Genomic DNA, 55,290 nt, shown 5'->3' on the forward strand with positions numbered 1-55,290 from the left:
TCATGACGGCGCTGCCGTTCGCCTTGTAGCGCAACAACACCATCGTTTCTTCGCGAACGCCGGGCGCGGTCATGGGCCTGGGATGCTCTCAAGAACGAACCGCACCGAGCTCGATGCCTTCCTGCACGACAGACGCCCAACGCGCCGCCAACCTCTCCAGCAAGGGAACTTCGAGACACTGATCGCCTGATCAGCCGGCTTGGAACGACTCGAAGCAACTACCTATCACGATGATCCCGCACCGACATGCGCTGGCGCCGATTCAACGGCTGCTATCCGGAAATCGTTCCGCCCCGCGCGTTTCGCTGCGTAGAGCAGGCTGTCTGCCAGCTTGATCAGCTGCGCGCTATCGACATCAGGCTGGCCGGCATAGACCGCCACGCCGATGCTTGTCGTGATGCTGACTGTGCCGCTCTCGAGAATGAACGGGGCTCGCATCGCCTCGACGAGATTCCGTGGAATCGCCGAAGCGTCGGTCTCCGCCGCCAATCCTTCGACGATGACGGCAAATTCGTCGCCACCAGGGCGTGCAATGATGTCGTTGGCACGCAAGCTCTTGATGAGCCGCCCTGCGAAGCCCCGCAACAGCATGTCCCCGACCTGATGGCCCAGCGTGTCATTGACCTGCTTGAAGCCATCAACGTCCAGCATCATCAGCGCCATCATGCCCTTGGTTTCCCGGCTGCGCTCGAAGACCATCTTCCCGCGTTGCAAGAGACCGGACCGATTGAGCAGGCCTGTCAGGCTGTCCAGTTGACTCAGCTCGATAAGCCGGCGCTCTTCCAGCTTCTGGCGGGTCGTGTCCAGGACGATGGCGACGAAGCCGGATACCGTGCCGTCATCGGAAGTTTGGGGTACATATGTCGCCCGGTAGCAGCGATAGCCTTCCTGCGTCGTGATCTCGCTGTCGAAGCTCAGCGTCTCGCCGGCCAATGCGCGAGTGATGTAGTGGGCGACCTGACCATACGCGCCATCGCCGAGAACTTCCCGCACCGTTTTGCCGAGAAGTTCGGCGCGCGGCATGCCAAACGTGGCCTCGTAGGCAGGATTGACAAATCGATAGCGCTCCTCGTTGTCGATGAATGACACCCGCATGGGGATGCGGTCAGTGACACTCTGCAGCCTGTGCTCGCTCTGACGAAGCGCCTGCTCCGTGAGTTTGCGCTTCGTGATATTGCGCGACGAGGCGAACAGGTAACGCTCCCCGTCCCAGTCGATGGGGCCGACGCTGACCTCCACGTCAAAGCTGGTGCCGTCCTTTCTCCGGTGCCGGGTCTCGAAGGTGGTCGGCAGCCTGTTCTCGAGCCTGGCTTGGACGACGAACTCCACCCGCTCGGGCTGCAGGTCCGCGTCCCAATCACTGATTCGCTTTCCGATCAACTCGTCCCGTGAGTAGCCGAGCATTTGGCAGAACGAATCGCTCACCTCGACGAGTCTTCCATGGACGTCGATGATGTGCGTGCCGTCGCTCGAATTGCGCAGGAACATGGCGGTCTTGCGGCTCTCCCGCTCAAGCTGCTCCGTGCGGTCCCGAATGACCGTCTCGGTCCGTTCCGTGTAGCCGGTGGACAAGAGCAGAAGCGCGCCCAGCAAGCCGGTGCCGAAGAGGCATCCCGCCAGCAACATCAGGCTCTGCCAGCTCTTGTGTTCGGCGAGGTATCGGCCGGTCGGCGTCGCGGCGAGCTGATAGGTTCGCCCTCCGAAATGCAACTCCCGAGAGCGCGAATTGGCGCTGATCGGCGCGTCAGCCTGCCCGAAGACGGTCATGTGTTCGGCCAGATCGTCGACATGGAGGTCGAGGGCCGCCGCCTCCGAGGGCAGGCTCTTGCTTACGAAGTCTCCCAGGCGAAGTACGGACAACACCAGGTCCGGGCACTCGCTGTCGGCTTGGACAGCCCGGACCAGGATGAGCCCCTTCTGCTTGTGCTGTTCCTGGACCAGTTCGATGGGAGAACTGGCGACCGCCTGCCCGCTCTTCAAGGCCAGGACGACCGCTTCGCGCCTCACAGCGTTGGATGCCAGATCGAATCCGACGGCGGCTTGATTGCCGGCCAAGGGTTCAACATAGGCGACAGGGAAGTACCGATCCCGCCGGGCCGACCGCACCAGCGTCCCGGCGGCCGTGCGATCCTTGATCTGGAAGCCGGGCATATCCCGCGCCTCGCGGGCCTCGAAAGCGGCGCGCGCCGCGTCGTTCACGCAGGGCACCCATTCCACGGCGGCGACTTCAGGGGTTTTGGCGAGCGTGGTACTCGCAAAGCGGCGAAATTCGTCTCGAGTCACCTCGCCACGGGCGGCGTGAGACATGAACGCCGCCAATTCCTCGACAACGAACTCCTGGCCTGCAAGATGGGTTTGCAATTCGTCGGCGGTTCGCTCCGTCGCCAGCTGGAATTCCTTTAGCGATTGTTCTTGCTCCCACCCGACAGTCTTCAGATAGACCGCCACGCACAAGCCGATGCTGATCAGGACGGGCAGGCCAACTGCCAAGCGACGCCGCCGCCAGAGTGGTCGTGGATGGCCGATGAAGAGCAGCGTCAGCGGCAGGCAAAGCACGACCCCCAGGGTGTCGCCGATCCACCAAGTCAACCAATCCGGCCCCAGAGCTTGAACGCTTTCCGCGCCGACGAAGAGCAACGCCGCGAGCGACAACGAGGCACTGGTCAAACAGACGATGGGGGCGCCGAGCAAGAACAGCAGCACGGAGGACGCGGTGTCGAAACGCGAGTCGCTATCCAAAAACCTGCGCAGGCCAAGCCTTCCCACCACGACCTGCGCCGTCGATCCCATGGCGATCGACAAGGGCGCGGCGATGTCCAGCCCAATCGGTTGGCCACGTGACAAGTCGAGCCAGGCATTGAGCAACAAGGACCCGAAAAACACGCCCGGCAAGACTCGCAGGCCGTAAGCCAGGACGAATGCGAGAGCGATTCCGGCAGGAGGAAAGATCGCAGACGCATAGCTGGGCGGAAGCGCAAGCAACAGAGCCACCCGGCCACTGATGGCGTAAACGAGGGCAAGGAGTACGGCATGGCCCACCGACCAGGAGCGGGGCAGTGGCTCATTCATTTGGCTAAGGTGCAGATTGACGGTTGATTTTTTTAAAAAATGCCGGCGCAGTGTCGCCCGTGATGTGACCAACCCGTGCCTGAAACCAGACAGGGTCATCCAACAACATCTCATGACCTTGGCTGATGCTCATATTTTTGACGATGCTCTTGATGGTGTCAGCGGGTCGTGGGGCGGGCAAGCTGCTCGAGCAGCTGGGGCGGCGCCACGCCGCAATCGAGCGCCCTCCAAAAAGGCAAACCCGAAGCCAAACGGCAACCGTTGATCGATGGAGTTTGAGGTTGACCCGAAATGCCTACACAGTGCCTACATGGCTCGCACAAAGCAAAAAGCCAACCCCGAAGAGTTGGCTTAAGTGCTTGATTTATTTGGTAGGCCGTATTGGACTTGAACCAATGACCAAAGGATTATGAGTCCTCTGCTCTGACCAACTGAGCTAACGGCCCCCGGAGGGAAGGCGCGGATTCTAGTCAGCGCTGGTTCAACGTTGAGAAAGCGCCTGCCCCACCATGCGCGAGGTGATGTCGACGATCTGGATCATGCGGTCGTAGGCCATGCGCGTCGGGCCGATGACGCCCAGCGTGCCGACGACCTGGCCGTCGACCTCGTAGGGCGCGCTGACGATGGACAGTTCCTCGTAGGGCACGACCTGGCTTTCGCCGCCGATGTAGATGCGCACGCCCTCGGCGCGGCTGGAAGTGTCGAGCAGGCGCATCAGCTGGGTCTTCTGCTCGAACAGGTCGAACAGGCGGCGCAGTGACCCCAAGTCGTGGCTGAAGTCCTGCACGGTCAGCAGGTTGCGCTCGCCGGAGACGACGACCTGGTCGTCCTGCTGGGCCATGGCCTCGGTGCCGACCTGCACGGCCACGCTCATCAGGCCGGCGATCTCGCCACGCAGCGCATCCACTTCCGAACGCAGGCGCTCGCGCACGGCCTCCAGCGTCAGGCCCGCATAGCCGGCGTTGAGGCGGTTGCTGGCCTCGGCCAACTCGGCCTGGCTCAGGTCCTGGGGCGTGAAGATGACGCGGTTCTGCACGTCGCCGTCGGGCGACACGAGGATGACGAGCACGCGGCGCTCGCCCAGGCGCAGGAACTCGATGTGATGGAAGACGCTGGGCTTCTTGGGCGCCGTGACGACACCGACGAAGTTGGACAGGCTGGACAGCAGTTGGGCCGCGCTGGCGATGACGCGCTGCGGCTGGTCGGGCTGCAGCGGCACCGCATCGACGCTGACCAGGCTGGGCTGGGCCGTCAGCATGGTGTCGACGAAGAGGCGGTAGCCGCGCGCCGTCGGGATGCGGCCGGCGCTGGTGTGGGGGCTGGCGATGAGGCCGAGCTCTTCCAGGTCGGCCATCACATTGCGGATGGTCGCGGGGCTGAGCTCCAGGCCCGAGGCCTTGGACAGCGTGCGCGAGCCCACCGGCTGGCCGTCGGCGATATAGCGTTCGACCAGGGTTTTCAGCAGGGATTTGGATCGCTCGTCGAGCATGGAGCAATCTTATGTCTTGCGTGCCAGACCGCCCGAGCGGAGCGAGTAGCTCTGGCACCAACTGATCAAAACTTGCGTGCCGGACCGCCCGAGCGCAGCGAGTAGCTCTGGCGCCGACTGACTCTGAAACACCCCCGTTTCTCCTGGGAGAGGCGATACCCCTGTGGTGTAATTTGCCGCATGGCCAAGCGCTTCAGACATGTCGCCATCGTGGGCAAGCATCAGGCGCCTGGCATCAAGCCGGTGCTGCAGGAGATTGCCCAGTTTTTGTGCGGCCAGGGCCTGGATGTCTCGCTGGACTCCGACACCGCGCTGAACACCGGCCTAACCGACTACGACGCGCTGTCCCATGACGAGCTCGGCCGCGTCTGCGACCTGGCCGTGGTCGTCGGCGGCGACGGCACGATGCTGGGCTTCGCCCGCGAGATGGCGCCCTATGGCATCCCGCTGCTGGGCATCAACCAGGGGCGGCTGGGCTTCATCACCGACATCCCGACCGAGCGCTGGCGCGAATCGCTGGCGCCGGTGCTGGCCGGAGACTACGAGGTCGAGTCGCGCGCAATGCTGGAAGGTGCCGTGCTGCGCGACGGCGAAGCCATCTTCACGGGCCTGGCGCTCAACGATGTCGTCGTCAGCCGCGGCGCGACGGCCGGCATGGTGGAGCTGAAGATCGAGGTCGGCGAGCAGTTCGTCGCCAATATGCGAGCCGACGGCCTCATCGTCGCCTCGCCCACCGGCTCCACCGCCTATGCGCTGTCGGCCGGCGGGCCGCTGCTGCACCCCAGCATCGCGGGCTGGCTGCTGGTGCCCATCGCGCCGCACACCCTGTCCAACCGGCCCATCGTGCTGCCCGACAGCGGCGAGGTGCGCATGGAGATCGTCGCCGGCCGCGACGCGTCGGTGAACTTCGACATGCAGAGCCTCGCCAGCCTGCTGCACGGCGACACCATCACCGTGCGCCGCAGCCAGCACCAGGTGCGCTTCCTGCACCCCAAGGGCTGGAGCTATTACGCGACGCTGCGTCGCAAGCTCCGCTGGTACCTCTGATCCTTTGTAGACCATGCTGCGGCACCTCAGCCTCAAGGACTTCGTCATCGTCCCGGTCCTCGAACTCGATTTCGAGGCCGGCTTTGCAGTGCTGACCGGCGAGACCGGCGCCGGCAAGTCCATCCTCATCGATGCGCTGCAGCTGGCCCTGGGCGGCCGCGGCGACGCCGGCGTCGTGCGCGAGGGCGCGGCCCGGGCCGAGATCTGCGCCGAGTTCGACACGCCGGCCCATCTGCGCGGCTGGCTGGACGAGGCGGGCTTCGAGCCCGACGACGCGCTGCTGCTGCGCCGCGTCATCGACGCCGCCGGAAAAAGCCGGGCCTGGATCAACGGCGGCGCCGCCACGCTGACCCAGCTGCGCGAGCTGGCCGACCATCTGCTGGACATCCACGGCCAGCATGCCTGGCAGGGCCTGACCCGCCCGGCCGCCGTGCGCGAGCTGCTGGACGGTTTCGCCGGCCTCGACAGCGCGCCGCTGGCCCGCGCCCACGCGGCCTGGAAGCAGGCCGCCGATACGCTGCAGAAGGCCCGCGGCCTGCAGGCCGAGGCTCAGCGCGAACGCGAGCGCCTGGCCTGGCAGATCGGCGAGCTGGACGGCCTCGCGCCGGCCGAAGGCGAGTGGGCGGAGCTGAACGCCGAGCACGAGCGCCTGTCGCACGGCCAGTCGTTGATCGACGCGGCCAAGTCGGCGCTGAACGCGCTGGACGATGCCGAGCCCAGCGCCCAGTCGCTGGCCGGGCAGGCGCTGGACCTGCTCGAACGCGTGCTCGACTTTGATGCCCGCCTGCTGCCCGCCGTGCAGGCCCTGCGCGACGCGCAGGCCCAGCTGCAGGACGCCAGCCACACGCTGGCCACCTATCTGCACAAGACCGACCTCGACCCCGACCGCCTGGCCGAGCTGGACGAGCGCGTGTCGGCCTGGATGACGCTGGCGCGCCGCTACCGCCGCCAACCGCAGGATCTGCCGGCCCTGCTGGCGCAGTGGCGGGCCGAACTCGCGGCACTGGACGCCGCCAGCGACCCGGCCCGGCTCGAAGCCGCGCTGGCCGCCACGCGCCAGGCCTTCGACGCCGAGGCGCAGGCCGCCAGCCGCGCCCGCAAGAAGGCCGCGCCGCAGCTGGCCGCGGCCGTCACGGCCGCGATGCAGCAGCTCGGCATGGCCGGCGGCCGCTTCGACATCGCGCTGCAGCCGGCCGACGGGCCGCAAAGCTACGGAGCCGAGTCCGCCGAGTTCCTCGTCGCCGGCCACGCCGGCAGCACGCCGCGGCCGCTGGCCAAGGTGGCCTCGGGCGGCGAGCTGTCGCGCATCGCGCTGGCCATCGCCGTGACGAGCAGCCAGGCCGCATCGGCCCAGTCGCCCGGCACGCTGATCTTCGACGAGATCGATGTCGGCATCGGCGGCGCCGTGGCCGAGACCGTGGGCCGGCTGATGAAGCAGCTGGGACGTGAACGCCAGGTCATGGCCGTCACCCACCTGCCCCAGGTCGCCGCCTGCGCGGACCGCCACCTCGTCGTCGCCAAGAGCTCGGCCGGTGGCGCCACGGCCAGCAGCGTCTCACCCGTGGCCGGCGAGGCCCGCGTGGCCGAGATCGCCCGCATGCTGGGCGGCGAGCACCTGTCCTCCACCAGCCTCGCCCATGCCGAGGAGATGCTGGCCGCGTCTGCCACGACGAGCAAGCCGAAGAAGGCCAGATCGTGAGCGCAGCGCCGGACCGCCCCAAGCAAGCTCGCTCCCGCTTGGCGGGAGTGAGCCCGGACACGGGATGCCCAGTGGGCATCCCGTGCCTGGCGAACGCCTGGCCGCGCCGTCGGCCGGGCAAGGCCGTAGGCCGAAGGGTGCACCAATGACCGTGGAGCATGAACTGCAGGGCGACGTCGTGCTGCTGACCGGCATGTCCGGCGGCGGCAAGTCCGTGGCCATGCACGCGCTGGAGGATGCCGGCTATTTCTGCGTCGACAACCTGCCCGCCGAGCTGCTGCTGGACTTCCTGAGCCTGGAGCAGCAGCGCGGCGAGCGCCGCGTTGCCATCGCCGTGGACGTGCGCAGCGCCGGCTCGCTGCCGCTGATGCTGCCGTTGCTGAAGGACCTGCGCGGCCAGGGCGTGGCCGTGCGCTCCATCTTCCTGGACGCGAACAACGACGCGCTGGTGCGCCGCTTCTCCGAGACCCGCCGCCCCCACCCGCTGCGCATGGACCGCGACACCAGCTTCGGCAGCCTGGAGGCCGGCGCCGAGGACGGCCACCGCGTGCTGCTGGAGGCCATCCAGCTGGAACGCGAGCTGCTGGGCGGGCTGAAGGCCGAGTCCACCGTCATCGACACCAGCCAGCTGCGCCCTGCCCAGCTGCGCGCCTGGCTGGCCGACCTCGTCGGCCCCAATGCCGGCAGCAAGCTGACGCTGGTGTTCGAGAGCTTCGCCTTCAAGCACGGCGTGCCCAGCGATGCCGACTTCGTCTTCGACGTGCGCGTGCTGCCCAACCCCTACTACGACCGCGAGCTGCGCCCGCTCACCGGCCGCGACGCGCCCGTGGCGGCCTACCTCGCGGCCCAGCCCGAGGTCGGGCTGATGATGGGCCAGATCGCCGGTTTCCTGTCTCGTTGGTTGCCCAACTTCGCGGCCGACCAGCGCAGCTATCTGACCGTGGCCATAGGCTGCACCGGTGGCCAGCACCGCTCGGTCTACCTCGTCGAGATGCTGGTGCGCCAGTTCAGCCACCACGGCCATGTGCTCAAGCGTCACCGCGAGCTCGACGCAAGATAGAAGAAAAGTTCTAGACCAATGGTTCTAGAACGCTTATGCTGAACAGCATGAACGCAAGAACCGCCTTCACGGCGCGGCCCACCGCTGCCGAGCTGGACCTGCTGCAGGTGCTCTGGCGCCTCGGCCCTGCCGATGCCAAGACCGTGCACGAGGCCCTGCTGCCCGGGCGCCCCGACGCCACCTATGCCACCGTGCTGCGCCAGCTGCAGGTGATGCACGGCAAGGGCCTGCTCGACCGTGACGAGAGCCTGCGCCCGCAGCGCTATGCACCGGTGCAGGCCCAGGACAAGCTGCAGCAGTCCCTCGTCAAGGACTTCATCGCCAAGGCCTTCGCGGGCTCGGGCAAGGCCCTGGTGCTGGCGGCCCTGAAGAACCACGTCAGCGCCAAGGAGCGCGCTAAAATCCGCCAGCTGCTGGCGAAGAACGGAGAGCAGCCATGAGCCTCGACATCGCAATGAATGCCTGGGGCTGGGCCCTGTTGAACTTCGTCTGGCAGGGCGCCATCGTCGGCGGCGTGGCCCTGCTGCTGCTGACGCTGCTGCGTGGCGCGCCGGCCCGCTGGCGCTACGCGGTCAGTGCGCTGAGCCTGCTGCTTTGCTTGGGCCTGCCGCTGGCACAGTGCCTGGACCTGGCCACACCCACCGAGGGCGATTTCACGACCGAGCTGGAGCCACTGGCCGAGCAGATGCCGGCCCTCGTCACCGCCTGGGCGCTGGGCACGGCACTGATGCTCGGCCGCCTGGGCCTGGGCCTGGCCTGGGTGGCACGCGCACGCCGCCGCAGCACCGCCGCACCCGCCGAATGGCAGGAGCGGCTGGACGGCCTGGCCCGCGGCCTCGGCCTGCGCCGCAAGGTGACGCTGCGCCTGCTGCCCGAGCTGGACGGCCCGATCGCGCTCGGCATGCTCAGGCCTTGCGTGCTGCTGCCCGCCGCGCTGCTGAGCCGCCTGCCGGTCGGCCTGCTCGAAGCCCTGCTGGCCCACGAACTGGCCCATGTGCGGCGCTGGGACTACCTCGCCAACCTGCTGCAAAGCGTCGTCGAGGCCCTGCTGTTCTTCCACCCGGTGGTGTGGTGGCTGTCGGCCCGCATGCGCGCCGAGCGCGAGCTGGTGGCGGACCAGATCTCGGCCGAGCTGCTGGGCGACTCGCGCCGCATGGCCCAGGCCCTGCATGCACTCAGCGAATTGCAGCCCCGGCCGCTGCCCACGGTCGCACTGGCGGCGCGTGGCGGCGAGCTGCTGCGCCGTGTCGAGCGCCTGCTGGCGCCCCGGCCCCAGGCCACCGGCTGGAAGCTGGCGCTGCCGGCCCTGCTGATCGCGGCGACCAGCTTCGTCGTGCAGGCCAAGAGCCGCAGCGCGCCCGACACGCCGGCGCCCGCCGCGCAGGCCCAGGCCGCGGTACCCGCCACGCCCGCCGAGGCACAGCAGGCCCCGCAACTGCGCCTGCCGGTCAATGCCAAGCATGTGGTCGTCATCGACGACGCGACGGGCAAGGTGCTGATGGCCCGCGACGCCGACGCCGTCGTGCCCATCGCCTCGCTCACCAAGCTGCTGACGGCCATGGTCGTGCTGGACGCCAGGCTGGACCCGAACGAGAAGCTGCGCATCACCAACGACGATGTCGACACCCTCAAGCACAGCCGCTCACGGGTGCGCGTCGGCACGCAGATGAGCCGCCAGGCCGCGCTGGAGATGGCGCTGATGGAGTCCGAGAACCGCGCCGCCTTCGCGCTGGCCCGCACCTTCCCCGGCGGCGACGCCGGCTTCGAGAAGGCCATGCACGCCAAGATCCGCGCGCTGGGCCTGAGCCGCACGTCCATCACCGACCCGACCGGCCTGTCGCCGGCCAACACCTCGACGGCCACCGAGATGGCCGCCATCACCGCCGCCGCGGCGCACTACGGCGAGATCGAGCGCATCACCAGCGTCAAGAAGACCACCGTGCCGGTCGACGGCCGCAGCCGCGAGCTGCACAACACCAACCGCCTGGTAGGCGCCAAGGGTTGGAACATCCTGCTCTCCAAGACCGGCTACACCGAGGAGGCCGGCCGCTGCCTGGCGATGCGCATGATGAACGGCAAGCGCCCGGTCACCGTCGTGCTGCTGGATGCCGACGGCTCGGCCCAGCGCCTGCGCGACGCGGCGCTGATCCGCAAGAGCCTGGCTCGCCAGCCCGCCTGAGATCAACTGCCCCTCGCCCAATCTCGCCGCGCTGAACGCGGGCGAGCCTGGTCGGTCTTGCAGACCGCGCTGCGGACAATGCCGCAGCTCTTCGCCAGGCACGTCGAGCCCACTGGGCTCAACGTGTCCGGGCTCAGCCCCCGGGGGGACGGCGATGCTCGCGGCATCGAGCCGCGAGCACATCGCCAGCGCGGGCCGGCTTGGGAACTGGAGTCGGACACAGGCAGTCCCTGCGGACTGCTTGTGCCTACGCAAGGCCGATGGCCTCTGGCCATTGGCAGGCCCGGCGCTCGGCCCGAAATACCTCGGCTTCATCAGCTGCGGGTGGCGCACAGCACCATGGAAAACTGAAACGGAGCCTCCCATGCAAAGACGCCAGCTGCTCGTGGCGGGCGGCGCCCTGTGCGCTGCCCGGCCCGGCCATGCCCTGGACTTCGCCCCGCCGCGCGCGCCCGCGCGGATGCGCGCCGACATCGACCGCATCATCGACATTGCCGTCGGCATCCGCCCCTTCCGCGCGCAGGGGCCGCGCATCGAGGCGCAGCGCCTGCACGGCAAAACCGTGGTGCACCACTACGGCCACGGCGGCAGCGGCTGGTCGCTGTCCTGGGGCTCGGCCCAGCGTGCGTTGGCCCTGGTCCAGGCCAGCGGCGCGCAGCCCGGCCAGCGCATCGCCGTCATCGGCTGCGGCGCCATCGGCCTGACCACGGCGCGCACCGCCCAGCAGGCCGGCTACAAGGTGCGCCTCTATGCCAAGGACCGCCCGCCCCGCGTGCACTCCTCGGCCGCGACCGGGCTGTGGACGCCGGACTCGCGCATCGTCACCAGCGAGCACGCCAGCGAGGTCTGGTCGGCCGGCTGGGAGGCGATGGCGCGGGCGTCGTTCAAGATGCACCAGAGCTATCTCGGCCTGCCCTCGGGGCCGGTGGAATGGCATGACGGCTACGTCGTCGCCGACGAGGGCTTCGACACGCCCTTGCCCCGCCACGCGGGCGAGCCGGACTACCCCGACATCGCCTCGCGCATCGCCGACCTGCGCCCGCGCGGCGCGGCGCTGGCCGCGGGCGAGCACCCCTTCGCCAAGCCCCATGTGCGCCGGTTCACGCAGCTGGTCTTCAACATCCCGGCCTACCAGCGCCTGCTGCTGGACGACTTCGCACGCGACGGCGGCGAGATCGTGCAGCGCGAACTGTTGAGCCCGAGGGACTTTGCCCGCCTGCCGGAGCGACTGGTCGTCAACTGCGCCGGCGACGGTGCCCGCAAGCTGCTGGGCGACAACAGCCTCACGCCGGTGCGCGGCCAGACGGCGCGGCTGATCCCGCAGCCCGAAGTGGACTATGCGCTGATCTACCGCGCCCACAACCTCGTCGTCCTGCCGCGCCGCGACGGCCTGCTTGTCGCGGCCATGGGCGAGGATGATTTCGGCAACGACGACCTGCGGCCCGACCGGGCCCAGTCCGAGGCCGCCGTGCAGCGCCTGGCCGGCCTGTTCTAAAAGGTCTCCCAGTCGCCCTCGGCCTCGCTGGGCGCGGCGGCAACCTTGGGGGCCGGCAGCGGCGCGGCCGGCGCGGGCAGAGGTGCGCGTGGCGCCGGCGCGGCCTTGGCCACTGGCTTCGCCACCGCCGGCTTGGGTGAGGCCAGCGGCTTGCTGGCGGCCGCAGGCCTGGGCGATGCCACCGGCCGCGGCGCGGCAGGCTTGGGCGCGGCGCCACGCATACCGGCGGCCGAGCCCGCATCGACGCGGAAGACCGCCACCGCCTCGGTCAGCCGGGTGGTCTGCTGCCGCATGCTCTCGGCCGCGGCGGCGGTCTGTTCGACGAGGGCGGCGTTCTGCTGCGTGGCCTGGTCGAGCTGGCTGACGGCCTGGTTGATCTGGGTCACGCCCTCGCTCTGCTCGCGGCTGGACACGGTGATCTCGCCGACCAGGTCGGTCACCTTGCGCACCTCGTTGACCATCTGGCCGATGGTCTCGCGCGCCGACAGCACCTGGGCGCTGCCGCTCTCGACCTTGCCGACGCTGTCGCCGATCAGGCTCTTGATCTCCTTGGCCGCCTCGGCGCTGCGCTGCGCCAGCAGCCTCACCTCGCCGGCCACGACGGCGAAGCCGCGCCCCTGCTCGCCGGCCCGCGCCGCCTCGACGGCCGCGTTCAGCGCCAGGATATTGGTCTGAAAGGCAATGCCGTCGATGGTGCCGATGATGTCGGAGATCTTGCGGCTGGAGGCCGAGATCGCGTCCATCGTCGTGACCACCTCGCCAACGGCCGTGCCGCCGGCGCCGGCCACCTCGGAAGCATGGTTGGCGAGCTGGTCGGCCTGGCGGGCGTTGTCGGCATTGGCCCGGATCTGCGCGGCCATCTCCTCCACCGACGCCGCCGTCTGCTGCAGGCTGGAGGCCTGGCTTTCGGTGCGCGCCGACAGGTCGGCATTGCCCTGGGCGATCTCGGCCGCCGCGACATTGATCTGGTCGCAGCCCTGGCGCACGCCCGACACCATGCGGGCAAGGCTCTGCGTCATCTCGTCCAGATTGCCCAGCAGCTGGCCGAGCTCGTCGCGCGAGTCGGCGTGCAGGCGCACCGTCAGGTCGCCGGAGGCCACGGCACGCACCGCCTCCGAAGCCTTGACCACCGGCCCCGTGATCGAGCGCGTGATGAGCAGTGCCGCACCGGCCCCGACGAGCAGGGCCGCCAGCGAGGCGCTCGCAAAGATCCACAGTACCCGACCATAGGCGGCCGATGCGGCGTCGGTGGCAGCGCCGGCGAGCTTCTCGTTGTGGTCCCACCATTTCTCGACGTTGTCGCGCACCGGCGCAAAGGCCGCACGCGCCGGGCCGAAGGTCAGGTCGCGCGCCGCCGTGGCCTGGGTCGGGTCCGCAAGGCCTTCATCCGAGGCCTTGATCACCTTGTCCTGTACCGCGAAATAAGCCGCCGCACCGGCGGCCACCTGCTTCAGCAACGCCCCGTCCTGGTCATCGCCTATCAGCAGGTCGTAGTCCTTGACGCGCTGCGCGAGGTTGGAGCGCGCCTTGGCGATGCGCTCGGCAAGCGACTTCTTCTCCTTGTCGTCGTCGGTCAGGATGTACTGCTGCTCGAGCCGGCGCGAGTCCGACAGGTCGACGTGGATCCGGTGGATGACGCGCAGCGAGGGCAGGACGCTCTCCGGGTAGAACATCGCGTGGCTGTTGATCGACTTCGCCAGCATCGCGCCGACGCCGGCCATCGCCAGCAACAGGGCCAGCAGCAGTGCGAAAGCCAGGCCGAGGCGCGTCCCGACGCGCAGATTCTTCAGGGTGTCCAAGGCTGTCCCCTCTTCATCGTTGTGCCGGGGACTTTGCCCGTTTAGCCACGGGCAGGCAATGCGCAGGCGGGGCGCTGTCCGCGTCCTGTCAGCTTTGCGCTGCGTCGGTCTCGCTGAGCAGCAGCGCCAGCAGCACGGCCGTGCCCACCGGCATGAAGATGACCACGGCGACGAACCAGGGCCAGAAGCTGCGCCCCGTGCGCCGCACCAGCTGCATCATGAAGACGCAGTGCATCGCGCCGGCCACGACCAGGCCCAGGGCCATGATGACGAGGCGGCCCACCGGGGGCTCGGCCTCCTGGGCGCCGCTGACGAGCTGCCACAGGCACAGCCCACCCACGAGCAGGGTGATCAGCGCGTATTCGATGCCACTCTTGATTTGGGCTTGCATGGCTCGGCTCTCTCTCTCAGCTTTCGTCGATCAGTTTCTTCAGCGGCGCGGGAAGCGCGTAACTCGCGAGTTTCTCCCGGGCGACCCAGGTACCGCCATGCGTCATACCCTCGGGTGCCCGGGCGCGCAGCGTGTGCAGCACCCAGTCGAAGTGGGTCAGCGCATGCTCGATGCGCGGCAGCGTCTCCAGGCACGCATCCGGCAGTGCCGCGCGCGCGCCCGCCTCGTCGTCGAACATCGGCAGTGTCCACAGCCCGGCCCAGACGCCAGTGGCGGGCCGCTGCTGCAGCAAGACCTGGCCCCCGGGGCCCTCGACCCACAGCCACCAGTTCTCGCGCCGGCCGCGCCTGAGCTTCTTCGTCTTGACGGGCCAGCGCGTCGGGTCGCCGGCCTGCTGGGCGCGGCACAGCGGCTGCACGGGGCAGCGCGCGCAGTCGGGCGAGCGCGCCGTGCAGACGGTGGCACCCAGGTCCATCAGGCCCTGGGTGTAGCGGTCGACGTCCCGCTCAGGCAGCAGCTCGGTGGCATGGGCCCAGAGCGTCTTCTCGGCCGCGCTGCTGGCGAGGTCGCCGTCGAAGGCCAGCACGCGGCCGAGCACGCGCTTCACATTGCCGTCGAGGATGGCCACGCGCTCGCCGAAGCAGAAGGCCGCGATGGCCGCGGCGGTGGAGCGGCCTATGCCCGGCAGCGTCTGCAGGCCGGCCGCCGTGGGCGGGAACTCGCCGCCGTGCAGCTCGGCCACGGCCCGCGCACAGGAATGCAGATTGCGCGCACGGCTGTAGTAGCCCAGGCCCGCCCACTGTGCGAGCACCTCGTCCAGCGTGGCCGCGGCCAGGTCGGTGACGCGCGGCCAGCGCTCGAGGAAGCGCTCGTAGTAGCCCAGCACGGTCGTGACCTGGGTCTGCTGCAGCATGACCTCGGACAGCCAGACGCGATAGGGGTCGCGCGTGTTCTGCCACGGCAGCGTGTTGCGGCCGTGGCGGCGTTGCCAGGCGACCACCGTCTTGCCGAAATCGGCGATCAACGCTTCTGGCATGACGGGCAGAAAAAGGTCGAACGCTGCCCCTGCACGATGCGCCGGATGGCCGTGCCGCAACGCCGGCACGGCTCGCCCTCGCGGCCATAGACCTGGGCCTGCATTTGGAAACTGCCGGCCACGCCATGGGCGTCGCGGAAGTCGCGCAGCGTGGTGCCGCCGGCTTCTAGCGCCTGGCCCAGCACCGTGCGGACGGCCAGCGCCAGCTTGTCGGCGCGCGGCCGGCTGAGCTTGCCCGCGGGCAGGCGCGGGTCGACGCCGGCCATGAAGAGGGCCTCGCAGGCGTAGATGTTGCCCGCGCCGACGACGATGTCGCCAGCCAGCAGGGCCTGCTTGATGGACACGCGCCGGCCGCTGAGCGCCGCGTGCAGGTGGGCGCCGTCGAAGCGTTCGTCGAAGGGCTCCAGGCCCAGGCCGCCGAGCAGCGTCGCCACCGGCTCGGCATCCAGCGCCGCTGCCCAGACGACGGCGCCGAAGCGGCGCGGGTCGGTCAGGCGGAGCAGGCCGCGGTCGGTGTGCAGGTCGAAATGGTCGTGCGCGCCGGGGGCGGGCGTCGTGTCCAAAAAGGCCAGCGAGCCCGACATGCCCAGGTGCATCAGCAATCCACCTGCCTCAGCGAGCGGAAGCCACAAATATTTACCCCGCCTTTGCACGGCGCCGACGCGGGCACCGAGCAGGGTTTCAGGGTCCACGCCCATGGGCCAGCGCAGCGGTTTTCCCAGACGCAGGCCGGTCACCCGGGCCCCGTGGATGGCGGCGGCAAAGCTGCGGCGCGTGACTTCGACTTCAGGTAACTCGGGCATTGGACGGAAATCATAATCAGACCCTGTTTGCCGGAGTTCGAATGCCCCTTCCCTTCCGCCGCGCCGCTAGCGCCGCCGTACTGCTGGCCGCCCTGCAGGCCCAGGCCCAGACACCCGACGCCGCTCCAGCCGTGCCCGCAAGTCCGCCGCTCAACTCGGCAATGGACGCGCCGCTGTTCTACCAGTTGCTGATCGGCGAACTCGAGCTGAACGGCGGCCAGCCCGGCGTCGCCTTCCAGGTGCTGCTGGATGCCGCGCGCCGCACCGGCGACGAGGAACTGTTCAAGCGCGTCGTCAACATCGCACTGCAGGCGCGCGCCGGCGACCAGGCGCTGATGGCGGCTCGCGCCTGGGCCGACGCGCAGCCGAACTCGGTGGATGCCCACCAGACCGTCATGCAGCTGCTGGCCCTGCTGAACAAGCCGGCCGAAATCCCGCAGCCGCTGACTGCGCTGCTGCGCGTCGCCCCCGAGGTGCAGCGCCCCGGCCTGATCGCCGCCCTGCCCCGCCTGTTCCAGCGCTCGCCCGATCCCAAGGCCGTGCTCGCGGCCCTGGCCCCCGTGCTGCAGGCCCAGGCCGGCGCGCTCAAGCCGGCCGCCCTGTTCGCCGAGGCCAGGCTGGCCCTCGCCGCCGGCGAGTCCGCGCGCGCCCTGACCCTGACGCGCGAGCTCGCCGCCGCCATGCCCGACGGCGACGACGCGATGCAGCTCGCCATCGACCTGCTGCCCAGCCAGCCCCAGGCCGAGGAACTCATCACCGCCCGCCTGCAGCAAAAGCCCGACCAGCACGGGCTGCGCCAGGCCTACGGGCGCGCGCTGGTCCAGGCCCAGCGCCCGGTCGATGCGGCGCGCGAGTTCCGCCTGCTGACCGAGTCGACGCCCGACAACCCGGCGCCCTGGCTGGCCCTGGGCGCCATCGAGCTGGACCAGAAGCACATCCCCGCCGCCGAGGCCGCGCTGCGCGAGAGCCTCAAGCGCCTGGACACGCCGGCCGCCGGCACCGATGTCGAGATCCGCGCCCGTGCGGAGGGCCGCCAGAGCGCCTGGCTGATGCTGTCCCAGGCGGCCGAGCAGCGCGGCGACCTGAAGGCCGCCGAGGCCGCGCTGCGCAAGGTCGATGGCGCCGGCCTCGACGTCAACTTCCGCCGCGCCAGCCTGCTCGCCCGCCAAGGCAAGCTGGCCGAAGGCCGCAAGCTGCTCCAGCCCGCCGCAGACGCCAGCGACCAGGACGCCCGCGCCAGCCTGCTGGCCGAGGCTCAGCTGCTGCGCGAGCAGCCGGACTACGCCGCCGCGCTCGCCGTGCTCAAGGCCGCCACCGAGCGCTTCCCCGGCGACACCGACCTGATCTACGAGCAGGCCATGATGGCCGAGAAGCTCGGCCAGTTCGACGAGATGGAGGCGCTGCTGCGCCATGTCATCGAGCTCAAGCCCGACTACCACCATGCCTACAACGCCCTCGGCTATTCGCTGGCCGATCGCAATGTGCGGCTGGCCGAGGCCAAGCAGCTGATCGAGCACGCGCTCAAGCTCGCGCCGGGCGAGCCCGTCATCGTCGACAGCCTTGGCTGGGTCGAGTTCCGCCTGGGCAACCTGCCCGAGGCCGCCAAGCTGCTGCGCCAGGCCCACAGCGGCCGGCCCGACGCCGAGATCGCCGCCCACCTCGGCGAGGTGCTGTGGGCCAGCGGCGCCCAGGACGAAGCCCGCCGCGTGTGGCAGGAAGCCGCGCAGCGCGACCCGCGCAACGAGGCGCTGCGCGAGACCCTGGGCCGGCTGAAGGTCAAGCTTTGAGGTTTGCGGCCACCCTCCTGCTCGCGCTGGCGCTGACGGGCTGCGCCCAACTGCGCCAGACGCCTCCCGCCGCCACCACCGAAGCGCGGCTGAGCGGCCGCATCAGCGTGACCGTGGCCGGCGACGTGCACAACCGCGGCACCGGCGGCGCAGCCAGCTTCGAGCTCTTCGGCGGCCCCGAGGCCGGCCGGCTGGAGCTGAGCGCGCCGCTGGGCGGCCTGGTCGCGCGCGCCAGCTGGCAGCCCGGCCTCGTGCTGCTGCAGACGCCCGACCAGGAGCGCCGCTTCGACGACCTCGACGCGCTGACCCGCGAGATGCTCGGCGAGGCCGTGCCGGTGGCCGCGCTGTTCGACTGGCTGCAGGCCCGGCCCTGGCCCGCGGCGCCGCACCGGAAGACGGCCGGCGGCTTCGAGCAGCTCGGCTGGCGCATCGAGCCGCGGCTGCCGGCCCTCGTGGCGACCCGCCTGTCTGAACCCACAGTGACGCTGCGCGCCAAACTGGACGGAGGCGATGAAGTCACTCCATGACCTGGCCGCGCCGGCCAAGCTCAACCTCTTCCTGCATGTCGTCGGCAAGCGTGCCGACGGCTACCACCTGCTGCAGTCCGTCTTCGTGCTCATCGACTGGGCCGACACCCTGCACGTCGAGCGCCGCGGCGACGGCCGCCTGCAGCGCCACGACGTGCTCGGCGGCGATCTCCCCGCCGACGACCTCTGCCTGCGCGCCGCCCGGCTGCTGCAGCAGGAGGCCGGCTGCACGCTGGGCGCCGACATCCACCTCGAGAAGCGCCTGCCCGCCGGCGCCGGCATGGGCGGCGGCTCGTCGGACGCAGCGACCACGCTGCTGGCGCTGAACCGCCTGTGGGGCTGCGGGCTGCCGCAGGCGCGCCTGCTCGAACTCGGCCTGAAGCTGGGCGCCGACGTGCCCTTCTTCCTCGGCGGCGGCCCGGCCTTCGTCGAAGGCATCGGCGAGATCCTGCACCCGATCAGCCTGCCCGAGCAGCGCTTCGCCGTGCTCAAGGGGCCGGCCGGGCTCGCGACAAAAGAGATCTTTTCGAGCCCGCTCTTGGCAAGGTCCGAAAACTTGGCTATAGTCGCGGGCTTTCCCGCCCTGGCAGGAACTGCAGACGAGTTGATTACAGGCTTTGGTCGAAATGACCTCCAGCCTGCAGCCGAATCGATCAGCAGTGAAGTGCGAGACGCGTTGGCCCTGTTGTCGAAAGCATTCGCTGGATTCGACAAAGCCCGGATGACGGGCTCGGGTGCCGCCGTGTTCTCGGTACTCGCCGGAGATGGAAAAGATGGCAAGGACGACCAGTCCCTGGCGACATTGCTTCAGGCCCAGCCTGAAGGGTGGACCGGTCGAATCTGCCGCAGTCTGGCTCAACACCCGCTCGCGGGCTGGGCCGGCTGAAGAAAGTTGTAGGGTGCAGCAGCTTTGCTGTGTCCTGTGTAGGGGAGTCGCCAAGTTGGTCAAGGCATCGGATTTTGATTCCGACATGCGAGGGTTCGAGTCCTTCCTCCCCTGCCAAATTTCTGCTTTTCGCTGAACCGGCTCTGCTTCAGCGGGCCACTGACACCAGAGGCTCCCAGTGCTGCTCAATACGGTTCTCTTCACCGGCAACGCGAACCCGGTCCTTTCCCAGGAAATCGCCACCCATCTCGGCCTCGAGCTGGGCAAGGCCGTAGTCGGCCGCTTCTCCGACGGTGAGGTCACCGTCGAGGTGCAGCAGAACGTGCGCGCCCGCGACGTCTTCGTCGTGCAGCCCACCTGCGCTCCGACGAACGAGAACCTGATGGAGCTGCTGATCATGGTGGACGCGCTCAAGCGTGCCAGCGCCCGCCGCATCACCGCCGTGATCCCCTACTTCGGCTATGCCCGCCAGGACCGCCGCCCGCGCTCCACCCGCGTGCCCATCTCGGCCAAGGTCGTCGCCAACCTGCTGGAAACCGTCGGCGTCGAGCGCGTGCTGACGATGGACCTGCACGCCGACCAGATCCAGGGCTTCTTCGACATCCCGGTCGACAACATCTACGCCTCGCCCGTGCTGCTGTCGGACCTGAAGAGCCGCAACTACAAGGATCTCGTCGTCGTGTCGCCCGACGTCGGCGGCGTCGTGCGCGCCCGCGCGCTGGCCAAGCAGCTGGGCTGCGACCTGGCCATCATCGACAAGCGCCGCCCGGCCGCCAATGTGTCCGAGGTGATGCATGTCATCGGCGAGATCGACGGCCGCAACTGCGTCATCATGGACGACATGATCGACACCGCCGGCACCCTCGTGAAGGCGGCCGAGGTGCTGAAGGCGCGCGGCGCCAAGAGCGTCTTCGCCTACTGCACCCACCCCATCCTGTCGGGCCCGGCCATCGAGCGCATCTCGGGCTCGGCGCTGGACGAGGTCGTCATCACCAACACCATCCCGCTGACCGACGCGGCCAAGGCCTGCAAGAAGATCCGCCAGCTGTCGGTGGCCTTCCTGTTCGCCGAGACCATCCGCCGCATTTCCGACGGCGAGTCGGTCACCTCCCTTTTCTCGGAGCAGAACAACAATTTCTGACCAGTCCGAGTAGGGTCCCTCCCGCATGCGGGGCCCTCCCAATCTCTCCGAGCAGAACAACAACTTCTGATCGGAATCCTCGGTCGTCGCAAGACGGCTTTTTCGCGCGGTGCCTGGTCGCGGGCGCCGTTTCTCTTTTGGAGATAAACCATGAAGTTCGTCGCTTTTGAGCGCAAGCTGCAGGGGACCGGAGCGAGCCGCCGCCTGCGTGTGGCCGGCAAGGTGCCCGGTATCGTTTTCGGCGCCGGCGAGCCCGCCATGATCGAGCTCGATCACAACGCGCTGTTCCACGCCCTGAAGAAGGAAGCCTTCCACAGCTCGCTGCTGGACATGGAGCTGAACGGCACCACGACCCAGGTGCTGCTGCGTGACTTCCAGATGCACCCCTACAAGCCGCAAGTCCTGCACTGCGACTTCCAGCGCGTGGATGCCACGACCAAGATCACGAAGAAGGTGCCCCTGCACTTCGTCGGCGAAGAGACCTCGGTGGCCGTCAAGACCGACCACTGCACGGTCAACCACGTCGTCACCGAACTGCTGATCACCTGCCTGGCCCAGCAACTGCCCGAGTTCATCGAGGTGGACCTGTCCGGCCTGACCAAGGGTCATTCGCTGCACGTCAACGACATCAAGCTGCCGGAAGGCATCAAGGTCGTCACCCACGGCAAGCCCAACCCCGTCATCGCGACGCCGGTCGAGCCCGTGGCTGAGGAAATCGTCGTCGCCGCCGCTCCGGCCGCCGACGACAAGAAGGGCAAGAAGGGCAAGAAGTAATTTCTTCTCGCCGGCTTCCAGCCAAAGCAAAGGGCTCCCCACGGGAGCCCTTTTTCATTGCGGAAGCATTCTCAGAAATCGCAATGGTCGTCGCCAGCGCGCGGCGGTCCCAGGTCCACGACGAAGTCGCTCATCGTCGGCCCGGTGTGGCCGGCCGGCACCGCCACGACGAGTTGGCCGTTCACGAAGCTGCCGCGCACGAGCACCAGGTCACCCGCCACGACCGTGGTCGTCTTGGTGGCCAGCCGCCAGTCATCGTCGTCCGACAGGCTGGCGAAGGTCGCCGGATCCGCCGAGACGGCGATGCCATGCACGGAGAACGTCGTCGGCGCGGTCGCGCCCGTGCCCGTCACCGGCGCCGGGGTCGCGTCGACGATGCCCTGCAGCCCGGCGCGGGTCGATGCCGGCATCAGGCGCAGGTTGGTCGCGGTGAGCATCCCGCTGGCGTCGGCCGCCGCGCTGACGACCAGGTGCTTGCTGGAGGCCGCCGACAGCACGCTCTGGAAGGTCGTGATGTTGAAGTTCGTCGTCCAGCTCGTGCGGTCTGAAAGCCGCGTCGATGCGTCGACGGTGATGCTCTGCCCCATCAGGGTGACGACCCAGGTGTTCGCGCTCGTGCCGGCTGCGACGGCGCTGTAGTCGCCCTCCAGTGTCAGCGAGCGGCTGATGGCCGCATGCAGCAGCTTGATCGCGCTGGCCGTGATGGCGCCGCCGGTCGCGACGGTGCCCGTCACGCGCACGTCGTCGCCCACCACCGGCCGGTCGGCGGCCGCCAGCGCGGCGCCGTCGACGCTGATGCCGCGCAGCACGAAGCTGGTGCCGCTGGTGCTCGACACACGGCCCTGCACCTCGACCGTCGCGCCGACCGTCTCGACCGGCAGGCGGCTGCGCAGGGCGGCCGTGCTGGCGCTGAAGCTCGTCGCCGGCAGCGCGGGCGCCGTGGCGGAGTACACGGACACGACCTGACCGGTGCTGAAGGCCGTGGCGCAGCTCGTCTTGCCGTCCGCACCCCAGCAGGTCGCCTGGGCCAGGCTCACGGCGAGGCTGCCGATCGTGACGCTGTTCGTGCCGGTCGACAGCACGCTGCCCTCGGCCTTGAAGGCGGCCGGGCGGGACGTGCCGGTCGGCGCGTCGCCCACGGACACCAGCGTCGCGACGATGTTGGCGCCGCCGCTGCCGGCGGAGAACAGGAAGCCGTGCACCGTCACATAGCTGCCCGGGACGGCGGCGGCGCTCGTCACGCTCAGGCCGGACAGGCCGGACACCGGCGTGCAGGGCGAGGTCGTCGCCGTCACGCAGGCGCGGCGGTCGGAGAAGTTGGTGGCCGAAGTGAGCTGCACCGTCTGGCCCATCACGGTCAGCGTGCTGGCCGTGGAGGTGGCCGCGTCCACATAGCCGCGGGCCAGCGGGTGCAGGCGGATCTCGGCGGCCTGCGGCGCGGCGGCGTCGAGCGCGGTGGCCGACATCGGCTTCACGTCCACGCTCATGCCCACCTCGAGGGCCGAAGCGTCGGCCAGCGTTTCACCGGTGTCGTTGTCGACGAGCTTGGCGCCCTGGGTCGAGAACTCGTGGCCGTTGACGAAGACGCTGCCGAAGGCGGTGATCTCGCCGGACGAGGCCGACAGCGTCGAAGCCGCCGGGCCGTTGGAGCTGCTGGGCGTCGCGGGTGCGGCCGAGCCGCCTCCGCCGCCGCAGGATGCCAGCCAGAAGGCGCAGGCCAGCGATGCCGCCAGCACAGGGATGATTCGTCTCATTTGCTGCTCCTCGCGACGTTGGAGGCCCACGGCCCGCCGAGAAGCGGCAGCTTGCACCGGCCGGTTTGCCGGTGAGTATCCGAAATGTGTCGAAGCGAAACCTTTGCTGTCGGCTATTGCGGCAGCCTCCCGCCCAGGCTCTTCAGCAGCAGGTTGGCCGCCGCGAGCTGGCGGTTGCGCGAGGTCAGCAGCCCGCCCTCGGCCGACAGCGCGGCCGTCTGGGCGGCGCTGACATTGAGATAGCTGACCGTGCCGGCGCGGTACTGTGCCAGCACGAGGTCGAGATTGCGCTCGGCGGCCTCGAAGGCGTCGCGCTGCAGCGCGAGTTCGGCGCCGGACTCGGCCAGCTGCACCAGGTTGTCCTCGACCTCCTGGAAGGCCGTCAGCACGGCCTGGCGGTAGTTGGCCGTCGCGACGTCGGCCGAGGCGCGCGCCTGGTCGCTCGCCAGGCGACGCTGGCCGCCGTCGAACAGCGGCGCTGTCACCGCCGCACCGAGCGACCAGACCAAGTTGGGCGCCGACACCAGATGCGACCAGGACGCGCCGCGGTAACCGCCGCTGGCCGACAGGTCCACCGCCGGGAAGAAAGCGGCGTCGGCCACGCCGATCTGCGCATAGGCCGCCACCTGGCGGGCGCGCGCCGCAGCCAGGTCCGGCCGCTGGGCCAGCAGCGTGGACGGCACCAAGGCCGGCACGGGCGGCAGCTCGGGCACGTGGGCACTCGGCAGCAGCTCGAACTGCCCCGGCAGCTTGCCCACCAGCGTTGCGAGCGCATGCTCCAGCTGCGAGCGCTGCGTGCGCATCTCGCTGAGCTGGGCCTGGGCGCTGCGCAGCTGGGTGCGGGCCTGCAGCACGTCGGTCTGAGCGACGACGCCGCTGGCATAGCGGGTCTGGGTCAGCTCCAGCACCCTCTGGTCGGCCGCGACCGTGCGCTCCAGCAGCGCCTGCTGGGCCTCGGCGGTGCGCATCGCGAGATAGGTCTGGGTCAGCGTGGCCTGGGCGGACAGGCGCAGTGCGGCCAGGTCGGCCTGGCTGGCGCGGTAGTTGGCACCGGCCACCTTGACGGCCTCGGACAGCCTGCCCCAGAGGTCGATCTCCCAGGCCGCGTTGGCGGTCAGCGAGTCGCTGTTCGACACCGTACGCTTGCCGGCGCTCTCGCTGGCCGAGCGCGTCGTGCCGCCGCCCAGGGACAGCGTCGGCCAGATCGCCGCGCCGCTGGCCGTCAGCACGGCCCGTGCGGAAGCCACCTGGGCCAGGCTGGCCGCGAGGTTCTGGTTGCCGACGACGAGATCGGCCTGCAGGCCGTCGAGCACGGGATCCTTGAACATCGTCCACCAGGCCTCGGGCACGGCCGCGTCGGCCGGCACGCGCTGCCATTCGGCCGAGCCCTTGAAGGAGGCAGGCGGCACCGGTTCGGCCGGCGGCTGCTGGGCGGTCACGGCGCAGCCGGCCAGCAGCACGGCCAGGGTCAGGGGAGCAAAGGCAGTCTTCAGCATGGCTTCAGTTCGCGGGCTGGAGGTTGGGCACGGCCACCGGCGCGGCCATGCGGCGCTTGCGGCTGAGCCTGTCCATGCAGCAGAACACGACGGGCGTGGTGTAGAGGGTCAGCAGCTGGCTCAGCAGCAGGCCACCGACGATGGAGATGCCCAGCGGCACGCGCAGCTCGGCGCCTTCGCCATGGCCCAGGGCCAGCGGCACGGCACCGAAGACGGCGGCCACCGTCGTCATCAGGATGGGGCGCAGCCGCAGCAAGGCCGCGCGGTAGATGGCCGGGCCGGCCGTCAGCCAGCTGCCGCGGGCCTCGGCCGCGTGGCGGGCCGACAGCGCGAAGTCCAGCATCATGATGGCGTTCTTCTTCACGATGCCGATCAGCAGGATGACGCCGATCAGCGCAATGATGGAGAAGTCGGTCTTGAAGGCCATCAGCGCCAGCAGCGCGCCGACGCCGGCCGAGGGCAGCGTCGACAGGATGGTGATCGGGTGGATCAGGCTCTCGTAGAGCATGCCCAGCACCAGATAGATGGTCACGATGGCCGCGAGGATCAGCAGCGGCTGGGACTTCAGCGAGCTCTGGAAGGCCTGGGCCGTGCCCTGGAAGCTGCCGCGCAGCGACACCGGCGCGCCGCTGCGGGCCACCGCGTCGTTGACCGCGGCCACCGCGTCCGACAGCGCCACATTGGGCGCCAGGTTGAAGCTGATGGTGCTGGCCGGCGTGCCGCTCTGGTGGTTGACAGCCAGCGGCGTGCCGGTGGTCTCCACGCGCGCCACCGCCGACAGCGGCACCTGCTGGCCGCCGCTGCTGGTCAGCATCAGCCGGTCCAGGGTCTGCGGGTTCTGGAGCCACGGCGGCGCCAGCTCCATGACGACGCGGTACTGGTTCAGCGGGTTGTAGATGACGCCGACCTGGCGCTGGCCGAAGGCGTCGTTGAGCACGCTGTCCAGGCCGTTCATCGTCAGCCCGAGGCGGGCGAGCGCGTCGCGGTCCACGACCAGCGAGGTCTGCAGGCCCTTGTCCTGCTGGTCGGTGTTGACGTCGGTGATCTGGGGCACGTCGGTCAGCGCGCGGCGGATGCGCGGCTCCCAGCTGCGCAGGTCCTCGAGGTCGTCGGCCTGCAGCGTGTACTGCCAGGAGGCGTTGGACTGGCGGCCGCCGATGCGGATGTCCTGCACCGGCGCGAGGAAGAGGTTGGCCCCGGGCACCTTGGCCAGCTTGCCGCGCAGCCGGTTCATCACGTCGTCCACGCTCTCCTTGCGCTGGTCGCGGCCTTTCAGCGCGATGAACATATTGGCGCTGTTGCGCTGGCCACCGCCGGTGAAGCCCATCACATTGGCCACGGCCGGGTCGTTGCGCACGATGTCGTGGAAGACGCGCAGCTTCTGCTGCATGGACTGGAAGGAGCTGGCCTGGTCGGCCTGCACGCCGCCGAACATCAGCCCCGTGTCCTGCTGCGGGAAGAAACCCTTGGGCACGCTGATGTAGAGCGACACGTTCAGCGCGATGACGCCCGCCAGCGCCAGCAGCGCCAGCGGCTGGTGGCGCAGCGTCCAGCGCAGCGAGCGCCGGTAGCCGCGCAGCAGCCCGCGCTGCCAGGCCGCCAGCACGCGGCCGACGCGGCCGGGCCTGCGCGCCTCGGCATGCGGGCGCAGCAGCGTCGCGGCCATCATCGGCGTCGTGCTCAGCGACACGACCATGGACACGAGGATGGCCACCGACAGCACGACGGCGAACTCGCGGAACAGCCGCCCGACGATGCCGCCCATCGCAAGGATGGGGATGAAGACGGCGATCAGGCTGATCGAGATCGAGACGACCGTGAAACCGATCTCGCGCGCGCCCTTGAGCGCCGCCTCGCGCGGCGTCAGGCCACGCTCGATGTGGCGGGAGATGTTCTCGAGCACGACGATGGCGTCGTCGACGACGAAGCCGGTCGCCACCGTCATCGCCATCAGCGACAGGTTGTCGATGCTGTAACCCAGCAGATACATGAAGCCGCAGGTGCCGGCCAGCGACACCGGCACGGCCACCGCCGGCAGTAGCGCCGCGCGGAATCGCCGCAGGAAGATGAAGACGACGACAACGACCAGGCCGAAGGCGATGGCCAGCGTGCGCTGCACCTCGTGGATGCTGCCGCGGATCGTCGTCGTGCGGTCCATCACGACGTCGACGTTGATGGCCGGCGAGATCGACGCGCGCAGCTGCGGCAGCAGGCCGCGCACGGTGTCGACGGTCTTGATGATGTTGGCGCCCGGGGCCTTGTTCAGGATCAGCAGCACGGCGGACTTGCCGTTGGCCAGGCCGTCGTTGCGCACGTCTTGCACGCTGTCGAGGATGTCGGCCACGTCGCCCAGGCGCACGGCGGCGCCGTTGCGGTAGCTCAGCACCAGGGGGGCGTAGTCGCTGGCGCGGCGGGCCTGGTCGTTGGCGGCGATCTGCCAGTAGCGGTCCGCAGTCTCCAGCGCGCCCTTGGGCCGGTTGGCATTGGTGCCGACGACGGCCGCCCTCACCTGCTCCAGCGCGATGCCCTGGGAGGACAGCTTGTTCGGGTCCAGCTCGATGCGCACGGCCGGCAATGCGCCGCCGCCGACATTGACCTGGCCCACGCCGTCCACCTGCGACAGGCGCTGCGCGAGCACGGTGGAGGCGGCGTCGTACATCTGGCCGCGCGTCAGCGTGTCCGACGTCAGGGCCACGATCATGATGGGCGCGTCGGCCGGGTTGACCTTGCGGTAGGTCGGGTTGCTGGGCATGCCGGTGGGCAGCAGCGCCCGCGCCGCGTTGATGCCGGCCTGCACGTCGCGCGCGGCGCCGTCGATGTCACGGCTGAGGTCGAACTGCAGCGTGACGCGCGTGCTGCCCAGCGACGAGGACGAGGTGATCTCGTTCACGCCGGCAATGGTGCCGAGCGTGCGCTCCAGCGGCGTGGCCACCGTGGCGGCCATCGTGTCGGGGCTGGCGCCGGGCAGCAAGGCCTGCACGGAGATGGTCGGGAACTCGACCTGGGGCAGCGGCGCGATCGGCAGCAGCAGATAGGACAGCGCGCCGGCCAGCGCCAGGCCGCAGGTAATCAGCGCCGTGCCGACCGGGCGCTCGATGAAGACGCGCGACAGGTTCACGCCACGGCCCCTTCCGTCTTGCCGCCGCGCTTCAGGCGCGCCGCCAGCGCGCTGAAGCCCAGGTAGATGACCGGCGTCGTGAACAGCGTCAGCAACTGGCTGACGATGAGGCCGCCCACCATGACGACGCCCAGCGGATGGCGCAGCTCGCTGCCCACGCCGCTGCCCAGCATCAAGGGCAGTGCGCCGAGCAGGGCGGCCATCGTCGTCATCAGGATGGGCCGGAAGCGCAGCAGGCAGGCCTGGTGGATGGCCTCGCGCGGGCTCAGCCCCAAGTCGCGCTCGGCTTCGAGCGCGAAGTCGATCATCATGATCGCGTTCTTCTTCACAATGCCGATCAACAGCACGATGCCGATGATGGCGATGATGTCCAGGTCCAGCCTGAAGGCCAGCAGCGCCAGCAGCGCGCCCAGGCCCGCCGAGGGCAGCGTGGACAGGATGGTCAGCGGGTGGATGGTGCTCTCATAGAGCACGCCCAGCACGATGTACATCGTCACGATGGCCGCGAGGATCAGCAGCAGCGTGCTGGTCAGCGAGGACTGGAAGGCCAGGGCCGCGCCCTCGAAGTGGGTCTCGACGCTGAGCGGCAGTTGCAGCGCCTCCACCTCGGCCTTGATGGCGCTCACCGCCTCGCCCAGCGAGGACCCCGGCGCGAGGTTGAAGGAAATGGTCGCCGCCGGGAACTGGGCCACGTGGTTGACGGCCAGCGGCGCCAGCCTCTCGGCGAAATGCGCCACCGAGCTCAGCGGCACCTGGGTGCCGTTCGCACCGGGCACGTAGAGGCGCTGCAGCCCGTCCAGGCCCTGGCGGTGGCCGGGCGCCACCTCCAGCACGACGCGGTACTGGTTGCTCTGCGTGAAGATGGTCGAGATCAGGCGCTGGCCGAAGGCGCTGTACAGCGCGCTGTCGATGGCCGCGACCGTCACGCCCAGGCGCCCGGCGGCGTCGCGGTCGATGTCGACATAGGCCTGCAGGCCCTGCTCCTGCTGGTCGCTGGCGACGTCGGCGATCTGCTTGAGGCCGCGCAGATGCTCCAGCACCGCCGTCGTCGAGCGGCTCAATTCGGCCGAGTCCGGCGAGGAGAGGGTGAACTGGTACTGCGTCTTGGCGACGCGGTCCTCGATGGTCAGGTCCTGCACGGGCTGCAGATAGAGGGCGATGCCGGGCTCGACGGCGACCGAGTCGGTCAGCCGCCGCGCCACCTCGGCGGCGCTCTCGCCGCGGGCCTCCTTGGCCTTCAGCGCGATCTGCAGCCGGCCCTGGTTCAGCGTCGTGTTGCCGCCGTCAACGCCGATGAAGGACGAGACGCTCTCCACGGCCGGGTCCTGCAGCACGCGCTCGGCAACGCGCTGCTGGTGCTCGGCCATCGCGGCGAAGGAGGTGGACTGGGCCGCCTCGGTGATGCCCTGGATCTGTCCCGTGTCCTGCACCGGGAAGAAGCCCTTGGGCACCAGCAGATAGAGCACGCCGGTCAGGATCAGCGTCGCGATGAAGACGACCAGGGTCGCAGCCGAGCGGTCCAGCACCCAGCTCAGCATGCGGCCGTAGGCGGCGATGGTGTCGTCGAAGGCCTTGCCGACTAAAACCCACAGCCGGCCGTGGTCCTCGTCGTGCTCGTGGTGCAGCAGCCGGGCGCACATCATCGGCGTCAGCGTCAGCGACACGAAGGCCGAGATCAGGATGGACACGGCCAGCGTGATCGCGAACTCGTGGAAGAGCCGGCCGACGACGTCGCCCATGAAGAGCAGCGGGATCAGCACCGCGATCAGGGAGACCGTCAGCGAGATGATGGTGAAGCCGATCTGCTTGGAGCCGGTCAGCGCGGCGGCGAACGCGGACACGCCTTCGCCGCCCTCTTCCATATGCCGCGCGATGTTCTCGATCATCACGATGGCGTCGTCCACCACGAAACCCGTGGAGATCACCAAGGCCATCAGCGTCAGGTTGTTGATCGAGAACCCGGCCATGTACATCACGCCGAAGGTGCCCACCAGCGACACCGGCACCGCCACGGCCGGGATGATGGTGGCCGGCAGGCTGCGCAGGAAGACGAAGATGACGCCGATGACCAGCACGACGGCGAACAGCAGCTCGTGCTGCACGTCGCGCACCGAGGCGCGGATGGTGGTCGTGCGGTCCGACAGAATCTGCACGTCGATGGAGGCCGGCAGCGCCGCCTGCAGCTGCGGCAGCACGGCGCGCACGCGGTCCACGGTCTCGATGACGTTGGCGCCCGGCTGGCGCTGCACGTTCAGGATGACGGCGGCCGTGGAAGACTTGCCCGTCTGCCCGGCCCAGGCGGCCAGGCGCAGGTTCTCGGCGTCATCCACCAACTGGGCCACATCCTTGAGCCGCACGGCATTGCCGTTCTTGTAGGCGATGACGAGGCTGGCGTACTCGGCGGCGTTGCGCAGCTGGTCGTTGGCATCCAGCGTGGACGCGCGCAGCGGCCCGTCGAAGCTGCCCTTCGATTGATTGACGTTGGCACCCGAGATGGCCGTGCGCACGTCGTCGATGGACAGGCCGAGCGTGGCCAGCGCGCCGGGATTGGCCTGGATGCGCACGGCCGGCCGCCGGCCGCCGGCGATGCCGACCAGCCCGACGCCCGGCACCTGCGAGATCTTCTGCGCGAGCCGGCTCTCGACGAGGTCGTGCACGCGCGGCACCGGCAGCGTGGTCGAGCTGACGGCGATGGTCAGCACCGGCGCATCCGCCGGATTGACCTTGCTGTAGACCGGCGGCATCGGCAGGTCGGCGGGCAGCAGGTTGCTGCCGGCGTTGATGGCGGCCTGCACCTCCTGCTCGGCCACGTCGAGGGACAGGCTGAGGTCGAAGCGCAGCGTGATGACCGAGGCGCCGCCCGAGCTGGTGGACGACATCTGCCCCAGGCCCGGCATCTGGCCGAACTGGCGTTCCAGCGGCGCGGTGACCGAGGAGGTCATCACGTCCGGGCTGGCGCCGGGGTAGAGGGTGGTGACCTGGATGGTGGGGTAGTCCACCTCGGGCAGGGCCGAGACCGGCAGCAACCGGTAGGCCAGCGCGCCGGCCAGCACGATGGCCAGCATCAGCAGCGAGGTCGCGACCGGCCGCTCGATGAAAAGGCGTGAGGGGTTCATCACTGCGGCGCCGAGGCGCGGTGCTGCTGGATCCAGGCGCGGCGGTCCTCTTCGCTCATGGACTTGAGCTTGTCGACCATCGCGGGCGGCACGCGGTCCATCCAGCGCGGGCGGCCGGAGGCATCGCCGCCGCGGCCCGCCGCACCGCCTGCGCCGCCGGCCGGCGCCTTGATGACCTCGGCCTTGCCGCCATCGCGCAGGCGGTCGGCCCCGTCGGTGACGACCTGGTCGCCGGCCTTCAGCTCGCCCTGCACGCCGGTCGATTCGCCATCGGTCGCCAGCACCTGCACCTTGCGCAGCGCGACCTGGCCGTCGGCCACGACGTAGACGAAGGTGCCCGGTGCGCCGCGCTGCACGGCGGCCGTGGGCACGACGAGCACGTCCTTCAGCGTGTCCAGCTGCAGGCGCACGTTGACGAACTGGTTGGGGAAGAGGGCGTTGTCCTGGTTGGGGAATAGCGCCTTGACCTTGATCGTGCCGGTGTTGGCGTCGATGGCGTTGTCGGTGCTGGCGACGCGCCCCGAAGCCAGCATCTGCCTGTGCTCGCGGTCCCAGGCCTGCACGGGCAGCGGCAGGTTGGCGCCGAGCTGCTGGCGGATGCGCGCCAGGCGCGCGTCGGGCACGGCGAAGACGACGGCCGCCGGCTGCGTCTGCGCGATGCTGAGCAGGCCGTTGGCATCGGTCGGCGCGACGTTGTTGCCGAGGTCGGCCTGCTTCAGGCCGGCCTGGCCGGAGATGGGCGCCGTGACGCGGGTGTAGGAGAGCTGCAGCCTGGCGTTGTCCAGCGTCGCCTGGTCGGACAGGATCGTGGCCTCGAGCTGATGCACCAGGGCCTGCTGGGTGTCGAGCTGCTGGCGCGGCGCAGCCTCCTTGGCGACGAGGTCCTTGTAGCGGGCTAGGTCGGCGCGGGCGTTCTCGAGCTGGGCCTGGTCGCGAGCAAGGGCCGCCTGGGCCTGGTCGCGCGCGATCTCGAAGGGCCGCGGGTCGATCAGCGCCAGCGCCTGACCGGCCTTCACGGCCTGGCCTTCCTTGAAGTAGATGGCCTTGAGCTCGCCGCCGACCTTGGCGCGCACGACGGCCGTGTTGGCCGAGGCGATGCTGCCGATGGCCTCCACCGCCACGGCCACGTCACGCCGCTGCACGGCCGCGACCGACACCGGCTGCGGCCGGTTGGCGCCGGGGAAGCGGCCACCGCGCGCACCGCCACCGGGGCCGCCCGCGGCCGACGCCGCCGATGCCGGGCCTTCAGCGCCCGCGCCGCCATGCCCCTTCCACCACCAGCCGCCCAAGGCAACACCGGCCACGGCCACTCCGGCCAACAACCAGGGCCGCACGGCGCCGGTCGAGCTGCGACTGGAATTCTTCTTCTGCATTCGGGTCCACTCCTGATGAGGGGGCTAGTGTCCGGGCCGAATGTAGCTAGAGCATTGCTGGCCCGACCAAAACTAAGATGCCCGCATGATCAAGCTGATGGTCGGCCTGGGCAACCCGGGCCCGGAGTACGAAGACACGCGCCACAACGCCGGTTTCTGGTGGATAGACGGCCTGGCGAGGGGGCTGAAAGTCATGCTCGCGCCGGACAAGGCCTATCACGGCCTCGTCGCGCGCGTGAACCATGCGCCGGGGGCCAGCGGCCCGATCTGGCTGCTGCAGCCCATGACCTATATGAACCTCTCGGGCAAATCCGTCGCGGCGCTGGCGCGCTTCTTCAAGATCGCGCCCGACGAGATCCTCGCCATCCACGACGAGCTGGACCTGCCGGCCGGCGAGATGAAGTTCAAGAAGGGCGGCGGCAACGGCGGCCACAACGGCCTGAAGGACATGCAGGCCCAGCTCGGCAGCGGCGACTTCTGGCGGCTGCGGCTGGGCATAGGCCACCCGGGCCACAAGGCTGAGGTGGCCGGCTATGTGCTGCGCAAGCCCCCGCTGGCCGAACGCCAGGCCGTGGAGGACTGCATCGAGAAGAGTTACGCCGCCGTCGAGCTGATGCTGCGCGGCGAGATGGACAAGGCGCTAGCCAAGATTCACGCCAAACCGCCGCGCCCCAAGCCCCCCAAACCGCAGCCGCCGGCCGACACCCCGGGCTCATGAAAACGCTGCTGCTGGCCCTCGCCGCCATCACCGCCCTGCCCACCCTCGCGCAAAGCCAGGTGCGCCACGCCCAGGTCTATCGCTGCGGCCCCGACGGCCGCGACCTGCGCGATTCGCCTTGCCCGGGCGGCCCGGCCGCCAGCGGCGCCATCCGCTACGACGAGCCCAGCGCCGCCGACAGCCGCGCCGCACGCGAGCGCCACCTGGCCGACGCCAGGCAGGCCGCGGCCCTGGCCAGCGCGCGCCGCGCCAGCGAGGCCGAGGCCCGCCACCAGCGCAGCCAGGCCGTGGGCCTGCAGACGCTGCCGCCGCCGGCCCAGGCCGCCAGCGCGCCCCGGGTCGTGCATCTCAAGCCGCCCAAGCTCGCCCGGCCGCACAAGCCGAAGCCCGCGGCCAGCTCGGCCCGATAGAATCCGCGCCGTTGGTGCTCGCGCCCGGCCTCAAGCCGGCTGCAGTTCAACGGGAATCAGGAGGGCAGACCGCCACGCGGTGAGCGCCTCCAGATCAGTCCGAGCGATGCAGCGCGCCCCGATTGGGGATGAGCTGCAAGGCGCAAATCGCAGCCATAGCCTGCTATGGCGAGGATTTGCAACGCAGCAGATCGCCCCAGTCGGGGATGTGCTGCGCGCGAGGGCTGGTCTGGAGGTGCTCTGCCTAACCTGAGCTGTCCCCGCAACGGTAAGTGGACGAGGCCCTCGCGCCTCAGCGTTCTATCCACGGCCACTGGCTTCACAGCTGGGAAGGTCTTGAATGCAGTGCCACCAGCCCGGATACCGGCCAACGACGGGGTCGCCTCGCACAAGCGGGCGGCCGTTTTCAGCTGCGCTGCGGGGGTCAGGGCGGCTGAGTGAACAGTTCGCGTCAACTCCCATGTCCCGTTCCTTCCTCGCGGCCCGCCGGCCCGTGCTTTCCCTTTTCGCCCTGTCCACCCTGGCCCTGGCGGCATCCGCCCACGCCCAGAGCAACCTCGAACCGGTCGTCGTGACCGGTACCCGCGAAGCCCAGCCCCTGCGTCGCAGCGTGGCCGACATCGTGCTCGTCGACAGCGACACGCTGCGCGACAGCGGCGTCGACACCGTGGAAGAGGCGCTGCGCCGCTTCGGCGGGCTGCAGATCCTGCGCAACGGCGGCCCCGGCCAGAGCTCGGGCTATTTCCTGCGCGGCACGGGTACCAGCAGCACCCTCGTGCTGGTCGACGGCGTGCGTGTCGGCTCGGCGACGCTGGGCCAGGCCGAGTTCGAGTCGATGAGCCTGGCCCAGGTGGATCGCATCGAGGTGCTGCGCGGCCCGGCATCCAGCCTCTACGGTGCGGGCGGCGTGATCCAGATCTTCACGCGCCGCGGCCAGGGCCCGCTACAGGTCAGCGGCGCGGCTGCGGTCGGCAGCTACGGCTCGGCCGAGGGCAGCCTGGCCGTCAGCGGCTCGCAGGGCGCCTTCGACTACGCGGCGAGCGTCGCGCACGAGAGGAGCCGCGGCGTGTCGGCCATCCGGCCCAACGACCAGTTCGGCAACTACAACCCCGACAATGACGGCTTCAAGCGCTCCAGCGGCAGCGTGCGGCTGGGCTTCACGCCGATGGAAGGCCATCGGATCGGGCTGAATGCCAGCGAAAGCAAGCTCAATGCGCAGTACGACAGCGCCGAGTACCCGCCGCCGGACTACAAGCCGGACCCGTCGCCCGACTTCCGCAACCGCCTGACCACCAGGCTCGTCGCCGCCGACTATCGCGGCCGCATCTCCGACCTGTGGACGACGACGCTGCAGGCAGCGCACAACACCGACGACTCGCTCAGCGGCGGCACGGTCCTCTCGCTGGCGCGCTACAAGACCGACCGCGACCAGTTCACCTGGCAGAACGCGCTGAAGCTCGACCCGGACCAGCAGCTCATGCTCGCCTACGAGCAAATGCGCGAAGAGGTCCGGGCCGACGCGTTCGCCAGCAAGCTCAAGCGCACCAACAAGGCCGGCGTGCTGGGCTATGCCGGCCAGTTCGGCCCGGCCGCGCTGGAAGCCAGCCTGCGCCGCGACGACAACTCGGCCTATGGCGGCAACACGACGGGCAGCATCGGCGCCAGCTATGCGCTGACCTCCACGCTGAAGCTGCGCGCACTGGCCGGCAAGACCTACCGCGCCCCCACGTTCAACGACCTCTACTTCCCCGGCTACGGCGTCGCCACGGTGCGCCCCGAGAAGGGCCGCAGCGCGGAACTCGGGCTCAACTGGCTGTCAGGCAGCAGCTCGGCCAGCCTGACCGTCTACCGCAACAAGGTGCGGGACCTCATCGGCTACGACCCTGACCCCAGCCATACCGACTGCCCGTCGGGCTATTTCGGCTGCGCATCCAACGTCTCCAGGGCCACGCTGCAGGGCGCGACGCTGGCCGCGACGCATCGCCTCGGCAACCTGAGCCTGCGGGCTTCGGTCGACGTGCTGGACGCCCAGGACGACATCACGCACAAGCGCCTGAACCGCCGCGCCGCCCACCAGGAGAGCCTGTCGGCCGACTACGATGCCGGTGCCTGGAGCGCCGGCGCCTCGCTGACGGACATCGGCGCACGGCCCGACAGCGGCATCACGCTGGGCGCCTATGCGCTGCTGGACCTGCGTGCGAGCTGGCGCTTCATGCCGCAATGGCGCCTCGAGGCCAAGGTGTTGAACGCCGGCGACCACCGCGTCGAGCCGGTGCGCGACTACCAGGGCCTGGGCCGTCAGGCCTGGATTGGTCTGCGTTTCGACACCAAGGGCTTGTAATCGCCACCTCCTGAAGCCGAACCCGGATGGGCATCCAGCACGAACTCATCGTCGGCGGCCAGCGCAGCGGCAAGTCGCGCCGCGCGGAGGGCCTGGCCCTGCGCTGGCAGGCCGGGGGCGGACGGGTCGCGGTCATCGCCACCGCGCTGGCCGCCGACGACGAGATGCGTGCCCGCATCGGCCACCACCGCGCCACGCGGCCGGCGAGCTTCGACACCATCGAGGCCCCGCTGGCCCTGAGCGCGGCCCTGGCCCAGGCCGACGACGCGAACACGCTGATCGTCGTCGACTGTCTGACGCTGTGGCTGGTCAACTGGCTGATGCCGGCCAGCGGCGCACCGGACGCGCCGGGCTGGCAGGCCGAGCGCGCCGCGCTGCTGGACCTGCTGCCGCGGCTGGCCTCACCCGTCGTCTTTGTGTCCAACGAGGTCGGCTGGGGCGTGTCGCCGCTGGGCCGCGAGGTGCGCGACTATGTCGACGAACTCGGCCGGCTCAACCAGGACGTGGCACGGCGCTGCGGCCGGCTGACACTGATGGTCGCGGGCCAGGCCTGGACGCGGCCCGTAGAGGATTCCAACGATGCTTGAACGCTTCTTCTTCGCGCTGCTGCTGGCCTGCGCCCTGCCCGCACAGGCCGTCGACATCAAGGACGACCTCGGCCAGACCACGGTGCTGGCCGCGCCGCCGCAGCGCATCGTCAGCCTGCTGCCCTCGCTGACCGAGACGGTCTGCGAGCTCGGCGCCTGCGCCCGCCTCGTCGGCGTGGACCGCTACTCCAACTTCCCGGCGCAGGTGAACGCCCTGCCCAAGCTCGGCGGCATGGACGACACCAATGTCGAGCTGATCGCCTCGCTCAAGCCCGACGTCGTGCTGGTGGCCGTGTCCTCGCGCGTGGCCGAGCGGCTGCGGGCGCTGGGGCTCAAGGTCGTCGCGCTGGAGCCGCGTTCCTACAAGGATGTGCAGCGCGTGCTCGGCATCATCGGCCGCGTGCTCGCCGTGCCGGACGCGCAGCGCGTGTGGCGCCGCATCGAGGCCGGCGTGGCCGCGGCCGCCAGCAGCGTGCCGCCGGCGGCGCGCGGCATCCGCGTCTACTACGAGGTCGCCAGCGGCCTGTATGCGGCCGGCGAGTCTTCGTTCATGGGCGAGACGCTGGCGCGCCTGGGCGCCGGCAACATCATCCCGTCCGGCCTCGGCCCCTTCCCCAAGATCAACCCCGAGTTCGTCGTCAAGGCCAATCCCGGCCTCATCATGGTCGGCGATCGCGGCGCCGAGGGCCTGGCCGAGCGCCCCGGCTGGAACCGCATCGACGCCGTGCGCAACGGCCGCATCTGCGTGTTCAAGGCCGAGGACGGCGACGTGCTCTCCCGCCCCGGCCCGCGCATGGCCGAGGCGGCCCAGATCATGGCGCGCTGCCTGCGGGAAAAGGCAGCCTCGTGACGATGACCCTCCGTCCCGGCCTGCTGCTGACCCTTCTGCTGGCCATCGGCCTGCTCTGCGTGCTGGCCGGCGTGGGGGTCGGCAGCACCGGCTGGGCCGACCTGCACGACGAGGGCATGGCCGTCGTCCTGTGGGAGATCCGCCTGCCGCGCTCTCTCGGCGCCTGGTGGGCCGGTGCGCTGCTGGGCATGGCCGGCGCGATCTCGCAGGGTCTGTTCCGCAACCCGCTGGCCGACCCCTATCTGCTGGGCAGCGCCGCGGGTGCCGAACTCGCCGTCGCGATCACGCTCGCTCTGACCGGCGTATCGGCACAGAACGCGTCGCTGCTGGCCCAGGTGGGCCTGACGGGCCTGGCCTTCGTCGGCACGCTGGTGGGCGTGGGCCTCACGCTGATCCTCGCGCGCGGTGCGGAACAATCGCTGAGGCTGCTGCTGGCCGGCGTCGTCGTCGGCGTCGTGCTGAACGCGTTGACCAACCTGGTCGCCCTGTGGACGCCGGACATCCTGCGCGCCATGCAGTCCTTCCTGCTCGGCAACACCGGGCTGCTGGGGTGGAACAGCGTTGGCGTGATGGCCGCGAGCGGCGTCGTGGCCCTCGCCATCGGTCTGCTGGGCAGCCCGGCCCTGGACGCGCTGACGCTGGGCGAAGCCACCGCCACGTCGCTTGGCATGCGCCTGCCCCTCGCAAGGCTGCTTCTGATCTTCGCGTTCGCGATGGCCACAGGCGCCGCCGTCGCGCAGACCGGCGTCATCGCCTTCGTGGGTCTGGCCGCCCCCCACCTTGTTCGCACGCTGTGCCCGATGCTGCACGGCTGGCTGATCCTTCTGTCCGCCGCGGCGGGCGGTGCGCTGCTGCTGGCGGCGGATGTGCTCGCTCGTGCGCTGATCCGCCCGCAGGAACTGCCGGTCGGCCTCGTTACCGCGCTGCTGGGCGGCGCCTACCTGACCGTGCTGATGCATCGCCGGGGAGCAGTGCGGCGATGACGGTCCTGCATGCCCGCATCGAGTGCGTCCGCATCGACGGCCGCGACCTCATCCACGGCATCGACCTCGCACTGCCCCGGGGCCGCTGGACCGCCGTCGTCGGCCCCAACGGCGCCGGCAAGTCCACGCTGCTGCGCGCCATCGCCGGCCTGCAGCGCTGCGAAGGCGCGGTGACGCTGGCCGGCCGGCCGCTGCACGACTGGCCCGCGCGCGCGCGCGCCCGCCAGCTCGCCTGGATGGGCCAGCAGGAGGGCGGCGCCGACGACCTGACGGCCTGGGACGTCGTCATGCTCGGCCGCCTGCCGCACCGGCCCTGGCTGGCGCCGCCCACCGCCGCCGACCAGCGCGCCGCCGAGGCCGCGATGCGGGCCACGCAGAGCTGGGACTGGCGCGAACGCCGCCTGGGCTCGCTGTCAGGCGGCGAACGCCAGCGCGTGCTGCTGGCCCGCGCCCTGGCCGTCGACGCGCCGCTGACGCTGATGGATGAGCCCCTGACCCACCTCGACCCGCCCCACCAGGCCGAGTGGATGGCCCTGGTGCGCGCACGCGTCGCGGCCGGGCACAGCATCGTCAGCGTGCTGCACGAATTGCACCTCGCGCTGCAGGCCGACCACCTCGTGCTGATGGCCGACGGCCGCATCGCCCACAGCGGCGCGCCGGCCGACCCCGCCACGCATGAGGCGCTGCGCCGGGTGTTCGGCCCCAGCCTGCACATCGCGCAGGTCGAGGGGCGCTGGGTGGCGCTGCCGCTATGACAAGCTGCCCTGCCCTCTTCATCAGCGCGCCGTCCTCGGGCTCGGGCAAGACCAGCGTCACCGCGGCCATCGCGCGCAGCCATGCCCGCCGCGGCGAGCGCGTGCGCGTGTTCAAGACCGGGCCCGACTTCCTCGACCCCGGCATCCTCGAGCGCGCCAGCGGCCACGCGGCCTACCAGCTCGACCTCTTCATGGGCGGCTTCGAGCACTGCCGGGCGCTGCTGGCCGAGGCCTCCCGCGAGGCCGACCTCATCCTCGTCGAAGGCGTCATGGGCCTGTTCGACGGCAAGCCCAGCAGCGCCGACCTGGCCGCAGCCTTCGGCCTGCCCGTCGTCTGCGTCATCGACGCCTCGGCCATGGCCCAGACCTTCGCGGCCCTGGCCACGGGCCTGGCGCGCTTCCTGCCTGAGCTCAGGCATGCCGGCGTCATCGCCAACCGCATCGGCAGCGCCGCCCACGGCCGCATGCTGGCCGAGGGCCTGCCCGACGATCTGCCGCTGATCGCCGCGCTGCCGCGCGACGCCAGCCTCAGCCTGCCCGAACGCCATCTCGGCCTCGTGCAGGCGCTGGAGCAGCCGGCGCTGCGCACCCAGCTCGACGCCTGGGCCGATGCCTGGGAGGAGGGCCTGCGCCCGGGCTTCGCCTTCCAGCCCATCCGGTTCGACTCGCCGCAGGAGCCGCCGCCGCCGCGCCTGCTCGCCGGCCGGCGCATCGCCATCGCGCGCGACGCCGCCTTCGGCTTCATCTACCCCGCCAACCTCGACCTGCTGCGCGCGCTGGGTGCCGAGCTGGCCTTCTTCTCGCCCATCGGCCATGAGGCCCTGCCCGGCTGCGACGCGCTGTGGCTGCCCGGCGGCTACCCCGAGCTGCACGGCGACGCGCTGGCCACGCACCCGACGCTGGCCGCCGACCTCGCCGCCCACGTCGCCGCGGGCCGGCCGCTGCTGGCCGAGTGCGGCGGCATGCTGGCCCTGCTGGACGAGCTGACCGACGCCGACGGCCGCAGCCACCGCATGGCCGGCCTGCTGCCCGGCCGCGCGCGCGTGCAGCAGCGCCTGGCGGCACTGGGCCTGCAGTCCCTGAACTGGCCGGAAGGCCCGCTGCGCGGCCACAGCTTCCACTACTCCACGCTGGAGACGCCGCTCGCGCCGATCGCGCGGGCCGGCAACCCCAACGGCGGCAGCACCGCCGAGGCCCTCTACCAGCAGGGCTCGCTGCGCGCGAGCTATGTGCACCACTACTTCCCGTCCAACCCCGAGGCCGTGGCCATGTGGTTCGGCGCTGCGCGATGAACACCCACTTCGACGCCGCGGCCCAGGCCGCCCTGCACGAGATCCTGACCGCGCGGCGCGACTGCCGCCACTTCCTGCCCGGCCCGCCCCTGCCCGACGAGCAGCTCGCGCGCCTGCTCGGCGCGGCCCACCAGGCGCCCTCGGTCGGCCTGATGCAGCCCTGGCGCTTCATGCGCCTGGCGGGCCCGCGCTGGCGCGAGCGGCTGGCCCCGCTGGTGGAGGCCGAGCGCCAGGCCACGGCCGCCGCCCTCGGCCCGCGGGCCGACGAATTCCTGCGCCTCAAGGTCGAGGGCCTGCGCGACTGCGCGGAACTGCTCGCCCTCATCCTCGCGCCCGACGACGGCACCGTGTTCGGCCGCCGCACGCTGCCGCAGGAGATGGCCCTGTGCTCGGCAGGCGCCGCGGTGCAAAACCTCTGGCTGGCCGCGCGCGCCGAGAACCTGGGCCTGGGCTGGGTGTCGATGTTCGATCCGGCCGCCCTCGCGCGAACCTTGCACCTTCCGGAGGGCGCCGTGCCGCTCGGCCTGCTCTGCCTTGGCCCCGTGCCCGCCTTCTACGACCGACCCATGCTGGAGCAGGAGGGCTGGCGTCAGCGCCGCCCCCTGCAGGACCTGCTGATGGAGCCCCCCGACCATGCAGATTGAACAACCTCCCGTCAAACACGAACGCGTCGTCCCCACCGGCGAGCGACGTGGCCTCGTCCTCGTGCACACCGGCGACGGCAAGGGCAAGAGCACGGCCGCCTTCGGCCTCGCGCTGCGCGCCCACGGCCGCGGCAAGCCAGTGCTGATCTACCAGTTCATGAAGGTCCCCAGCGCCCGCTTCGGCGAGCACCGTGTCTTCGAGAAGATCGGCGTGCCCGTCATCGGCCTGGGCGACGGCTTCTCGTGGAAGAGCAAGGACCTGGAGCACAGCGCTGAGCTGGCCCGCGAGGGCTGGGCGCGCGCCGAGGCCACCCTCCGCGGCGGCGAGCATTTCCTCGTCGTGCTGGACGAGATCATGTACCCGCTGCGCTACGGCTGGATCGCGCTGGACAAGGTGCTGGCCTGCCTGCGCGAGCGCCCCGCGCATGTGCACGTCGTGCTGACCGGCCGCAACGCGCCGGCCGAGCTGATCGAGCTTGCCGACACCGTGACCGAGATGACGATGGTCAAGCACCACTACCAGGCTGGCGTGCCGGCGCAGCGAGGGATAGAGGATTGAGCGCCCTCGTCATTTGCACCACTTGCGCCGACGGCAGGGGTCAGGCCCTGCTGGAGGCCGTCGAGAACGAGGCATTGGCGCGTGACTGGCCGCTGCCCATCCGCGGCCAGGCCTGCATGGCCGCCTGCAAACAGAGCTGCACGGCGGCGCTGCAGGGGGCGGGCAAGCACAGCTATCTGTTCGGCCAGCTGGCGCCCGACGCAGCCTGCGTCGACGCGCTGCTGGCCGTGGCTGCCCAGCATGCCGAGCCGGGCGAAGGCCTGCTGGCCTGGGAGCGCCGGCCCGAGCGGCTCAAGAGCGGCCTCGTGGCCCGGTTGCCGCCGCTGCGTTGATGGCTCCCGTCTACATGAGCGCGCTGCTGCCGCTGGCGATGGCCGTGGCCCTGCTGGTGGACCGCCTCGGCGAGCCGCCCGCCTGGGCGCATCCGGTCGTCGGCATGGGGCGCTATCTGGGCCTGTTCCGGCTGACCAGGCTGCCGCCGGCCCTGGGCTTCATCGCTGGCGCGCTGGTCTGGCTCGCCGGCGCCGTCGCGGTCGTCTTCATCGCGCTGTGGCTGCAAGGCCAACTGCTGCTGGGGCTGCAGCCCTGGGCCTCGCCGCTGCGCCTGCTGGCCACGGCGGCGCTGACCGGCCTGCTGCTCAAGCCCCTGCTGGCCTGGCGCATGCTGGCCGACGAGGCCAGGGCCGTGGAAGCGGCGCTGGGCGAGTCGCTCGCCGCCGGCCGCGCCCGGCTGTCGCACCTCGTCAGCCGCGACACCGCGGCGCTGACCGAGACCGAGGTGCGCGAGGCCGCCATCGAGACGCTGGCCGAGAACCTGAACGACTCGGTCATCGCGCCACTGTTCTGGTTCGCCATGGCAGGCCTGCCCGGCGCGGCGCTCTACCGCTTTGCGAACACGGCAGACGCGATGTGGGGCTACCGCGACGAGCGCGAGTGGTGCGGCAAATGGGCTGCGCGGGCGGACGATGTGCTGTCCTGGCTGCCGGCGCGGCTGACGGCCCTGGCGCTGCTGCCGCCGTCGTTGCCTGCATTGATGCGCGAAGCCCGCTGCCCCCCGTCGCCCAACAGCGGCTGGCCGATGGCGGCGATGGCGCTGCGCCTGGGCCTGCGCCTGTCCAAGCCTGGTGTCTACGCATTGCACGCCTCGGGCCGCAGCGCCGCGGCCGGCGACCTGGCCGCCGCGCGTGGCGTCGCACGTCAGGCCGTCGCCGCCGGGCTCGCGCTGACCGCCGCGCTGGCCTGGGCCCTGAGGTCCACGACATGAACCCCATCCCCATCGAACACGGCGGCCCGGACGGCGGCCCGCCCGCCGACCACGACTTCTCGACCAATGCCAGCCCGCTCGGCCCGCCGCCCACGCTGTGGCGCGCCATGCAGGGGGCCGACCGGCAGAACTACCCCGACCCGGCCTACCGTGCGCTGCGCCGCCAGCTGGCCGGCGCGGGCGCGGGCATGGGCGATGCCGACCTCGTGCTGCCCACAGCCGGCGGCGCCGAAGGCATACGCCGGCTGACGCTGGCCGCACTGCTGGCCGGCCGCCGTGAGGCCTGGGTGCCGCAGCCGGGCTTCGGCGACTACGCCGCCGCGGCCCAGGCCCTGGGCCTCGCCGTCAAACCCTATGCCGAACCGGCCGATATCCGCCCGGCCGCGCCGGCCCTGGTCTGGATCTGCGAGCCCTGCAACCCGACCGGCGCGAGCGCCGCCGCCTGGCCCGACCTGGACGGCCACCTCGTCGCCGTCGACCGCGCCTATGCGCCGCTGCGCCTGCAGGGCGAGGAGCCCGCCCCGCCGCCCGGCGCCTGGCAGCTCGTCTGCCCCAACAAGGCCCTGGGCCTGACCGGTGTGCGTGCCGGCTACCTCGTGGCCCCCGCGGCCGACGAGGCCTGGGCCCGCGCGCTGTCGCTGGCCCCGAGCTGGGTGCTGTCGGCCGAGGGTGTCGCGCTGCTGGAGCACTGGCTCAGCGCCGAGACCCAGGCCTGGCTGGCCGACGCGCGCACGCACCTGCGCAGCTGGGCCGCATCGCAGCGTGCCCTGCTGGCCAGCCTGGACTGGCTGCAGCGCCCGAGCTGCACCAACTTCTGGCTGGCCCGCCCGCCGCGGCCCGACATCGTGCCGCGGCTGCGCGAGCGCGGCATCCGCGTGCGCGACGCGGCCAGCTTCGGGCTGGACGGCTGGGTGCGCGTGTCGACCCAGCCGCCGCGCAGCCAGGCCGCACTGCAGCAGGCGTTGATCGAAATCGAGGAAGAGGATTCATGAGCCGAGGCAAGGCGGTGATGGTGCTGGGCACGACCAGCGGCGCGGGCAAGAGCTGGCTCGCCACGGCGCTGTGCCGCTGGTATGCCCGCCAGGGGCTGAAGGTGGCGCCCTTCAAGGCCCAGAACATGAGCAACAACGCGCGCGTCGTGCCCGGCTTGAACGGCTTGATGGGCGAGATCGGCAGCGCCCAGTACTTCCAGGCCCTGGCCGCGAATCGCGTACCCGAGGTGCGCATGAACCCCGTGCTGCTCAAGCCCGAGGCCGACACGCAGAGCCAGGTCGTCGTGCTGGGCGAGGTGGACGCGCAGCTCTCCCGCCTGCCCTGGCGCGAGCGCAGCGCGCTGCTCAAGCCGCGTGCGCGCGCCGCGCTGCACGAGCTGCTGAGCGAGAACGACGTCGTCGTCATCGAGGGCGCGGGCTCGCCGGCCGAGATCAACCTCGCGCCGACCGACTACGTCAACCTTGGCACCGCGCGCGACGCCAGGGCGGCCTGCCTGCTCGTCACCGACATCGACCGCGGCGGCGCCTTCGCCCATCTCTACGGCACCCACCAGCTGATGCCCGAGGATGTGCGCGCCCGGGTCAGGGGCTTCGTGCTGAACCGCTTCCGCGGCGACGCCGGCCTGCTGTCGCCCGGCCCCGAGCTGCTGGAGCGCCTGACCGGCGTGCCCACCGTCGCGACGCTGCCGATGTGGCGCGGCCACGGCCTGCCCGAGGAGGACGGCGTGTTCGACGACGCGAGCACAGGCGGCGGAGGTGGCCTGCACATCGCCGTCATCGCCTACCCGCGCCTGTCCAACCTCGACGAGTTCCAACCACTGCGCCAGCTGCCCGGCGTGCGCCTGTCCTGGGCCCGCGAGCCGCGCGACCTCGCCGGTGCCGACTGGATCATCCTGCCCGGCTCCAAGGCCACGGCGGCCGACCTGGCCTGGCTGCGCGCCCAGCGCCTGGACGGCGCCATCAACGCCCACCGCGGCCGCGTGCTGGGCATCTGCGGCGGCCTGCAGATGCTGGGCGAGGCGCTGATCGACACGCATGGCGTGGACGGCAACGCGCCCGGCCTGGGCCTGCTGCCGCTGGTGACTGCCTTCGAGCCGGAGAAGCTGCTGCAGAACACGGCGCTGCGCTTCGACAACGCGCTGGAAAGTCCCTGGGCCGCTCTGGCCGGCGTGCAGACCCAGGGCTACGAGATCCGCCACGGCCGCACCCAGCCCCACCCGGGCCTGCCGGCGCCGCAGGTGGCCCTATGCAACGCCGCCGGCGAGGCCATAGGCTGGCAGGCCGGGCGTGTGCTCGGCGTCTACGCCCACGGCCTGTTCGAGCAGCCGGCCGTGCTGCAGGCACTGTTCGGCCAGTCCGGCCGCTCGCTGGACTCGGTGTTCGACGGGCTGGCGGACTTCATCGACCTGCATTTCCAACCGGGCAAGATCGCGGGCCTGATTGCCTGAAAGACCGCCCATGCGCCACCTGCTCGCCGCCGCCATGATCGCCCTACCCCTCGCCGCCCAGGCCTGGGGCCCCGACGGCCACCAGACCGTCGCGACCATCGCCGCCGGCCTCATCCAGGGCACGCCGGCCGAGGCGCGCGTGGCGGCCCTGCTCGGCGACATGACGCTGCAGCAGGCGTCCATCTGGGCCGACTGCGCCAAGGGCATCTCGCCCGCCCAGGGCTACGCCTACCCTGCGCCCGGCAAATACCCGGCCTGCGCGCCGCTGGAGACGCCAGCCCGCATCGCCGAGATGGCCGACTACGTGAGGCGCAACGACCGCCAATGCCATCTCGGCCCGGACGAGGCCAGTTGCCACGGCCAGACGCACTACACCGACATCGCGCTGCAGCGCAGCCGCTACCTGCCCGGCTTCAGCGGCACACGGCCCGACGACGTCGTCGGCGCGCTGCGCCAGGCCATCCAGGTGCTGCAGGGCAGGCCGACGACGGGGCAGCCCGACTTCAACAGCCCGCGCGAGGCCCTGCTCGTGCTCGTACATCTGGTGGGCGACATCCACCAGCCGCTGCATGTCGGCGCCCCCTATCTTGACGCCCGGGGCCAGCGCATTGACCCCGACAAGACCGGGCTGGACCCGGCCAGCTTCACGGTCGGCGGCAACAGCTTCCCGCTCGCGCAGACGGCATCGGCGGGGCCGCGGAATTTCCATGCCTACTGGGACGGCGTGCCCGCCGCGCTGAGGCCCCAGCATGTCGACGCCGCCTGGCTGGCCGAGGCGCGCCAAGTCGCCGCCAACCCGGGCGACCCGGCAGACTGGCCGGCCCGCTGGGCCAGCGAATCACTGAACCAGGCCGGCACGGCCTACGAAGGCCTCGCGTTCTCGGCCAGGCAGGACTCGCACTGGAGCGTCAACCTGCCGCCAGGTTACGACGCCAAAGCGGACACCATCAAGCGGCAGCAACTCACGCAGGCGGGAGCGAGGCTGGCACTGGTGCTGAAGACGGTGTTTGCGGATTGACCGCCGTGAGGCGCTGGTATTTCTGCATCAGCGTCTCGCGGCTCTCGATGTGGGCCGGGTTGATGGGGATGCAGGCGACGGGGCAGAGCATCACGCACTGGGGCTCGTCGAAATGGCCGACGCACTCGGTGCACTTGGCCGGGTCGATCTTGTAGAACTCCTCGCCCATACTGATCGCGTTGTTCGGGCAGGCGGGCTCGCAGACGTCGCAGTTGATGCATTCGTCCGTAATCATCAACGCCACGATCAACCTCCCTTCCGGCAGCGCTCGTTCAGCCGCGCCAGCACGCCGGGCGACACGAACTCGGCCACCTCGCCGCCCAGCGTCGCAATCTCGCGCACGAAGGTGCTGGACGTGTACTGGTGGTGCTCGCCGGGCGTCAGGAAGATGGTCTCGACCTCGGGCATGAGCTTGCGGTTCATGCCGGCCATCTGGAACTCGTACTCGAAGTCGCCTCCGGTGCGCAGGCCGCGCACGACGACGCGGCCCGAATGCGCACGCACGAAGTCGCGCAGCAGGCCGTCGAAGGCGATGACCTCGACATTGCCCAGTTGGGCCGCCACCTCCTGCGCCATCGCCAGCCGCTCCTCGAGCGAGAACATGGTCTTCTTGTGATGGCCGACGGCCACGGCCAGCACCAGGCGCTCGAACATACCGGCGGCGCGGCGCATCAGATCCTCGTGGCCCAGCGTGATGGGGTCGAAGGTGCCGGGGTAGATGGCCGTGATCTGCGTGCGGGAGGTCATGGGGCCGGATTTTCGCCCCTGCGCAGCAACTGGTAGTGAACAGCACCTGCTCGGCCCTGGCGCCAGGTGGCGAAACCGGCCGGTGCGGCGACCTCGTGCGGCGACTCGACGTAGATCAGTCCCCCCTCGGCCAGCAACGGCACGGCGGCGGCCAGCGCGCGGTCGAACAGATCGTCGGCGAAGGGCGGGTCGAGAAAGATGAGATCGAAGCGGTCCGCGCAGGCCGTCATCCAGTTCAGGGCGTTGGCGCGGTGGATGGTGATGGCCGTGGCCTGCAGTCGCTTCTGGCTGGCCCGCAGCCCGTCCACCAGCGCCGCCTCGCGCTCGATCATCACGACGGCTTCTGCGTCGCGCGACGCCGCCTCGAAGCCCAGCGCGCCGCTGCCCGCGAAGGCGTCCAGCACGCGCCAGCCGGTCAAGGTCTGGCCCAGCCAGTTGAAGAGCGTTTCACGGACGCGGTCGGACGTGGGGCGCAGGCCTGGAACATCGGGCACAGGGAGCTTGGAGCGCTTCCATTGCCCGCCAATGATGCGGACCTCACCCATGGCAGCTACTGGCGAACCGGGATTCCGCGCGCGGCCATCAAGGCCTTGGCTTCTCCGACCGTGTGCTCGCCGAAGTGGAAGATGCTGGCGGCCAGCACCGCGTCGGCACCGCCCTTGGTGATGCCGTCGGCCAGGTCGTCCAACGTGCCGACGCCGCCCGAGGCGATGACGGGCACGGGCACCGCGTCGCTCACCGCGCGGGTCAGTTCCAGGTCGAAGCCGGCCTTGGTGCCGTCGCGGTCCATGCTGGTCAGCAGGATCTCGCCGGCGCCGAACTCGGCCATCTGCCTGGCCCAGGCCACCGCATCGAGGCCGACGTTCTTGCGGCCGCCATGCGTGTAGACGTCCCAGCCCGAACCCCTTGGATCGTTTTCCGGCCGGCGCTTCGCATCGATGGCGACGACGATGCACTGGGCACCGTATTTGTCGCTGGCGGCGCGGATCAGCTCGGGGTCGGCCACGGCTGCGGAGTTGAAGCTGACCTTGTCGGCCCCGGCATTCAGCAGCCGCCGCACGTCGGCCACCGAGCGCACGCCGCCGCCCACGGTCAGCGGGATGAAGACCTGGCTCGCGACCGACTCGATGATGTGCAGGATCAGGTCTCGGCCGTCGCTCGTCGCGGTGATGTCGAGGAAGGTGATCTCGTCGGCGCCCTGCTCGTTGTAGCGCGCGGCGATGTCCACCGGGTCGCCCGCGTCGCGCAGGCCGACGAAGTTGACGCCCTTGACGACACGGCCGGCCGTGACGTCGAGGCAGGGAATGATGCGTTTGGCAAGCATCAGGTCTGTGCCGCCATCAGCTCATCCGCGCGCACCTGGGCGGCGGAGAAGTCGAGCGCGCCGGTGTAGATCGAGCGGCCGCAGATGACGCCCTCCACGCCGTCGCCGAACACCGCACACAGACGCTCGATGTCGGCGATGTCCGAAAGACCACCCGAGGCGATGACGGGAATGGTCAGCGCCTGGGCCAGCTTGACGGTGGCCTCGATGTTGATGCCGGTCAGCATGCCGTCGCGGCCGATGTCGGTGTAGATGACGCCTTCGACGCCGTAGTCCTGGAACTTCTGCGCCAGGTCGACGACCTCGTGGCCGGTCAGCTTGCTCCAGCCGTCGGTGGCAACCTTGCCGTCCTTGGCGTCCAGGCCCACGATGATGTGGCCGCCGAAGGCGCTGCAGGCATCCTTCAGGAAGCCGGGGTTCTTCACCGCGGCCGTGCCGATGATGACGTAGCTGAGGCCGTCGTCCAGGTAGCGCTCGATGGTGTCGAGGTCGCGGATGCCGCCACCGAGCTGGATGGGGATCTTGTCTCCCACCTCCTTGATGATGGCCTTGATGGCCGGCTCATTGACCGGCTTGCCCGCGAAGGCGCCGTTCAGGTCCACCAGGTGCAGGCGGCGCGCGCCGGCGTCTAGCCAGCGCCGCGCCATCGCGGCGGGGTCTTCGCCGAAGGTGGTGGAGTCGTTCATGTCGCCTTGCTTGAGGCGGACGCAGCGACCGTCTTTCAGGTCGATGGCAGGGATCAGCAGCATGGCCGAGGGCTGAAGGGGAAGGGAGGGGGCGAGAAGCGGAGAACCCGTTCAGGGTTTCCAGTGCAGGAAGTTGCGGTAGAGGGCGAGGCCCAGCGCGGCACTTTTCTCGGGGTGGAATTGGGTCGCAAAAATGTTATCCCGCGCCACTGCGCAGGTAAAGCGCAGGCCATAGTCGGTCTCGCCGGCGCTGTGTTCAGGCAACGCCGTGGTCGCGTAGAAGCTGTGCACGAAGTAGAACCAGCTCTCGTCCGGGATGCCGGCCCAGACCGGGTGGGGGCGCGGCTGGTGCACGCGGTTCCAGCCCATCTGCGGCACCTTGTAGCGGCTGCCGTCCTCCTGCAGCCGCCCTTCCAGGCGGAAGCGCTGCACGCGGCCCGGGATCAGGCCCAGGCCCGGCGTGTCCTGCTCCTCGCTGTGGTCCAGCAGCATCTGCATGCCCACGCAGACACCCAGCAGCGGCTTGGTGGCGGCGGCCTCCAGCACGGCTTCCTTGGCGCCCGACGCGGCCAGTTCGGCCATGCAGTCGCGCATCGCGCCCTGGCCTGGCAGCACGACGCGCTCGGCGGCGCGGATCACCTCCGGGTCGCAGGTGATGGCCACGTCGAACCCTTGGCCCTCGGCAGCATGGATGACGGCCTGCGACACCGAGCGCAGATTGCCCATGCCGTAGTCGACGACCGCGACGCTGCGGCTCACAGCGAGCCCTTCGTCGACGGGATCACGCCAGCCGAGCGCGGGTCGGGCGTCGTCGCCATGCGCAGCGCGCGGCCGAAGGCCTTGAACATCGTCTCGGCCTGGTGGTGGGCGTTGTGGCCCTTCAGGTTGTCGATGTGGACGGTGGCCAGCGCGTGGTTGACGAAGCCCTGGAAGAACTCGAAGGTCAGCTGGGTGTCGAAGGCGCCGATGCTGCCGGCCGTGAACTTCACGTCCATGTGCAGGCCGGGGCGGCCTGAGAGGTCGATGACAACGCGCGACAGGGCCTCGTCCAGCGGCACATAGCTGTGGCCGTAGCGCGTCAGGCCCGCCTTGTCGCCCACCGCCTTGGCCACGGCCAGGCCCAGCGTGATGCCGACGTCCTCCACGGTGTGGTGGCCGTCGATGTGCAGGTCGCCCTCGCAGTGGATGTCCAGGTCGATCAGGCCGTGGCGGGCGATCTGATCGAGCATGTGGTCGAAGAAGCCGATGCCGGTGTGCAGCTTGGACTGGCCCGTGCCATCGAGGTTGATGCGCACCGTGATGCGCGTCTCGCGGGTGTTGCGGGTGACTTCGGCGATGCGGGGAGCGTTCATAGGCATTCGGGCAGTTCGGCCAGCAGGCGGGTGTTCTCGTCCGGTGTGCCGATGGTGATGCGCAGGCAGTTGGCGAGCAAGGGGTGGGCGGCGGAAACGTTCTTGATCAGAACACCCCGGGCTCTCAGCGCGGCAAAGGTGGCCGCCGCGTCGCCGACTCTGGCCAAAATCATATTGCCCTGGCTGGGCCAAGGGGTGATGCCGGGCAGAGTCTTCAACGCCTCGAAGACACGCTCGCGCTCGGCGCGCAGCGTTGCGGCCTGAGCGGCGTAGACCTCGGCATGTTCCAGCGCAAACAGAGCGGCTTCTGCGTTGAGCACGCTGATGTTGAAAGGCGGGCGCAGTTTCTCGATCTGCTCCACCAGTTGCTGCGCGCCCAGCAGGTAGCCGATACGCACGCCGGCCAGGCCGAACTTGCTCATGGTCCGCATGACCAGCACATGCGGGTGGCGCGCCATCAGCGCGAGGCTGTCGCTGGATGCGAAGGGTTGGTAGGCCTCGTCCATCACCACCAGGCCTGGCGCGGCGGCGACGATGCGTTCGATGCTGGCCGCGTCCCACAGATTGCCCGTGGGATTGTTCGGATACGACAGATAGACCAAGGCCGGCTGGTGGCGCTCGACGGCGGCCAGCATGGCGGCCTCGTCCAGTTCGAAGTCGTCCGAGCGCAACGGCACGCCGACGAAGTTCAGCCGCTGGTGCTCGGCGCACATCTGGTAGATGACGAAGCTGGGCGTCGGCGAGACGATCACCGCGCCAGGCTGGGCCACGGCCAGCGTCAGCAGGCCAATCAGTTCGTCGGAGCCGTTCCCCAGCGTGACGCCGACGTCGGAGGGCACGCCCGCGTGCATGCGAAGCGCAGCCGCCAGCTCGGCGGTACGTTCGGCCGGATAGCGGTTGATGGCTACCGCGCCCAGGCGCTCCCCCAATTCGCGCTGCAGCTCGGGCGGCAGGCGGAAAGGGTTCTCCATGATGTCCAGCTTCACCACACCAGCACTGGGCTGGACCGCGTAGGCATGGGCAGCGCGCACGTCGGGGCGGATGCGGAGCAGGGCTTGCTGCAGTCGGTCGGTCATGGCGCGGCGACGATGGGGTTGAGAACCTGCACGCTGTCGTAGACGGCCTCGTGCGGCAGGGCCAGGCTGAGCAGGCGTGTGCAGCCTTGCGCCTTGGCGCTTGCGACGACGAGGGCATCGGCGAAAGGCAGGCCGAAGCGGCTCTCCAGCGACCAGGCGGATTCGACCGTGGCCTGGTCCGCGGACCAGGGCCGCCAGTGCTGGTAGCGGCGCACCTCGGCGCGCACGTCGCCCTGGGGCATGGGCGGGCTCACGCGCTGGGTGGCGAGCAGATAGAAGTCGCTCAGCACCTGCACAGAAACGCGGCCGGTGCGCGTGGCCCACAGCTCGCGCAACCAGGCCAGCACCTGCTCGCGCTCTACCGGGCGCGCACCATCCTCGCTGAACAGCAGCACGGAGGTGTCGACGAAGACGGGTTCCGTCACAGCACGCCTCGGCCGGGATAGGGCTGGCCGTCGGACGACCATGACCGTTCGCGGTGCAGCCAGTCCTGCAGCGCGCGCCCGTAGGCGTCGTCGTGCTGCATCTTCTCGGCCAGCAACTCGCCGAGCAGGCGCGACACGCTGGTGTTGCAGCGCGCGGCCTCCAGCCGGGCCCATTCGGCCACGGCATCGTCCATCGACACGGTGACGTTCTTCATGGCCCGAAGAGTATCACGAAGTTCGTGTTACACGAACTTCGTGTCAAAGCAAACCTAGGTGCGATACCAGAGTTCGGGCTTGTCCAGCGGCGTCTGCGGCGGCAACAGCGGGTTGCTCAGTTCGATGACGCGGCGCGAGCCCAGCCGGGCACGGGCGAGATCCTCGCCATGGTGCTTCAGCAAGAGGCGCTCCAGCTCGCCGCTGACGCGCAGGCGCTGCAGGCCGACCTCGATCGCGGCAGCCAGCTCGGTGTTGCCGGGCGCGACGAAGTAGTAGGTGGCTGCCGGATAGTGCAGGCAGATGTCGGGCACGACGGTCAGGCCCCGGCCCTGGTGCTCCAGCTCGCGCCAGATCTCCTTGACGGAGCGCGGGAAGGCGTCGGCGCGGCCCAGGCGCAGCTGCTTGAACATCGCGTCGAAGGAGGCCGACTCGATGACGTCGAGGCCGTTGGCCTGCAGGATGTTGGTGTCCGGCCACTCCAGCCGCTGAACCAGGCTGAAGCGCCGCAGCTCGGCCAGGGTGCGGACCTCGCGCATCCTGGCAGCGGTCTCGGCGGAGGCCAGCAACAGCCGCCAGCCGTTGAGGCCGCGGTAGATGGGGATGCGCACCGGCCGGGCCTGCTGCTCGCGCTCGACCGAGGTCATCGTCCAGAGCACGTCCAGCGTGCCGCCGCTGCGGGCCAGTTCGAAGATCGCGCGCTTCTGCGTCAACGACTCGGGCGAAGGCTCCAGCTCGACCGGCATGCCTGCCGCGGCCAGCGCCAGCCTGAGCAGCTGCGCGGGATGGCTGCGCTCCAGGCCGATGCCGGCCGGGTCCTGCGGCACGCGCAGGCGGCGCGCTGCCCCATGCGCAGCAGCCAGCGGGAGGCCGGCAGCGGAGATCAGCAGCTCACGACGGCGTGGGGGCATCGTCGCAGCCTGGCCGAGCGGCGCTCAGGGTTTCAAACGCAGTTCGGCCGCCCGCGCGTGGGCCTGCAGGCCCTCGCCGTGGGCCAGCTCGCTGGCGATGCAGCCCAGGGCCTGGGCGCCGTCGGCGCTGACCTCGATAAGGCTGCTGCGCTTCTGGAAGTCGTAGACGCCCAGCGGCGACGAGAAGCGCGCCGTGCCGGCCGTGGGCAGCACATGGTTGGGGCCGGCGCAGTAGTCGCCCAGGCTCTCGCTGGTGTAGGCGCCCAGGAAGATCGCACCGGCATGGCGCAGCAGCGGCTCCCAGGCTTTGGGCTCGGCGGCGCTGATCTCCAGGTGCTCGGGCGCGATGCTGTTGCTGATCTCGCAGGCCTCTTCCATCGAGCGCGTCAGGATCAGCGCACCGCGGCCCTGCAGCGAGGCGCGGATGGTGGCCTCGCGCGGCAGCGCCGGCAGCAGGCGCTCCATGCTGGCGCGCACGGCGTCGAGGAAGGCGGCATCGGGGCTGAGCAGGATGCTCTGCGCGAGCTCGTCGTGCTCGGCCTGGCTGAACAGGTCCATCGCGACCCAGTCCGGCGGCGTCGTGCCGTCGGCGATGACGAGGATCTCGCTGGGGCCGGCGATCATGTCGATGCCGACCTGGCCGAACACATGCTTCTTGGCCGAGGCCACATAGGCATTGCCCGGGCCGGTGATCTTGTCGACGCGCGGGATGCCCGCCGTGCCATAGGCCAGCGCGGCCACGGCCTGGGCGCCACCGATGGTGAACACGCGGTGCACGCCGGCCACGGCGGCGGCGGCCAGCACCAGCGGGTTGCGCACGCCGTCCGGCGTGGGCACAACCATGATGATTTCCTGCACGCCGGCGACATGGGCCGGGATGGCGTTCATCAGCACGCTGCTCGGGTAGGCGGCCTTGCCGCCGGGCACGTAGAGGCCCACGCGGTCCAGCGGCGTGACCTTCTGGCCGAGCAGGTTGCCGTCCTCGTCGCGGTAGCTCCAGGAGAGACCGCAGGCCTCGAGCTGGCGCTCGTGGTAGGCCCGCACACGCTTCGCCGCGGCCTGCAGCGCATCGCGCTGGGCCGGCTTGATGACGGCCAGCGCGGCCTGCAGTTCGGCCTGGCCGATCTCCAGCGCGGCGACGCTGTCGGTCTGCACGCGGTCGAAGCGGGCCGTGTAGTCCAGCACGGCGGCGTCGCCACGCTTTCGCACATCGGCCAGGATCTCGGCGACGCGGCCCTCGATGGCGGCATCGGTCTCGGCCGACCAGTGGCGCAGGCGCTCGAACCGGGCCGCGAAGTCCGCGTCTGCGGTGGAGAGTCGGCGGACGAGGCTCATGCCGCCACCGCCTTCGCGAAGGCGTCGATCAGCGGGCGCAGCGTGTCGCGCTTGAGCTTGAGTGCCGCCTGGTTGACGACGAGGCGGGAGGAGATGTCCATGATCTGCTCGACCTCGACCAGCTTGTTCGCGCGCAGCGTGCCGCCGGTGGAGACGAGGTCGACGATGGCGTCGGCCAGGCCGGTCAACGGTGCCAGCTCCATCGAGCCGTAGAGCTTGATGAGGTCGACGTGCACGCCCTTGTCGGCGAAGTGCTGGCGCGCCATCTCGGTGTACTTGGTGGCGACGCGGATGCGCGAGCCCTGCTTGACGGCGGCGGCGTAGTCGAAGTCGGCCCGCGTCGCCACGCTCATGCGGCAGCGGGCGATCTTCAGATCCAGCGGCTGGTAGAGGCCGTGAGAGCCGCCCTGGGCCAGGGCCTGCTCGTGCAGCACGTCGCGGCCGGCCACGCCGAGGTCGGCGCCGCCGTATTGCACATAGGTCGGCACGTCGCTGGCACGCACCAGCACGACGCGCACACCCTCGCGGCTGGTCGGCAGGATGAGCTTGCGCGAGGTCTCGGGGTCTTCCAGCACCTCGATGCCGGCGGCGCGCAGCAGCGGCAGCGTCTCCTCGAAGATGCGGCCCTTGGACAGGGCGAGGGTCAGGCCTTGGCTGGCAGCGCTCATTGCGTCCACTCCTCGGGCGTCAGCGTCTTCATCGACAGCGCATGGATCTGCTCGCGCATGCGCTCGCCGAGCGCCGCGTACACCCGCTGGTGGCGCCTGACGCGCGTGAGGCCCGCGAACTCCGCCGAAACGATGGTGGCGAAGAAATGTCGCCCGTCGCCCTCGACTTCCAGATGCGCGCAGGGCAGGCCTGCGGCAATGAAATCGCGCACTTCTTGCGGGGTCGGGTCGGCCATTGAATCGGTCCTCGAAAGCTCGGGAGAAACCCGAGATTTTAGGGGTTCGCCCTCAGACACCCCTTCGCATCCCATCAAGCAGCCGCCAAAGTCCGTCGGGGGGTGGGCTCAGCCCCTGATCTTGTAGCCGCTTTTCAGCAGCGACAGGGCCAGGGCCGCCGTGGCCGCGAAGCTCACGCCGACGACGCCCAGGCTGAGCCAGGGCGACACGTCGCTGACGCCGAAGAAGCCGCGGCGGAAGCCGTCGATCATGTAGAAGAAGGGGTTGAGGTGGCTCACGGCCTGCCAGAAGCCGGGCAGCGAATGCACCGAATAGAAGACCCCCGACAGGAAGGTCATCGGCATGATGATGAAGTTCTGGAAGGCGGCGAGCTGGTCGAACTTCTCGGCCCACAGGCCGGCGATCAGGCCCAGCGT

53 protein-coding genes, 2 tRNA genes and 1 riboswitch (1 of these 56 only partly in view) are annotated in these 55,290 nt (G+C 70.2%); of the genes, 28 read left to right on the top strand and 27 right to left on the bottom strand.

Features of this window, described 5'->3' with window-relative positions; all coding sequences use genetic code 11:
* A partial coding sequence (locus tag EV671_RS27020) for a hypothetical protein (protein WP_207911168.1) occupies window positions 1–190 on the top strand: 190 nt, incomplete at its 5' end.
* Between the two features lie 35 nt (window positions 191–225).
* Here EV671_RS27020 and EV671_RS14715 read toward each other — a convergent pair.
* The 3 genes from EV671_RS14715 to hrcA all read right to left on the bottom strand — a co-directional run bounded on the left by EV671_RS14715 (window position 226) and on the right by hrcA (window position 4,558).
* A complete protein-coding gene (locus EV671_RS14715) occupies window positions 226–3,168 on the bottom strand; it encodes a sensor domain-containing diguanylate cyclase (RefSeq protein ID WP_165917580.1) in 2,943 nt (980 codons plus the stop codon).
* Between the two features lie 270 nt (window positions 3,169–3,438).
* Window positions 3,439–3,515, bottom strand: a tRNA-Ile gene (locus EV671_RS14720).
* Window positions 3,516–3,550: 35 nt separating this feature from the next.
* Window positions 3,551–4,558 (bottom strand): heat-inducible transcriptional repressor HrcA, encoded by a 1,008-nt coding sequence (gene hrcA / locus EV671_RS14725; protein ID WP_132572977.1) that lies wholly within the window; start codon window positions 4,556–4,558, stop codon window positions 3,551–3,553.
* 180 nt (window positions 4,559–4,738) lie between these two features.
* Between hrcA and EV671_RS14730 the strand changes: the two genes are divergently transcribed.
* The 6 genes from EV671_RS14730 to EV671_RS14755 all read left to right on the top strand — a co-directional run bounded on the left by EV671_RS14730 (window position 4,739) and on the right by EV671_RS14755 (window position 12,038).
* Entirely contained in the window at window positions 4,739–5,605 is an 867-nt protein-coding gene (locus tag EV671_RS14730) for an NAD kinase (RefSeq protein ID WP_132572980.1), read from the top strand.
* A gap of 13 nt (window positions 5,606–5,618) precedes the next feature.
* On the top strand, window positions 5,619–7,304 hold the full coding sequence (gene recN / locus EV671_RS14735) for a DNA repair protein RecN (protein ID WP_132572983.1): 1,686 nt from the start codon (window positions 5,619–5,621) through the stop codon (window positions 7,302–7,304).
* Window positions 7,305–7,449: 145 nt separating this feature from the next.
* A complete protein-coding gene (rapZ, locus tag EV671_RS14740) occupies window positions 7,450–8,364 on the top strand; it encodes an RNase adapter RapZ (protein WP_132572986.1) in 915 nt (304 codons plus the stop codon).
* Between the two features lie 47 nt (window positions 8,365–8,411).
* Window positions 8,412–8,804: a BlaI/MecI/CopY family transcriptional regulator gene (locus EV671_RS14745; protein ID WP_243655738.1), complete on the top strand. Its 393-nt coding sequence runs from the start codon at window positions 8,412–8,414 to the stop codon at window positions 8,802–8,804.
* The gene (locus tag EV671_RS14750) at window positions 8,801–10,543 is read left to right on the top strand and encodes a M56 family metallopeptidase (protein ID WP_132572991.1); all 1,743 of its coding nucleotides are present in this window, start codon (window positions 8,801–8,803) and stop codon (window positions 10,541–10,543) included. The genes EV671_RS14745 and EV671_RS14750 overlap by 4 nt, the downstream gene beginning before the upstream one ends.
* Before the next feature lie 364 nt (window positions 10,544–10,907).
* A complete protein-coding gene (locus tag EV671_RS14755; protein ID WP_132572994.1) occupies window positions 10,908–12,038 on the top strand; it encodes an FAD-dependent oxidoreductase in 1,131 nt (376 codons plus the stop codon).
* On the opposite strand, the gene EV671_RS27775 is transcribed toward EV671_RS14755, so the two are convergent.
* From EV671_RS27775 to mutM, 4 genes are all read right to left on the bottom strand, one after another.
* The gene (locus EV671_RS27775; protein ID WP_132572997.1) at window positions 12,035–13,837 is read right to left on the bottom strand and encodes a methyl-accepting chemotaxis protein; all 1,803 of its coding nucleotides are present in this window, start codon (window positions 13,835–13,837) and stop codon (window positions 12,035–12,037) included. The genes EV671_RS14755 and EV671_RS27775 overlap by 4 nt on opposite strands.
* 88 nt (window positions 13,838–13,925) lie before the next feature.
* The gene (locus EV671_RS14765) at window positions 13,926–14,228 is read right to left on the bottom strand and encodes a hypothetical protein (protein ID WP_132573000.1); all 303 of its coding nucleotides are present in this window, start codon (window positions 14,226–14,228) and stop codon (window positions 13,926–13,928) included.
* Between the two features lie 16 nt (window positions 14,229–14,244).
* Entirely contained in the window at window positions 14,245–15,264 is a 1,020-nt protein-coding gene (gene mutY / locus EV671_RS14770; protein WP_132573003.1) for an A/G-specific adenine glycosylase, read from the bottom strand.
* Window positions 15,249–16,067 (bottom strand): bifunctional DNA-formamidopyrimidine glycosylase/DNA-(apurinic or apyrimidinic site) lyase, encoded by an 819-nt coding sequence (mutM, locus tag EV671_RS14775; protein ID WP_132573006.1) that lies wholly within the window; start codon window positions 16,065–16,067, stop codon window positions 15,249–15,251. The genes mutY and mutM overlap by 16 nt, the downstream gene beginning before the upstream one ends.
* A gap of 41 nt (window positions 16,068–16,108) precedes the next feature.
* Here mutM and EV671_RS14780 point away from each other — a divergent pair, with 41 nt between their 5' ends.
* The 6 genes from EV671_RS14780 to EV671_RS14805 all read left to right on the top strand — a co-directional run bounded on the left by EV671_RS14780 (window position 16,109) and on the right by EV671_RS14805 (window position 21,182).
* A complete protein-coding gene (locus tag EV671_RS14780; RefSeq protein ID WP_132573009.1) occupies window positions 16,109–17,854 on the top strand; it encodes a tetratricopeptide repeat protein in 1,746 nt (581 codons plus the stop codon).
* Window positions 17,851–18,381 (top strand): outer membrane lipoprotein LolB, encoded by a 531-nt coding sequence (locus tag EV671_RS14785; RefSeq protein ID WP_132573012.1) that lies wholly within the window; start codon window positions 17,851–17,853, stop codon window positions 18,379–18,381. Before EV671_RS14780 ends, EV671_RS14785 begins: the two co-directional genes overlap by 4 nt.
* Window positions 18,365–19,267, top strand: a complete 903-nt coding sequence (locus tag EV671_RS14790; protein ID WP_132573015.1) for a 4-(cytidine 5'-diphospho)-2-C-methyl-D-erythritol kinase — start codon at window positions 18,365–18,367, stop codon at window positions 19,265–19,267. Before EV671_RS14785 ends, EV671_RS14790 begins: the two co-directional genes overlap by 17 nt.
* Before the next feature lie 40 nt (window positions 19,268–19,307).
* Window positions 19,308–19,384 (top strand) — tRNA-Gln (locus EV671_RS14795).
* Between the two features lie 61 nt (window positions 19,385–19,445).
* Window positions 19,446–20,408, top strand: coding sequence for a ribose-phosphate pyrophosphokinase (locus EV671_RS14800; protein WP_132573018.1), 963 nt, complete (start codon window positions 19,446–19,448; stop codon window positions 20,406–20,408).
* A 150-nt stretch (window positions 20,409–20,558) separates the two neighbouring features.
* Complete coding sequence (locus EV671_RS14805; RefSeq protein ID WP_132573021.1) at window positions 20,559–21,182, top strand: 50S ribosomal protein L25/general stress protein Ctc; 624 nt, start codon at window positions 20,559–20,561, stop codon at window positions 21,180–21,182.
* Between the two features lie 71 nt (window positions 21,183–21,253).
* Here the strand turns inward: EV671_RS14805 and EV671_RS14810 are convergent, their stop codons facing one another.
* The 5 genes from EV671_RS14810 to EV671_RS14830 all read right to left on the bottom strand — a co-directional run bounded on the left by EV671_RS14810 (window position 21,254) and on the right by EV671_RS14830 (window position 32,039).
* Entirely contained in the window at window positions 21,254–22,936 is a 1,683-nt protein-coding gene (locus EV671_RS14810) for a DUF5666 domain-containing protein (protein ID WP_132573024.1), read from the bottom strand.
* A 113-nt stretch (window positions 22,937–23,049) separates the two neighbouring features.
* On the bottom strand, window positions 23,050–24,432 hold the full coding sequence (locus EV671_RS14815; protein WP_132573027.1) for an efflux transporter outer membrane subunit: 1,383 nt from the start codon (window positions 24,430–24,432) through the stop codon (window positions 23,050–23,052).
* A gap of 4 nt (window positions 24,433–24,436) precedes the next feature.
* Entirely contained in the window at window positions 24,437–27,550 is a 3,114-nt protein-coding gene (locus EV671_RS14820) for a multidrug efflux RND transporter permease subunit (RefSeq protein WP_132573030.1), read from the bottom strand.
* On the bottom strand, window positions 27,547–30,666 hold the full coding sequence (locus EV671_RS14825; protein WP_132573033.1) for an MdtB/MuxB family multidrug efflux RND transporter permease subunit: 3,120 nt from the start codon (window positions 30,664–30,666) through the stop codon (window positions 27,547–27,549). Before EV671_RS14825 ends, EV671_RS14820 begins: the two co-directional genes overlap by 4 nt.
* Entirely contained in the window at window positions 30,666–32,039 is a 1,374-nt protein-coding gene (locus EV671_RS14830) for an MdtA/MuxA family multidrug efflux RND transporter periplasmic adaptor subunit (RefSeq protein ID WP_132573035.1), read from the bottom strand. Before EV671_RS14830 ends, EV671_RS14825 begins: the two co-directional genes overlap by 1 nt.
* 85 nt (window positions 32,040–32,124) lie before the next feature.
* On the opposite strand from EV671_RS14830, the gene pth reads away from it, so the two are divergent.
* The 15 genes from pth to EV671_RS14905 all read left to right on the top strand — a co-directional run bounded on the left by pth (window position 32,125) and on the right by EV671_RS14905 (window position 45,900).
* Window positions 32,125–32,757, top strand: coding sequence for an aminoacyl-tRNA hydrolase (gene pth, locus EV671_RS14835; protein ID WP_132573038.1), 633 nt, complete (start codon window positions 32,125–32,127; stop codon window positions 32,755–32,757).
* Window positions 32,754–33,167 (top strand): hypothetical protein, encoded by a 414-nt coding sequence (locus tag EV671_RS14840; RefSeq protein ID WP_132573041.1) that lies wholly within the window; start codon window positions 32,754–32,756, stop codon window positions 33,165–33,167. Before pth ends, EV671_RS14840 begins: the two co-directional genes overlap by 4 nt.
* A 187-nt stretch (window positions 33,168–33,354) precedes the next feature.
* Window positions 33,355–33,553: riboswitch (cobalamin riboswitch) on the top strand.
* Between the two features lie 74 nt (window positions 33,554–33,627).
* Window positions 33,628–35,508, top strand: coding sequence for a TonB-dependent receptor domain-containing protein (locus EV671_RS14845; protein ID WP_132573044.1), 1,881 nt, complete (start codon window positions 33,628–33,630; stop codon window positions 35,506–35,508).
* 26 nt (window positions 35,509–35,534) lie between these two features.
* Window positions 35,535–36,095 carry a bifunctional adenosylcobinamide kinase/adenosylcobinamide-phosphate guanylyltransferase gene (locus tag EV671_RS14850; RefSeq protein WP_132573047.1) on the top strand — a complete coding sequence of 187 codons (561 nt, stop codon included), beginning with the start codon at window positions 35,535–35,537 and terminating at the stop codon, window positions 36,093–36,095.
* Window positions 36,088–36,945 (top strand): ABC transporter substrate-binding protein, encoded by an 858-nt coding sequence (locus tag EV671_RS14855; protein ID WP_132573049.1) that lies wholly within the window; start codon window positions 36,088–36,090, stop codon window positions 36,943–36,945. Before EV671_RS14850 ends, EV671_RS14855 begins: the two co-directional genes overlap by 8 nt.
* 2 nt (window positions 36,946–36,947) lie before the next feature.
* Window positions 36,948–37,928 carry a FecCD family ABC transporter permease gene (locus EV671_RS14860; protein WP_243655739.1) on the top strand — a complete coding sequence of 327 codons (981 nt, stop codon included), beginning with the start codon at window positions 36,948–36,950 and terminating at the stop codon, window positions 37,926–37,928.
* Window positions 37,925–38,683 carry an ABC transporter ATP-binding protein gene (locus tag EV671_RS14865; RefSeq protein ID WP_132573052.1) on the top strand — a complete coding sequence of 253 codons (759 nt, stop codon included), beginning with the start codon at window positions 37,925–37,927 and terminating at the stop codon, window positions 38,681–38,683. Before EV671_RS14860 ends, EV671_RS14865 begins: the two co-directional genes overlap by 4 nt.
* Window positions 38,680–39,975, top strand: a complete 1,296-nt coding sequence (locus EV671_RS14870; RefSeq protein WP_132573055.1) for a cobyrinic acid a,c-diamide synthase CobB — start codon at window positions 38,680–38,682, stop codon at window positions 39,973–39,975. Before EV671_RS14865 ends, EV671_RS14870 begins: the two co-directional genes overlap by 4 nt.
* Complete coding sequence (gene bluB, locus EV671_RS14875) at window positions 39,972–40,619, top strand: 5,6-dimethylbenzimidazole synthase (RefSeq protein WP_132573057.1); 648 nt, start codon at window positions 39,972–39,974, stop codon at window positions 40,617–40,619. Before EV671_RS14870 ends, bluB begins: the two co-directional genes overlap by 4 nt.
* A complete protein-coding gene (gene cobO, locus EV671_RS14880; protein ID WP_132573060.1) occupies window positions 40,609–41,178 on the top strand; it encodes a cob(I)yrinic acid a,c-diamide adenosyltransferase in 570 nt (189 codons plus the stop codon). Before bluB ends, cobO begins: the two co-directional genes overlap by 11 nt.
* A complete protein-coding gene (locus EV671_RS14885; protein ID WP_132573063.1) occupies window positions 41,175–41,510 on the top strand; it encodes a DUF1636 family protein in 336 nt (111 codons plus the stop codon). Before cobO ends, EV671_RS14885 begins: the two co-directional genes overlap by 4 nt.
* On the top strand, window positions 41,510–42,442 hold the full coding sequence (gene cbiB, locus EV671_RS14890) for an adenosylcobinamide-phosphate synthase CbiB (RefSeq protein WP_243655740.1): 933 nt from the start codon (window positions 41,510–41,512) through the stop codon (window positions 42,440–42,442). The genes EV671_RS14885 and cbiB overlap by 1 nt, the downstream gene beginning before the upstream one ends.
* Window positions 42,439–43,434 carry an aminotransferase class I/II-fold pyridoxal phosphate-dependent enzyme gene (locus EV671_RS14895; RefSeq protein ID WP_132573066.1) on the top strand — a complete coding sequence of 332 codons (996 nt, stop codon included), beginning with the start codon at window positions 42,439–42,441 and terminating at the stop codon, window positions 43,432–43,434. The genes cbiB and EV671_RS14895 overlap by 4 nt, the downstream gene beginning before the upstream one ends.
* Window positions 43,431–44,882, top strand: a complete 1,452-nt coding sequence (locus EV671_RS14900) for a cobyric acid synthase (RefSeq protein WP_132573069.1) — start codon at window positions 43,431–43,433, stop codon at window positions 44,880–44,882. The genes EV671_RS14895 and EV671_RS14900 overlap by 4 nt, the downstream gene beginning before the upstream one ends.
* Window positions 44,883–44,892: 10 nt before the next feature.
* A complete protein-coding gene (locus tag EV671_RS14905; RefSeq protein ID WP_132573072.1) occupies window positions 44,893–45,900 on the top strand; it encodes a S1/P1 nuclease in 1,008 nt (335 codons plus the stop codon).
* Here EV671_RS14905 and EV671_RS14910 read toward each other — a convergent pair.
* The 15 genes from EV671_RS14910 to EV671_RS14975 all read right to left on the bottom strand — a co-directional run.
* Window positions 45,845–46,144, bottom strand: a complete 300-nt coding sequence (locus EV671_RS14910; RefSeq protein ID WP_132573075.1) for a YfhL family 4Fe-4S dicluster ferredoxin — start codon at window positions 46,142–46,144, stop codon at window positions 45,845–45,847. The two genes, EV671_RS14905 and EV671_RS14910, sit on opposite strands and share 56 nt — an antisense overlap.
* A gap of 2 nt (window positions 46,145–46,146) precedes the next feature.
* Window positions 46,147–46,647, bottom strand: a complete 501-nt coding sequence (gene coaD / locus EV671_RS14915; RefSeq protein WP_132573078.1) for a pantetheine-phosphate adenylyltransferase — start codon at window positions 46,645–46,647, stop codon at window positions 46,147–46,149.
* On the bottom strand, window positions 46,644–47,192 hold the full coding sequence (gene rsmD / locus EV671_RS14920; RefSeq protein ID WP_132573081.1) for a 16S rRNA (guanine(966)-N(2))-methyltransferase RsmD: 549 nt from the start codon (window positions 47,190–47,192) through the stop codon (window positions 46,644–46,646). Before rsmD ends, coaD begins: the two co-directional genes overlap by 4 nt.
* Before the next feature lie 5 nt (window positions 47,193–47,197).
* A complete protein-coding gene (hisF, locus tag EV671_RS14925; protein WP_132573084.1) occupies window positions 47,198–47,971 on the bottom strand; it encodes an imidazole glycerol phosphate synthase subunit HisF in 774 nt (257 codons plus the stop codon).
* Window positions 47,971–48,720, bottom strand: a complete 750-nt coding sequence (gene hisA, locus EV671_RS14930; protein WP_132573086.1) for a 1-(5-phosphoribosyl)-5-[(5-phosphoribosylamino)methylideneamino]imidazole-4-carboxamide isomerase — start codon at window positions 48,718–48,720, stop codon at window positions 47,971–47,973. The genes hisF and hisA overlap by 1 nt, the downstream gene beginning before the upstream one ends.
* 48 nt (window positions 48,721–48,768) lie before the next feature.
* Entirely contained in the window at window positions 48,769–49,416 is a 648-nt protein-coding gene (hisH, locus tag EV671_RS14935; protein ID WP_132573088.1) for an imidazole glycerol phosphate synthase subunit HisH, read from the bottom strand.
* On the bottom strand, window positions 49,413–50,015 hold the full coding sequence (gene hisB / locus EV671_RS14940; protein WP_132573090.1) for an imidazoleglycerol-phosphate dehydratase HisB: 603 nt from the start codon (window positions 50,013–50,015) through the stop codon (window positions 49,413–49,415). Before hisB ends, hisH begins: the two co-directional genes overlap by 4 nt.
* Window positions 50,006–51,085 carry a histidinol-phosphate transaminase gene (gene hisC, locus EV671_RS14945; protein ID WP_132573092.1) on the bottom strand — a complete coding sequence of 360 codons (1,080 nt, stop codon included), beginning with the start codon at window positions 51,083–51,085 and terminating at the stop codon, window positions 50,006–50,008. Before hisC ends, hisB begins: the two co-directional genes overlap by 10 nt.
* Complete coding sequence (locus EV671_RS14950) at window positions 51,082–51,510, bottom strand: PIN domain-containing protein (RefSeq protein WP_243655741.1); 429 nt, start codon at window positions 51,508–51,510, stop codon at window positions 51,082–51,084. Before EV671_RS14950 ends, hisC begins: the two co-directional genes overlap by 4 nt.
* Window positions 51,507–51,725, bottom strand: coding sequence for a CopG family transcriptional regulator (locus EV671_RS27025; RefSeq protein ID WP_207911171.1), 219 nt, complete (start codon window positions 51,723–51,725; stop codon window positions 51,507–51,509). Before EV671_RS27025 ends, EV671_RS14950 begins: the two co-directional genes overlap by 4 nt.
* Window positions 51,726–51,779: 54 nt before the next feature.
* A complete protein-coding gene (locus tag EV671_RS14955) occupies window positions 51,780–52,634 on the bottom strand; it encodes a substrate-binding periplasmic protein (RefSeq protein WP_132573094.1) in 855 nt (284 codons plus the stop codon).
* Between the two features lie 24 nt (window positions 52,635–52,658).
* A complete protein-coding gene (gene hisD / locus EV671_RS14960; RefSeq protein ID WP_132573096.1) occupies window positions 52,659–53,969 on the bottom strand; it encodes a histidinol dehydrogenase in 1,311 nt (436 codons plus the stop codon).
* Window positions 53,966–54,637 (bottom strand): ATP phosphoribosyltransferase, encoded by a 672-nt coding sequence (gene hisG, locus EV671_RS14965; RefSeq protein WP_132573099.1) that lies wholly within the window; start codon window positions 54,635–54,637, stop codon window positions 53,966–53,968. Before hisG ends, hisD begins: the two co-directional genes overlap by 4 nt.
* Window positions 54,634–54,873 (bottom strand): BolA family protein, encoded by a 240-nt coding sequence (locus tag EV671_RS14970; protein WP_132573101.1) that lies wholly within the window; start codon window positions 54,871–54,873, stop codon window positions 54,634–54,636. The genes hisG and EV671_RS14970 overlap by 4 nt, the downstream gene beginning before the upstream one ends.
* A 108-nt stretch (window positions 54,874–54,981) precedes the next feature.
* On the bottom strand, window positions 54,982–55,290 hold the end of the coding sequence (locus EV671_RS14975; RefSeq protein WP_132573103.1) for an ABC transporter permease. The gene runs 447 nt beyond the window's last position; the window shows 309 of its 756 coding nt (coding positions 448–756); its start codon lies off the right edge, out of view — the gene reads right to left on this strand; its stop codon occupies window positions 54,982–54,984.

This window comes from Roseateles saccharophilus, from assembly GCF_004342485.1.
GTDB classification, from domain to species: domain Bacteria; phylum Pseudomonadota; class Gammaproteobacteria; order Burkholderiales; family Burkholderiaceae_C; genus Pelomonas; species Pelomonas saccharophila.

What these genes read in the sequence shown, in the direction of transcription:
- EV671_RS14715 (WP_165917580.1), bottom strand. Translation starts at nt 3,168, where the DNA reads ATGACCCTGTCTGGTTTCAGGCACGGGTTGGTCACATCACGGGCGACA.
- hrcA (WP_132572977.1), bottom strand. Translation starts at nt 4,558, where the DNA reads ATGCTCGACGAGCGATCCAAATCCCTGCTGAAAACCCTGGTCGAACGC.
- EV671_RS14730 (WP_132572980.1), top strand. Translation starts at nt 4,739, where the DNA reads ATGGCCAAGCGCTTCAGACATGTCGCCATCGTGGGCAAGCATCAGGCG.
- recN (WP_132572983.1), top strand. Translation starts at nt 5,619, where the DNA reads ATGCTGCGGCACCTCAGCCTCAAGGACTTCGTCATCGTCCCGGTCCTC.
- rapZ (WP_132572986.1), top strand. Translation starts at nt 7,450, where the DNA reads ATGACCGTGGAGCATGAACTGCAGGGCGACGTCGTGCTGCTGACCGGC.
- EV671_RS14745 (WP_243655738.1), top strand. Translation starts at nt 8,412, where the DNA reads ATGAACGCAAGAACCGCCTTCACGGCGCGGCCCACCGCTGCCGAGCTG.
- EV671_RS14750 (WP_132572991.1), top strand. Translation starts at nt 8,801, where the DNA reads ATGAGCCTCGACATCGCAATGAATGCCTGGGGCTGGGCCCTGTTGAAC.
- EV671_RS14755 (WP_132572994.1), top strand. Translation starts at nt 10,908, where the DNA reads ATGCAAAGACGCCAGCTGCTCGTGGCGGGCGGCGCCCTGTGCGCTGCC.
- EV671_RS14765 (WP_132573000.1), bottom strand. Translation starts at nt 14,228, where the DNA reads ATGCAAGCCCAAATCAAGAGTGGCATCGAATACGCGCTGATCACCCTG.
- mutY (WP_132573003.1), bottom strand. Translation starts at nt 15,264, where the DNA reads ATGCCAGAAGCGTTGATCGCCGATTTCGGCAAGACGGTGGTCGCCTGG.
- mutM (WP_132573006.1), bottom strand. Translation starts at nt 16,067, where the DNA reads ATGCCCGAGTTACCTGAAGTCGAAGTCACGCGCCGCAGCTTTGCCGCC.
- EV671_RS14780 (WP_132573009.1), top strand. Translation starts at nt 16,109, where the DNA reads ATGCCCCTTCCCTTCCGCCGCGCCGCTAGCGCCGCCGTACTGCTGGCC.
- EV671_RS14790 (WP_132573015.1), top strand. Translation starts at nt 18,365, where the DNA reads ATGAAGTCACTCCATGACCTGGCCGCGCCGGCCAAGCTCAACCTCTTC.
- EV671_RS14805 (WP_132573021.1), top strand. Translation starts at nt 20,559, where the DNA reads ATGAAGTTCGTCGCTTTTGAGCGCAAGCTGCAGGGGACCGGAGCGAGC.
- EV671_RS14810 (WP_132573024.1), bottom strand. Translation starts at nt 22,936, where the DNA reads ATGAGACGAATCATCCCTGTGCTGGCGGCATCGCTGGCCTGCGCCTTC.
- EV671_RS14815 (WP_132573027.1), bottom strand. Translation starts at nt 24,432, where the DNA reads ATGCTGAAGACTGCCTTTGCTCCCCTGACCCTGGCCGTGCTGCTGGCC.
- EV671_RS14825 (WP_132573033.1), bottom strand. Translation starts at nt 30,666, where the DNA reads ATGAACCCCTCACGCCTTTTCATCGAGCGGCCGGTCGCGACCTCGCTG.
- EV671_RS14830 (WP_132573035.1), bottom strand. Translation starts at nt 32,039, where the DNA reads ATGCAGAAGAAGAATTCCAGTCGCAGCTCGACCGGCGCCGTGCGGCCC.
- pth (WP_132573038.1), top strand. Translation starts at nt 32,125, where the DNA reads ATGATCAAGCTGATGGTCGGCCTGGGCAACCCGGGCCCGGAGTACGAA.
- EV671_RS14840 (WP_132573041.1), top strand. Translation starts at nt 32,754, where the DNA reads ATGAAAACGCTGCTGCTGGCCCTCGCCGCCATCACCGCCCTGCCCACC.
- EV671_RS14845 (WP_132573044.1), top strand. Translation starts at nt 33,628, where the DNA reads ATGTCCCGTTCCTTCCTCGCGGCCCGCCGGCCCGTGCTTTCCCTTTTC.
- EV671_RS14850 (WP_132573047.1), top strand. Translation starts at nt 35,535, where the DNA reads ATGGGCATCCAGCACGAACTCATCGTCGGCGGCCAGCGCAGCGGCAAG.
- EV671_RS14855 (WP_132573049.1), top strand. Translation starts at nt 36,088, where the DNA reads ATGCTTGAACGCTTCTTCTTCGCGCTGCTGCTGGCCTGCGCCCTGCCC.
- EV671_RS14860 (WP_243655739.1), top strand. Translation starts at nt 36,948, where the DNA reads ATGACCCTCCGTCCCGGCCTGCTGCTGACCCTTCTGCTGGCCATCGGC.
- EV671_RS14865 (WP_132573052.1), top strand. Translation starts at nt 37,925, where the DNA reads ATGACGGTCCTGCATGCCCGCATCGAGTGCGTCCGCATCGACGGCCGC.
- EV671_RS14870 (WP_132573055.1), top strand. Translation starts at nt 38,680, where the DNA reads ATGACAAGCTGCCCTGCCCTCTTCATCAGCGCGCCGTCCTCGGGCTCG.
- bluB (WP_132573057.1), top strand. Translation starts at nt 39,972, where the DNA reads ATGAACACCCACTTCGACGCCGCGGCCCAGGCCGCCCTGCACGAGATC.
- cobO (WP_132573060.1), top strand. Translation starts at nt 40,609, where the DNA reads ATGCAGATTGAACAACCTCCCGTCAAACACGAACGCGTCGTCCCCACC.
- cbiB (WP_243655740.1), top strand. Translation starts at nt 41,510, where the DNA reads ATGGCTCCCGTCTACATGAGCGCGCTGCTGCCGCTGGCGATGGCCGTG.
- EV671_RS14895 (WP_132573066.1), top strand. Translation starts at nt 42,439, where the DNA reads ATGAACCCCATCCCCATCGAACACGGCGGCCCGGACGGCGGCCCGCCC.
- EV671_RS14900 (WP_132573069.1), top strand. Translation starts at nt 43,431, where the DNA reads ATGAGCCGAGGCAAGGCGGTGATGGTGCTGGGCACGACCAGCGGCGCG.
- EV671_RS14905 (WP_132573072.1), top strand. Translation starts at nt 44,893, where the DNA reads ATGCGCCACCTGCTCGCCGCCGCCATGATCGCCCTACCCCTCGCCGCC.
- coaD (WP_132573078.1), bottom strand. Translation starts at nt 46,647, where the DNA reads ATGACCTCCCGCACGCAGATCACGGCCATCTACCCCGGCACCTTCGAC.
- rsmD (WP_132573081.1), bottom strand. Translation starts at nt 47,192, where the DNA reads ATGGGTGAGGTCCGCATCATTGGCGGGCAATGGAAGCGCTCCAAGCTC.
- hisF (WP_132573084.1), bottom strand. Translation starts at nt 47,971, where the DNA reads ATGCTTGCCAAACGCATCATTCCCTGCCTCGACGTCACGGCCGGCCGT.
- hisA (WP_132573086.1), bottom strand. Translation starts at nt 48,720, where the DNA reads ATGCTGCTGATCCCTGCCATCGACCTGAAAGACGGTCGCTGCGTCCGC.
- hisB (WP_132573090.1), bottom strand. Translation starts at nt 50,015, where the DNA reads ATGCCTATGAACGCTCCCCGCATCGCCGAAGTCACCCGCAACACCCGC.
- hisC (WP_132573092.1), bottom strand. Translation starts at nt 51,085, where the DNA reads ATGACCGACCGACTGCAGCAAGCCCTGCTCCGCATCCGCCCCGACGTG.
- EV671_RS27025 (WP_207911171.1), bottom strand. Translation starts at nt 51,725, where the DNA reads ATGAAGAACGTCACCGTGTCGATGGACGATGCCGTGGCCGAATGGGCC.
- EV671_RS14955 (WP_132573094.1), bottom strand. Translation starts at nt 52,634, where the DNA reads ATGCCCCCACGCCGTCGTGAGCTGCTGATCTCCGCTGCCGGCCTCCCG.
- hisD (WP_132573096.1), bottom strand. Translation starts at nt 53,969, where the DNA reads ATGAGCCTCGTCCGCCGACTCTCCACCGCAGACGCGGACTTCGCGGCC.
- hisG (WP_132573099.1), bottom strand. Translation starts at nt 54,637, where the DNA reads ATGAGCGCTGCCAGCCAAGGCCTGACCCTCGCCCTGTCCAAGGGCCGC.
- EV671_RS14970 (WP_132573101.1), bottom strand. Translation starts at nt 54,873, where the DNA reads ATGGCCGACCCGACCCCGCAAGAAGTGCGCGATTTCATTGCCGCAGGC.